This is a genomic window from Nocardia sp. NPDC004278, assembly GCF_053602975.1.
This window is the reverse complement of sequence record NZ_JBSGEQ010000008.1, coordinates 57,298-113,273: the sequence shown is the minus strand read 5'-3', so window position 1 is coordinate 113,273 and position 55,976 is coordinate 57,298. Positions and strand designations below refer to the sequence as shown.

General features: G+C 65.3%; 57 protein-coding genes and 1 tRNA gene (2 of these 58 only partly in view). 22 read left to right on the top strand and 36 right to left on the bottom strand.

The window, feature by feature from the left end:
* From purB to ACWEO2_RS14840, 3 genes are all read right to left on the bottom strand, one after another.
* Positions 1-625: the 5' portion of an adenylosuccinate lyase gene (purB, locus tag ACWEO2_RS14850; protein ID WP_452405785.1), read on the bottom strand. It extends 797 nt beyond the left edge of the window; the window shows 625 of its 1,422 coding nt (coding positions 1-625); it begins with the start codon at positions 623-625; the stop codon falls past the left edge of the window.
* Positions 626-631: 6 nt separating this feature from the next.
* The gene (locus ACWEO2_RS14845) at positions 632-1,270 is read right to left on the bottom strand and encodes a TetR/AcrR family transcriptional regulator (protein ID WP_452405784.1); all 639 of its coding nucleotides are present in this window, start codon (positions 1,268-1,270) and stop codon (positions 632-634) included.
* Between the two features lie 143 nt (positions 1,271-1,413).
* Entirely contained in the window at positions 1,414-2,580 is a 1,167-nt protein-coding gene (locus ACWEO2_RS14840) for a pyridoxal phosphate-dependent aminotransferase (protein WP_452405783.1), read from the bottom strand.
* Positions 2,581-2,712: 132 nt separating this feature from the next.
* Here ACWEO2_RS14840 and ACWEO2_RS14835 point away from each other — a divergent pair, with 132 nt between their 5' ends.
* Complete coding sequence (locus ACWEO2_RS14835) at positions 2,713-3,693, top strand: M23 family metallopeptidase (RefSeq protein WP_452405782.1); 981 nt, start codon at positions 2,713-2,715, stop codon at positions 3,691-3,693.
* Positions 3,694-3,886: 193 nt separating this feature from the next.
* Here the strand turns inward: ACWEO2_RS14835 and purD are convergent, their stop codons facing one another.
* Positions 3,887-5,158: a phosphoribosylamine--glycine ligase gene (gene purD / locus ACWEO2_RS14830; RefSeq protein ID WP_452405781.1), complete on the bottom strand. Its 1,272-nt coding sequence runs from the start codon at positions 5,156-5,158 to the stop codon at positions 3,887-3,889.
* Positions 5,159-5,398: 240 nt separating this feature from the next.
* On the opposite strand from purD, the gene ACWEO2_RS14825 reads away from it, so the two are divergent.
* Positions 5,399-5,773 (top strand): PH domain-containing protein, encoded by a 375-nt coding sequence (locus tag ACWEO2_RS14825; RefSeq protein WP_354959645.1) that lies wholly within the window; start codon positions 5,399-5,401, stop codon positions 5,771-5,773.
* 152 nt (positions 5,774-5,925) lie between these two features.
* Positions 5,926-6,351, top strand: coding sequence for an HIT domain-containing protein (locus ACWEO2_RS14820; protein ID WP_433681274.1), 426 nt, complete (start codon positions 5,926-5,928; stop codon positions 6,349-6,351).
* Positions 6,352-6,387: 36 nt separating this feature from the next.
* On the opposite strand, the gene cutA is transcribed toward ACWEO2_RS14820, so the two are convergent.
* The 4 genes from cutA to ACWEO2_RS14800 all read right to left on the bottom strand — a co-directional run bounded on the left by cutA (position 6,388) and on the right by ACWEO2_RS14800 (position 8,210).
* The gene (cutA, locus tag ACWEO2_RS14815; RefSeq protein ID WP_452405780.1) at positions 6,388-6,720 is read right to left on the bottom strand and encodes a divalent-cation tolerance protein CutA; all 333 of its coding nucleotides are present in this window, start codon (positions 6,718-6,720) and stop codon (positions 6,388-6,390) included.
* Between the two features lie 82 nt (positions 6,721-6,802).
* Positions 6,803-6,877, bottom strand: a tRNA-Thr gene (locus ACWEO2_RS14810).
* 127 nt (positions 6,878-7,004) lie between these two features.
* On the bottom strand, positions 7,005-7,247 hold the full coding sequence (locus ACWEO2_RS14805; RefSeq protein WP_011207082.1) for an MbtH family protein: 243 nt from the start codon (positions 7,245-7,247) through the stop codon (positions 7,005-7,007).
* 129 nt (positions 7,248-7,376) lie between these two features.
* On the bottom strand, positions 7,377-8,210 hold the full coding sequence (locus ACWEO2_RS14800; protein WP_452405921.1) for an alpha/beta fold hydrolase: 834 nt from the start codon (positions 8,208-8,210) through the stop codon (positions 7,377-7,379).
* A 188-nt stretch (positions 8,211-8,398) separates the two neighbouring features.
* Here ACWEO2_RS14800 and ACWEO2_RS14795 point away from each other — a divergent pair, with 188 nt between their 5' ends.
* From ACWEO2_RS14795 to ACWEO2_RS14780, 4 genes are all read left to right on the top strand, one after another.
* Positions 8,399-8,569 (top strand): hypothetical protein, encoded by a 171-nt coding sequence (locus tag ACWEO2_RS14795; RefSeq protein ID WP_354959641.1) that lies wholly within the window; start codon positions 8,399-8,401, stop codon positions 8,567-8,569.
* Between the two features lie 87 nt (positions 8,570-8,656).
* Complete coding sequence (locus tag ACWEO2_RS14790) at positions 8,657-10,234, top strand: alpha,alpha-trehalose-phosphate synthase (UDP-forming) (RefSeq protein WP_452405920.1); 1,578 nt, start codon at positions 8,657-8,659, stop codon at positions 10,232-10,234.
* A 243-nt stretch (positions 10,235-10,477) separates the two neighbouring features.
* Entirely contained in the window at positions 10,478-11,212 is a 735-nt protein-coding gene (locus ACWEO2_RS14785) for a response regulator transcription factor (RefSeq protein WP_354959639.1), read from the top strand.
* Positions 11,209-12,705: a sensor histidine kinase gene (locus ACWEO2_RS14780; protein ID WP_452405779.1), complete on the top strand. Its 1,497-nt coding sequence runs from the start codon at positions 11,209-11,211 to the stop codon at positions 12,703-12,705. Before ACWEO2_RS14785 ends, ACWEO2_RS14780 begins: the two co-directional genes overlap by 4 nt.
* A gap of 142 nt (positions 12,706-12,847) precedes the next feature.
* Here the strand turns inward: ACWEO2_RS14780 and ACWEO2_RS14775 are convergent, their stop codons facing one another.
* The 12 genes from ACWEO2_RS14775 to ACWEO2_RS14720 all read right to left on the bottom strand — a co-directional run bounded on the left by ACWEO2_RS14775 (position 12,848) and on the right by ACWEO2_RS14720 (position 24,519).
* Positions 12,848-13,384 carry a h domain protein gene (locus ACWEO2_RS14775; protein WP_452405778.1) on the bottom strand — a complete coding sequence of 179 codons (537 nt, stop codon included), beginning with the start codon at positions 13,382-13,384 and terminating at the stop codon, positions 12,848-12,850.
* Entirely contained in the window at positions 13,381-14,145 is a 765-nt protein-coding gene (locus tag ACWEO2_RS14770; protein ID WP_452405777.1) for a hypothetical protein, read from the bottom strand. Before ACWEO2_RS14770 ends, ACWEO2_RS14775 begins: the two co-directional genes overlap by 4 nt.
* A 73-nt stretch (positions 14,146-14,218) precedes the next feature.
* Positions 14,219-15,628, bottom strand: a complete 1,410-nt coding sequence (locus tag ACWEO2_RS14765) for an MCE family protein (RefSeq protein WP_452405776.1) — start codon at positions 15,626-15,628, stop codon at positions 14,219-14,221.
* Positions 15,625-16,857, bottom strand: a complete 1,233-nt coding sequence (locus ACWEO2_RS14760) for an MCE family protein (protein ID WP_452405775.1) — start codon at positions 16,855-16,857, stop codon at positions 15,625-15,627. Before ACWEO2_RS14760 ends, ACWEO2_RS14765 begins: the two co-directional genes overlap by 4 nt.
* Positions 16,854-18,125, bottom strand: coding sequence for an MCE family protein (locus ACWEO2_RS14755; RefSeq protein ID WP_452405774.1), 1,272 nt, complete (start codon positions 18,123-18,125; stop codon positions 16,854-16,856). Before ACWEO2_RS14755 ends, ACWEO2_RS14760 begins: the two co-directional genes overlap by 4 nt.
* Entirely contained in the window at positions 18,122-19,189 is a 1,068-nt protein-coding gene (locus ACWEO2_RS14750) for an MCE family protein (RefSeq protein ID WP_452405773.1), read from the bottom strand. The genes ACWEO2_RS14755 and ACWEO2_RS14750 overlap by 4 nt, the downstream gene beginning before the upstream one ends.
* Complete coding sequence (locus ACWEO2_RS14745; RefSeq protein WP_452405772.1) at positions 19,186-20,220, bottom strand: MCE family protein; 1,035 nt, start codon at positions 20,218-20,220, stop codon at positions 19,186-19,188. The genes ACWEO2_RS14750 and ACWEO2_RS14745 overlap by 4 nt, the downstream gene beginning before the upstream one ends.
* On the bottom strand, positions 20,217-21,428 hold the full coding sequence (locus ACWEO2_RS14740) for an MCE family protein (RefSeq protein WP_452405771.1): 1,212 nt from the start codon (positions 21,426-21,428) through the stop codon (positions 20,217-20,219). The genes ACWEO2_RS14745 and ACWEO2_RS14740 overlap by 4 nt, the downstream gene beginning before the upstream one ends.
* A gap of 6 nt (positions 21,429-21,434) precedes the next feature.
* Positions 21,435-22,286 (bottom strand): MlaE family ABC transporter permease, encoded by an 852-nt coding sequence (locus ACWEO2_RS14735; protein ID WP_354959630.1) that lies wholly within the window; start codon positions 22,284-22,286, stop codon positions 21,435-21,437.
* Between the two features lie 4 nt (positions 22,287-22,290).
* Complete coding sequence (locus tag ACWEO2_RS14730; protein WP_452405770.1) at positions 22,291-23,055, bottom strand: MlaE family ABC transporter permease; 765 nt, start codon at positions 23,053-23,055, stop codon at positions 22,291-22,293.
* Between the two features lie 314 nt (positions 23,056-23,369).
* On the bottom strand, positions 23,370-24,287 hold the full coding sequence (locus ACWEO2_RS14725) for a 3-oxoacyl-ACP reductase (RefSeq protein ID WP_452405769.1): 918 nt from the start codon (positions 24,285-24,287) through the stop codon (positions 23,370-23,372).
* Positions 24,288-24,330: 43 nt separating this feature from the next.
* Positions 24,331-24,519 carry a ferredoxin gene (locus ACWEO2_RS14720; RefSeq protein ID WP_354959653.1) on the bottom strand — a complete coding sequence of 63 codons (189 nt, stop codon included), beginning with the start codon at positions 24,517-24,519 and terminating at the stop codon, positions 24,331-24,333.
* A 208-nt stretch (positions 24,520-24,727) separates the two neighbouring features.
* On the opposite strand from ACWEO2_RS14720, the gene ACWEO2_RS14715 reads away from it, so the two are divergent.
* From ACWEO2_RS14715 to ACWEO2_RS14705, 3 genes are all read left to right on the top strand, one after another.
* Entirely contained in the window at positions 24,728-25,921 is a 1,194-nt protein-coding gene (locus ACWEO2_RS14715) for an acyl-CoA dehydrogenase family protein (protein WP_452405768.1), read from the top strand.
* A 96-nt stretch (positions 25,922-26,017) separates the two neighbouring features.
* Positions 26,018-27,124 (top strand): acyl-CoA dehydrogenase family protein, encoded by a 1,107-nt coding sequence (locus ACWEO2_RS14710; RefSeq protein WP_452405767.1) that lies wholly within the window; start codon positions 26,018-26,020, stop codon positions 27,122-27,124.
* A 143-nt stretch (positions 27,125-27,267) separates the two neighbouring features.
* Positions 27,268-27,504, top strand: coding sequence for an AbrB/MazE/SpoVT family DNA-binding domain-containing protein (locus ACWEO2_RS14705; RefSeq protein WP_452405766.1), 237 nt, complete (start codon positions 27,268-27,270; stop codon positions 27,502-27,504).
* Between the two features lie 72 nt (positions 27,505-27,576).
* Here ACWEO2_RS14705 and ACWEO2_RS14700 read toward each other — a convergent pair whose 3' ends face one another.
* The 5 genes from ACWEO2_RS14700 to ACWEO2_RS14680 all read right to left on the bottom strand — a co-directional run bounded on the left by ACWEO2_RS14700 (position 27,577) and on the right by ACWEO2_RS14680 (position 32,512).
* A complete protein-coding gene (locus tag ACWEO2_RS14700) occupies positions 27,577-28,719 on the bottom strand; it encodes an RDD family protein (protein ID WP_452405765.1) in 1,143 nt (380 codons plus the stop codon).
* Positions 28,720-28,728: 9 nt separating this feature from the next.
* The gene (locus ACWEO2_RS14695; protein ID WP_452405764.1) at positions 28,729-29,391 is read right to left on the bottom strand and encodes a hypothetical protein; all 663 of its coding nucleotides are present in this window, start codon (positions 29,389-29,391) and stop codon (positions 28,729-28,731) included.
* 1 nt (position 29,392) lies between these two features.
* Entirely contained in the window at positions 29,393-30,670 is a 1,278-nt protein-coding gene (locus tag ACWEO2_RS14690; protein ID WP_452405763.1) for a hypothetical protein, read from the bottom strand.
* Entirely contained in the window at positions 30,667-30,993 is a 327-nt protein-coding gene (locus ACWEO2_RS14685; RefSeq protein WP_452405762.1) for a hypothetical protein, read from the bottom strand. The genes ACWEO2_RS14690 and ACWEO2_RS14685 overlap by 4 nt, the downstream gene beginning before the upstream one ends.
* A 337-nt stretch (positions 30,994-31,330) precedes the next feature.
* A complete protein-coding gene (locus tag ACWEO2_RS14680; protein ID WP_452405761.1) occupies positions 31,331-32,512 on the bottom strand; it encodes an FAD-dependent oxidoreductase in 1,182 nt (393 codons plus the stop codon).
* A 100-nt stretch (positions 32,513-32,612) separates the two neighbouring features.
* Between ACWEO2_RS14680 and ACWEO2_RS14675 the strand changes: the two genes are divergently transcribed.
* Complete coding sequence (locus ACWEO2_RS14675; protein WP_452405760.1) at positions 32,613-33,197, top strand: TetR/AcrR family transcriptional regulator; 585 nt, start codon at positions 32,613-32,615, stop codon at positions 33,195-33,197.
* A 171-nt stretch (positions 33,198-33,368) separates the two neighbouring features.
* Here the strand turns inward: ACWEO2_RS14675 and ACWEO2_RS14670 are convergent, their stop codons facing one another.
* Complete coding sequence (locus ACWEO2_RS14670) at positions 33,369-34,190, bottom strand: acyl-CoA thioesterase domain-containing protein (protein WP_452405759.1); 822 nt, start codon at positions 34,188-34,190, stop codon at positions 33,369-33,371.
* Between the two features lie 157 nt (positions 34,191-34,347).
* On the bottom strand, positions 34,348-35,997 hold the full coding sequence (locus tag ACWEO2_RS14665) for an acyl-CoA synthetase (protein ID WP_452405758.1): 1,650 nt from the start codon (positions 35,995-35,997) through the stop codon (positions 34,348-34,350).
* A gap of 104 nt (positions 35,998-36,101) precedes the next feature.
* On the opposite strand from ACWEO2_RS14665, the gene ACWEO2_RS14660 reads away from it, so the two are divergent.
* On the top strand, positions 36,102-36,884 hold the full coding sequence (locus ACWEO2_RS14660; protein WP_354954398.1) for a crotonase/enoyl-CoA hydratase family protein: 783 nt from the start codon (positions 36,102-36,104) through the stop codon (positions 36,882-36,884).
* 67 nt (positions 36,885-36,951) lie between these two features.
* Here ACWEO2_RS14660 and ACWEO2_RS14655 read toward each other — a convergent pair whose 3' ends face one another.
* A complete protein-coding gene (locus tag ACWEO2_RS14655; RefSeq protein ID WP_452405757.1) occupies positions 36,952-37,368 on the bottom strand; it encodes a VOC family protein in 417 nt (138 codons plus the stop codon).
* Positions 37,369-37,551: 183 nt separating this feature from the next.
* On the opposite strand from ACWEO2_RS14655, the gene ACWEO2_RS14650 reads away from it, so the two are divergent.
* Positions 37,552-38,553, top strand: a complete 1,002-nt coding sequence (locus tag ACWEO2_RS14650) for a sigma-70 family RNA polymerase sigma factor (protein ID WP_355181710.1) — start codon at positions 37,552-37,554, stop codon at positions 38,551-38,553.
* Between the two features lie 210 nt (positions 38,554-38,763).
* On the opposite strand, the gene ACWEO2_RS14645 is transcribed toward ACWEO2_RS14650, so the two are convergent.
* Both ACWEO2_RS14645 and ACWEO2_RS14640 read right to left on the bottom strand, forming a co-directional pair.
* Positions 38,764-40,320: an acyl-CoA synthetase gene (locus ACWEO2_RS14645; RefSeq protein ID WP_452405756.1), complete on the bottom strand. Its 1,557-nt coding sequence runs from the start codon at positions 40,318-40,320 to the stop codon at positions 38,764-38,766.
* Positions 40,321-40,342: 22 nt separating this feature from the next.
* Positions 40,343-41,380, bottom strand: coding sequence for an LLM class F420-dependent oxidoreductase (locus ACWEO2_RS14640; RefSeq protein WP_355181706.1), 1,038 nt, complete (start codon positions 41,378-41,380; stop codon positions 40,343-40,345).
* A 151-nt stretch (positions 41,381-41,531) separates the two neighbouring features.
* Between ACWEO2_RS14640 and ACWEO2_RS14635 the strand changes: the two genes are divergently transcribed.
* From ACWEO2_RS14635 to ACWEO2_RS14615, 5 genes are all read left to right on the top strand, one after another.
* A complete protein-coding gene (locus tag ACWEO2_RS14635; protein ID WP_452405919.1) occupies positions 41,532-42,494 on the top strand; it encodes a Zn-ribbon domain-containing OB-fold protein in 963 nt (320 codons plus the stop codon).
* Positions 42,495-42,518: 24 nt separating this feature from the next.
* The gene (locus tag ACWEO2_RS14630; RefSeq protein ID WP_452405918.1) at positions 42,519-43,595 is read left to right on the top strand and encodes a thiolase domain-containing protein; all 1,077 of its coding nucleotides are present in this window, start codon (positions 42,519-42,521) and stop codon (positions 43,593-43,595) included.
* Entirely contained in the window at positions 43,592-44,761 is a 1,170-nt protein-coding gene (locus ACWEO2_RS14625) for a thiolase domain-containing protein (RefSeq protein ID WP_452405755.1), read from the top strand. The genes ACWEO2_RS14630 and ACWEO2_RS14625 overlap by 4 nt, the downstream gene beginning before the upstream one ends.
* A gap of 123 nt (positions 44,762-44,884) precedes the next feature.
* The gene (locus ACWEO2_RS14620; RefSeq protein WP_452405917.1) at positions 44,885-45,775 is read left to right on the top strand and encodes a TIGR03619 family F420-dependent LLM class oxidoreductase; all 891 of its coding nucleotides are present in this window, start codon (positions 44,885-44,887) and stop codon (positions 45,773-45,775) included.
* Positions 45,772-46,188, top strand: a complete 417-nt coding sequence (locus ACWEO2_RS14615) for a nuclear transport factor 2 family protein (RefSeq protein WP_452405754.1) — start codon at positions 45,772-45,774, stop codon at positions 46,186-46,188. Before ACWEO2_RS14620 ends, ACWEO2_RS14615 begins: the two co-directional genes overlap by 4 nt.
* A gap of 121 nt (positions 46,189-46,309) precedes the next feature.
* Here ACWEO2_RS14615 and ACWEO2_RS14610 read toward each other — a convergent pair whose 3' ends face one another.
* On the bottom strand, positions 46,310-47,617 hold the full coding sequence (locus ACWEO2_RS14610) for a cytochrome P450 (protein ID WP_452405753.1): 1,308 nt from the start codon (positions 47,615-47,617) through the stop codon (positions 46,310-46,312).
* A gap of 99 nt (positions 47,618-47,716) precedes the next feature.
* Here ACWEO2_RS14610 and ACWEO2_RS14605 point away from each other — a divergent pair, with 99 nt between their 5' ends.
* Positions 47,717-48,880, top strand: a complete 1,164-nt coding sequence (locus ACWEO2_RS14605; protein WP_355181700.1) for a steroid 3-ketoacyl-CoA thiolase — start codon at positions 47,717-47,719, stop codon at positions 48,878-48,880.
* Between the two features lie 362 nt (positions 48,881-49,242).
* Positions 49,243-49,659 (top strand): helix-turn-helix domain-containing protein, encoded by a 417-nt coding sequence (locus tag ACWEO2_RS14600; protein WP_011207048.1) that lies wholly within the window; start codon positions 49,243-49,245, stop codon positions 49,657-49,659.
* 312 nt (positions 49,660-49,971) lie between these two features.
* Here ACWEO2_RS14600 and ACWEO2_RS14595 read toward each other — a convergent pair whose 3' ends face one another.
* The 5 genes from ACWEO2_RS14595 to ACWEO2_RS14575 all read right to left on the bottom strand — a co-directional run bounded on the left by ACWEO2_RS14595 (position 49,972) and on the right by ACWEO2_RS14575 (position 54,760).
* Positions 49,972-50,982, bottom strand: coding sequence for a hypothetical protein (locus ACWEO2_RS14595; protein ID WP_452405752.1), 1,011 nt, complete (start codon positions 50,980-50,982; stop codon positions 49,972-49,974).
* Positions 50,979-51,494 (bottom strand): ImmA/IrrE family metallo-endopeptidase, encoded by a 516-nt coding sequence (locus ACWEO2_RS14590; protein WP_452405751.1) that lies wholly within the window; start codon positions 51,492-51,494, stop codon positions 50,979-50,981. Before ACWEO2_RS14590 ends, ACWEO2_RS14595 begins: the two co-directional genes overlap by 4 nt.
* Positions 51,495-51,504: 10 nt before the next feature.
* Complete coding sequence (locus ACWEO2_RS14585; RefSeq protein WP_452405750.1) at positions 51,505-52,554, bottom strand: hypothetical protein; 1,050 nt, start codon at positions 52,552-52,554, stop codon at positions 51,505-51,507.
* A gap of 459 nt (positions 52,555-53,013) precedes the next feature.
* Complete coding sequence (locus tag ACWEO2_RS14580) at positions 53,014-53,925, bottom strand: SDR family oxidoreductase (protein WP_452405749.1); 912 nt, start codon at positions 53,923-53,925, stop codon at positions 53,014-53,016.
* 37 nt (positions 53,926-53,962) lie between these two features.
* Positions 53,963-54,760, bottom strand: coding sequence for an SDR family oxidoreductase (locus tag ACWEO2_RS14575; protein WP_452405748.1), 798 nt, complete (start codon positions 54,758-54,760; stop codon positions 53,963-53,965).
* A 53-nt stretch (positions 54,761-54,813) separates the two neighbouring features.
* Here ACWEO2_RS14575 and ACWEO2_RS14570 point away from each other — a divergent pair, with 53 nt between their 5' ends.
* Positions 54,814-55,593, top strand: a complete 780-nt coding sequence (locus tag ACWEO2_RS14570; protein ID WP_452405747.1) for an enoyl-CoA hydratase family protein — start codon at positions 54,814-54,816, stop codon at positions 55,591-55,593.
* Positions 55,593-55,976: the 5' portion of a CoA transferase subunit A gene (locus ACWEO2_RS14565; RefSeq protein ID WP_452405746.1), read on the top strand. The gene runs 489 nt beyond the window's last position; only the first 384 of its 873 coding nucleotides appear in the window; it begins with the start codon at positions 55,593-55,595; the stop codon falls past the right edge of the window. Before ACWEO2_RS14570 ends, ACWEO2_RS14565 begins: the two co-directional genes overlap by 1 nt.

The window sequence follows — 55,976 nt, the reverse complement described above, 5'->3', positions numbered from 1 at the left end:
CCAACTTGGCCGGATCGCCGCCGAGCAGGTCCAGCATGTCCTGTGCGGTGCCCATCGGGCCCTTGATGCCGCGCAGCGGGTAGCGGTCGATGAGTTCGCGCAGCCGGGTCAATGCGATCAGCAGTTCGTCGGCGGCGGAGGCGAACCGCTTGCCGAGCGTGGTGGCCTGCGCGGCGACATTGTGCGAACGACCCGCCATCACCAGCGTCTGGTATTCGGCGGCCCGCTGCGCCAACCGGGCCACGATCGCGACACCGTGCGCGTGCACATGTTCGAGCGAGAGCCGGATCTGCAGTTGCTCCACATTCTCGGTGAGATCGCGGCTGGTCATGCCCTTGTGCACATGCTCATGTCCGGCGAGTGCGTTGAATTCCTCGATGCGCGCCTTCACGTCGTGGCGGGTGACCCGCTCGCGCTCGGCGATCGAGGCGAGATCGACCTGGTCGATGACCCGCTCGTAGTCCTCGATGACGCCGGCGGGCAGCGCGATGCCGAGTTCGGACTGCGCCCGCAACACCTCCAGCCACAGGCGCCGCTCGAGCACGATCTTGTGCTCGGGCGACCAGAGATGCACCAACTCGGGGCTGGCATACCGGGTGGCAAGAACGTTAGGGACAAGGCTCACGTCTGGTCAGTCTAGTGACCTGAACCTATCGATCTGCTGCGGCGTCGCGGGCGCGACGATATCGATGACCTCCAGCAACGCACCGCGCGCCATTCGCCTTGGCTCCGGGTCCATTTCGCTCAGCGCCGCGACCACGGCCCCGTCGACCACCGCGACCATCCTGCGCAACTGCTCCGACCGCACCGCCCGATCGGAGCGGCGCAGCACATCGGCGAGCAATTCGTCGAGTTGCGCCCTTAGTCGTAGCTGGACTTCCCGCAGTTCCGGGTGCCGCGCCGAGGCCACCGAACGCTCGTAGCGCGCGATCAGCTGTCCGCGCGCGCCCTCGTCGTGGCCATCCGGCCCCACCAGTAGGTCGAGCACCAGATCGACGGTCGCCTCGGCACCGCGGCGGCGATGACTCACCTCGCCGACCCGGCGGCGCATCGCGTCCAGTTCCGCATGGCCGCTGAACTCGACCGCCCTGGCTATCAGATCATCGAGCGATTCGAAATAGTACGTCGTCGACGCCAGCGGAAGGTCGGCGCGCGTCGCGACCGAGCGATGCCGCACCGCATCGAATCCGCCTTCGAGTAGCAACTCTGCGGCGGCCGCTACCAAAGCCTGGCGACGCCGTTCGCCTTTCGGGGTCGTCGCGGTTATCACCGTGCCATCGTGCCAGTCATCATCAGTTCATCCGTGCGAAATCAGAGAGAGGAAACCAGAGAGTGAAAACCCAGCATCGTTGTTCTACCGTATCTGCGCCCGCCAGGTGAGCAACTATGCAAACTCTTTGGCGGACAGCACGATCAACCACGCAGATAGTGACCGAGCCGAACGAGTGCGGCCTCGATATCCGCGGTGGCACCAGCGAAGGAGAAGCGCACGGTTCGGTGTCCGGCCACGGTGTCGAAGTCGACGCCGGGCGCCAGCGCGACCCCGGTGTGGTCGAGTACCTCGGCACACCACTTGCGCGAATCGTCGGTGAGATGGCCGATATCGGCGTAGGCGTAGAAGGCGCCATCGGCCGGGGCCAGGTCGGTGATACCGAGTTTCGGCAGGCCATCGAGCAGCAGTTGCCGATTGACGGCATAGCGGCGGACATGGCCGTCGAGTTCTTCCTTGGCCTCGGCGCCGAATGCGTGCAGCGCAGCGTACTGCGAGACCGCGGGCGGACATACGGTCATATTGGACGCGAGCCGTTGCAGTGCGGGCCGCAATCCGCTCGGCGCCAGCATCCAGCCCAACCGCCAGCCGGTCATCGAGAAATATTTCGAGACCGATCCGATGACCACCGACGTGCGCGAGGTCTCCCAGGCCGATGAGGTCCGCCCCACGCTGACGCCCTGGTAGGTGATGCCGTGATAGATCTCATCGGAGATCAGCAGGGTGTTGTGCGCATCGCACCAGCGGGCCAGCGCGGCGAGTTCATCCGGGTCGATCATGGTGCCGGTCGGATTGGCCGGGCTGGCCACGATCAGTCCGGCTGGCGGCTCCGGCAACGCCTCGAGCATGGCCACGGTGGGCTGGAATCGGGTTTCGGCACCGCAATCGAGTTCGATGACGCGGCAGCCGAGCGCGGCCAGGGTGTTGCGGTAGGCCGGATATCCCGGCCGGGCCACCACGACGGTATCCCCGGCATCGAATGCGGCCAGGAAGATCAGGGTGAACGCGCCGGAGGATCCGGTCGTCACCACCACATCGTCGGGGTCGACGTTGTATCCGTAGGTATCGCGGTGGTGTTCGGCGATTGCCGCGCGCAGCGGCAGAATGCCGAAAGTCTCTGTGTAACCGAGCAGTTCGGATTCGATCGCCAGCTTTGTCGCACGCAGCACCGGGGCGGGCGCCGGTGTGGACGGCTGCCCGGCCGCCAGCACCAGCACGTCGCCGTGGGTCCTAGCCCGTTCCGCGGCAGCCTTCCAGACATCCATCACGTAAAAAGGTGGAATGGTCGACCGGCGAGATTCTCTGGACACCCGACGTACGGTAGACGGTCCCGTTTCTCGCCGGTTCGCCGATCCTCGGGTTTTGTGTTATCGGGCAGAAATGCGACCGGCCGCGCGGTTCGGCATGTGCCGACCGCGTCGCGCGGGTTATGGTCAGCGCTAATGCTCGACGAGGCGCGCCGCGCGCGGCTGGATCGAATACCGGGGGTGGGTGGCATCGGTGTCATACCGCCTGATTGGCGTGCCAACCTGCGGGAACGGCGCGATTCCGAACTGCGCGCACTGCCCGGACGGGCGCGCGAGGTGCTCGGTGAGTGCAAGGACGGGCTGTTCTGGCTACGCCGACAACCGGCACCCGACCTACGCGCGCTATGGGAGGCACGGCCCCAGCCGGACTATCGCGCGCTCCTGCGCAAACACCGGATCCTGATCGCCGGGGTCACTGCCACCGCCATCTTCGTAGCGGCCGATTCCGCATTCACCTGGCGCCTCACCGATCGCACGCCCGGCCCGGATGCGGCGCAGCGCGTCGCCTTCGCCTATCCCCAGCAGATGCAGTTCACTCCGCCGTCGGTGAAGCGCTATCTGAACGCCATCGCCAATGGCGAACGCATCCGCGAGCAGGAGGTGGTCGCGACCGCGGCCCGCGCCACCCTGGAACGCGCCAAGGCCGAGGCCGCGGCGGCGGTCTCCGGTGAGTACCAGCCATGGATGGCGGGCAGCGCGCCGGCCATCGCCGGTTCGGTGCTGCCCGGCCTCACCGGCATGGTGCTGCCGACGCGCGGCGTCTTCACCTCGGGTTTCGGTTCACGCTGGGGCACCTTCCACAACGGCATCGATATCGCGGGCCCGATCGGAACCCCGATCTACGCCGTCGCCAATGGCACCGTCATCGACGCGGGCCCTGCCCAGGGCTTCGGGCTCTGGGTGCGCATCCGCCACGATGACGGCAGCATCACCGTCTACGGCCATATGTACGACTTCTTTGTATCCGTCGGCGAACGCGTGCCAGCGGGTATGCAGATCGCCCGCATGGGCAACCGCGGCGATTCCACGGGTCCGCATTTGCATTTCGAGGTCATCGTCAACGGGCAGCATGTGGACCCACAGCAGTGGTTGTCGGCGCACGGACTCAGTGTCTAATTTGCAGCGCCTGCGGCGCGGCGTGTTCGCGGCCCCGAATATTCAGCATCGCGTAGCGATTCGATGCGGGGTGGTGGTCGGGCGACGGGTGGGCCTCGCGTCCGAGGTTCGCTCCTGCGGCGTATGTCCGTGACGGGCCACGAAGGGTCGCTCGTAAGACTCCGTGGTGGTCACCAATGCCTGTTGACGCCGTTCAGACCGAAATGCGGTCCTCGACAGCCGCCAGGCCGATGTCGGTGCGGAAGTGGCTGCCCGGCAGCTTGATCGAGGCGATCCGGTCGTAGGCGTTGGCGCGGGCCTCGGCCAGATCCGCACCGGTGCCGACGATGCTCAGCACCCGACCGCCCGCCGAGACCAGGGCTCCGTCCTCGCGCAGTGCGGTGCCCGCGTGCAGCACCGCGGACGTGTCGTCGGCGGTCCCCTCGCCCGCTCCGGTGATCACATCGCCGACGCGGGGCCGACCCGGGTAGTTCTCGGCGGCGATTACGACCGTGACGGCCGCGCCGTCGCGCCAACGCGGTGCGGCGACCCCGGCCAGGGTGCCGGTGGCGGTGGCATTCAGCAATTCGCCGAGCGGACTCTCCAGCAGTGCGAGCACGGCCTGGGTCTCCGGATCGCCGAAGCGGCAATTGAATTCGACGACGGCGGGTCCGGCCGCACCGATCGCCAGACCCGCATACAGCAGACCCGAAAAGCCACAGCCCCGCCGCACCAGTTCCGCGGCGACGGGCTTGACGACATCCTCGACAATCGCGGTGACCGTCGACTCGGGCAACCACGGCAGCGGCGTGTACGCGCCCATACCGCCGGTATTCGGCCCGGTATCGCCGTCGCCGACGCGCTTGTGATCCTGCGCGGGCAGCAACGGCACCACCGTTTCGCCGTCCACCAGGCAGAACAGCGAAACCTCCGGGCCGTCCAGGAAGGATTCCAACAGCACCGGATGGCCCTGCTCGAGCAGTTCGGCACCGTGATCGCGGGCCGCGTGGCGGTCGGCGGTGACGACCACACCCTTGCCCGCGGCGAGCCCGTCGTCCTTGACCACCCAGGTGGGACCGAAGCGATCGAGTGCGGCGTCGAGTTCGGCCGGATTGTCCACGATCTCACTGTGCGCGGTGCGGACCCCGGCGGCGGTCATCACGTCCTTGGCGAAGGCCTTCGAACCCTCGATGCGGGCGGCCGCGGCCGACGGACCGAAACAGGCGATGCCCGCGGCCCGCACCGCATCGGCAACACCGAGCACCAGCGGCACCTCGGGCCCGATCACCACCAGCTCCGCGTCGAGCTCGGTGGCCAGGGCGACAACCGCCTCGGCCGAGCAGGGATCGACCGGCCTGACCTGCGCGTGCTGGGCGATCCCGGCATTGCCCGGCGCAGCGAACAGCGCGGTCACCGCGGGGTCCCGGCGCAGGGCCAGGACGAGGGCATGTTCACGGGCTCCGGAACCGATGACGAGTACGCGCACGGGCAACAGCTTAGGTTGTCGCCAACCATGGCTTTCCCGCCTCCCCGGAACTTTTGCCGGTCGTTGGATACGTCGTAACTTCGGCCGCGCCGTCCCGGCTCGTTCTCGGGGTGGCCGAACAGTTACCCAGGTGTTCACGAAATCAGTCGTCACGTTGACGGCCATCGAGGAGTGTGAGGTGGATCATTGATGAGAGGGGGGTGCACCAGCCGACTCCACCGCGCAAAGGATGTGCTGACGATGGGTCTGATCGATGGACTGATGGGCAATGCCGGGCGGATCGATCCCGGTAGGGCGCAAGAGGAATACGCGAGGCTGATGGGCAACGCCGAACAGGTCTATGCCGCGTATCTGCTTGTCCGCGACGCGATTCTGTTCACCAACCGCCGTCTCATCCTGGTCGACAAGCAGGGTGTCACCGGCCGCAAGGTCAGCTACCACAGCATTCCCTACCGGGCGATCACGCATTTCTCGGTGGAAACCGCCGGCACCTTCGACCTGGATGCCGAACTCTGCATCTGGATCTCCGGCACGCACGAGCCGGTGCAGAAGCGGTTCAACCGCCAGGTCGACATCTACGAGGTGCAGAGCATCCTTTCGCACTACGTCGCCTGACCTGCCGACGCGAAAGTCCTAGGCCGATACGGTCGTTCGGGTCACCACCCGGCCGTACCCGGATCAACAGCAGCTCGAGGAATTGCTCGGGCTGCCAGAACGCCGCGAAGTGGTTGGCCTCGGAGATCAGCGACCCGAGTAGCCTCCGGTGCATGCCTTCCGTTTTCAGCGCGATCATCGCGGGCCAACTGCCGGGTCGATTCGTCTGGGAGGACGACGAATTCGTCGCATTCCTCACCATCGCCCCGGTCACCCAGGGCCACACCCTCGTGGTTCCCCGCAAGGAAATCGACCAGTGGCAGGACATCGACCCCGACACCTTCGCCCGCCTCAACGGTGTCGCACAGAAGATCGGTCAGGCCGTTCGCGAGGCCTGGGACGCGCCGCGCGCGGGCCTGCTCATCGCCGGTCTCGAAGTCCCCCACCTGCATGTCCACGTCTTCCCGGCCTTCACCATGGGCAACTTCGACATCTCCGGCGCCCAGCACAACCCCACCCCGGAATCCCTCGACGAGGCCCAAGCCAAGATCAAGAAAGCCCTCCGCGAACTCGGCTACGGAGCCAACGTCCCCGACTGAGCGCAGTCGAACCGAAAGGGGCCGTCGAACGCGGCCCTATTCCGGTGCGGCAGTTGTGCGTTCGATCCAATCGGCATAGCTGTCGACGCACCATTCGACCGGGGTCGCCGTGACCTCCGGGCTTTCCCACGGATGCAACTCGCACACTCGGGCGGCGAGACGGTCGCGCGCGGTTACCGACGTCTTGAAGCTCACGCGCCATTCCCGGCCCTCACCCAGCTCGCCGAGATGCCAGAACACGGATAGGGCCGGGCCGGTGACCTCGGCACCCGCGGCAAGTCGTGCCACGACCACCGCCCTCGCGATGGCTCTCGCGTCGTCCTCGGTCGGGGTCGTGGTCGTAACCGACCACACTCTCGCCACTGCCATGCGGCCACAGTAGGCGGGCTCCGATGTGGGGCGTGAAGTACGAGCTACAGCAACGGGCGCGCCGTAAGTGGCACGCCCGTAGTGGAGCCCCCTGTCAGGATTGAACTGACGACCTTTCGCTTACAAGGCGAGTGCTCTACCACTGAGCTAAGGAGGCGGACGGTATCTGACTCTGCAAAACGGTGCCAATCATAACTGGGCACGCCAGCTGCGTGACACCGGCTTACGGTGTCACGCAGTGACGGTTCAGCATTCGGCCCCGGCGCAGTATCGAATACCGCAGATCAGGACTGGGCGCCCTGTCGGGCCGCGTCATCGGCGGCCATCGCGTCACGCAGGCTCTTCGGACGCATGTCGGTCCAGTTCTTCTCGACGTACTCGACACACGCGGCGCGGCTGTCTTCACCGAAAACAACTCGCCATCCGGCCGGAACCTCCGCAAAGGCGGGCCACAGCGAATGCTGTTCCTCATCGTTGACCAGAACGAAGAAGCGGCCGTCTTCGTCATCGAAGGGGTTGGTGCTCATTTCACCTCACTGGATACTGGCGCATGTACGGGATAACCCTCGGCGCATCCAAGCGCTGTTAGAGCGCCGGAAGCTCCCAGAGCGTTGTGTCGACCCTAGCAAGGCAGACGTTACGCGTAGGCGGTTACCTCAGGCCGCGAAAAATTCGAGCAGGATCTTGTTCACGGCTTCCGGACGCTCGAGATAACCATAGTGCCCCGCATCAGGAACTTCCAGATAGCGCGCACCGGGAATGGCCTCGGCAACCTCCCTGGACAGATAGGGCGGAATCATCCGATCATCGGCGAACCCGATGGCCAGGCACGGCACCCTGATACCGCGGTAGGCCTGCACCCGGTCGAAATCGTGGTCCATCCGGCGCTGCGCGCGGATACCCGGCGTCACCGGACCGCCGGTGAATTCGAACAGGTCGAGCCAGTCGCGGGCGGCGTTCGGATCTGCCATGGTCGCGGGCGACATATTCATTACCGCGGTCACCGCGGCCTCGTACTTCGCGGGCAACTGGACCCCGCTGGCGTCGAGTTCGTGCTCACCGAGCGAGAGCGTCTTCTGGAACTGGTCGAGACGGCCGTGCGCGGCCATGAATACCGCCTTGCGCACCAGCTCCGGACGCGCCAGCGCGAGTTCCTGAGCCACCCGCGCGCCCATCGAGGTGCCGACCAGCAGCGCGGGGCCCTCGTCGAGCAGTTCGATGAGTCCGGCGGTATCGCCGACCAACTGCTCGAGAGTCATGCCACCGGCCGCCTCAAAGGACGGCTTGATGCCGCGATTGTCGAACGTGCAGACCCGATATCCGGCCTTGACCAGCGCCGGAACCTGATGCAGCTCCCAAACCCGGCCCGGACTCCCGGTACCCATGATCATGACGACGAGCGGCCCAGCACCCCGCACCTCGGTGCCTGCGGCCGGGTCGCCCTTGACCTGGTAGTTGAGCGAAATTCCGTTCACCGTGGCCAGCGGCATATCGTCCCTTTCGTGGAGTTGGTGCTGCGCGTCCACGGTAGTAGGGCCCGACTTCCGCCGCGCGAGCGCCGGGTGCGAGTGCGGACGTGTCCTAGGTCACCGGTATCCGGGTGCGGCGCACTGCTACCAGGTACAGATAACATTGACTATTCGCACGTACGAGCGTACTTAGCCGGGAGGACAAGAAGATGGCCGCGAAGAGCAGCGCGAACGACATCGCGGACGACGATCTGGAACCACTCGCCGACGAAACCGCCCGTCAGGCGCAGCGCGTCGTCGCGGCCTACGCGGAGGATGCCGACGAATGCCGGATGCTGCTGTCGATGCTCGGCATAGCTCCCAATTCTCGGGGCGAGTAGCCACCGACGCGACGTCAATGGAGCCGTCGAGTATCCGATAACTTCAAGCGGGAACAGCGACGCGCAAAGGATGCGTGAGTGGACCAGATGACCCAACAGCCGTCCGACGACTCCGAACACGCCACTCCAGAGCCACCATCCGAAACCGACACCACCGTGGTCCCCTCGCCGCTAGCCGAAGCGAACGGCGCGGGCTCCGGCTTCGTCGTCGTCGCCAATCGGCTCCCGGTCGACCTCGAGCGACTGCCCGACGGCTCCACCCGATGGAAGCGCAGCCCGGGCGGTCTGGTCACCGCGCTGGAGCCGGTGCTCCGCAATAACAAGGGGGCCTGGGTCGGCTGGGCCGGTGTTCCGGATGTGGATATCGACCCGATCATCGAGGACGGCCTGGAACTGCATCCGGTGCCGCTGTCCGCGACCGAGGTCGCCGACTACTACGAGGGCTTCTCCAACGGCACGCTGTGGCCGCTCTACCACGATGTGATCGTGCGCCCGGTCTACGACCGCGCGTGGTGGGCCGCCTACGTCACCGTGAACCGGCGCTTCGCCGAGGCCACCGCAAAGGTCGCCGCCGAGGGCGCCACCGTCTGGGTGCAGGACTATCAGCTGCAGCTGGTGCCGAAGATGCTGCGCATGCTGCGCCCCGATCTCACCATCGGATTCTTCCTGCACATTCCGTTCCCGCCGGTCGAACTGTTCATGCAGATGCCGTGGCGGACCGAGATCATCGAGGGCCTGCTCGGTGCCGACCTGATCGGCTTCCATCTGCCCGGCGGCGCGCAGAACTTCCTCTACCTGGCGCGCAGGCTGGCCGGACAGCCCACCTCGCGCGGTACCGTCGGCGTGCGCTCCAAACTCGGCGTCGTGCAGGTCGGCTTCCGGACCGTGCGGGTCGGCGCATTCCCGATTTCCATCGCATCGGCCGAACTCGATGAGCATTCGCGCCGCCGCTCGGTGCGCGAGCGGGCCGCGAAAATCCGTGCCGAACTCGGCAATCCGAAAAATATCCTGCTCGGCGTCGACCGCCTGGACTACACCAAGGGCATCGATATCCGCCTCGCCGCGCTGGAGGAACTGCTGCTGGAGGGCAGGCTGGATCCGGCCGAAACCGTCATGGTGCAGCTGGCCACCCCGAGCCGCGAGCGGGTGGACAGCTATATCCAGATGCGCGGCGATATCGAGCGTCAGGTCGGGCGGATCAATGGCGAATTCGCCAGGGTCGGCTATCCGGTCGTGCACTATCTGCACCGCCCGATCCCCCGCGACGAGCTCATCGCCTTCTTCGTGGCCGCCGACGTGATGCTGGTGACGCCGCTGCGCGATGGCATGAATCTGGTCGCCAAGGAGTACGTGGCCTGTCACAGCGGCCTCAACGGCGCTCTTGTGCTGAGCGAATTCACGGGCGCCGCAGCGGAATTGCGACAGGCCTACCTGTGCAATCCGCACGACCTCAATAGCGTCGAGGATGCCGTGGTGGCCGCGCTGGAGGACGATCGCGATACCCGCCGCCGCCGGATGCGCTCGCTGCGCCGTCAGGTGCTGGCCCACGATGTGGACCGCTGGGCGCGGGCGTTCCTGGAAGCCCTCGCTCAGGGCCAGGTCGCGGGCAGCGCGCTGCTCACCGACGACGATGTGTTCCCGGAAGAGCGTGCGCCACGGCGCTGACCCACCACGACAGAGCGAGTCCGAAGAGCGAGGGTTCGCGGCCGAGTCATCGAAGCGCATGCGACAAGGTCGCGAGTCTCGACGGCTCGGACGCGAGGCCCACCCGGCGCCCGACCACCACCCCTGATCGAATCGCTACGCGATGCTGAATTCGGGGCCACAAACACCTCGCACGCTAGAGCTCACAGGAATCACCCAGCTAAGGTCCAGACAGTTCCCAGTCGATTGCCGCACTATGAAGCAATGAGTGGTGTGCCTGCGGAGACCACGCCCGAGGCTCGGGTGCTGGTGGTGGACGACGAGCCGATGATCGTGGAACTCCTATCGGTGAGTCTGCGCTACCAGGGCTTCGCCGTGGATACTGCCGTCGACGGAGCACAGGCATTGGACAAGGCGCGCAGCTTCCGGCCGCAGGCGCTGATCGTCGATGTGATGATGCCGGGGATGGACGGCTTCGGACTGCTGCGACGCCTGCGCGCCGACGGCATCGACGCGCCGGTGCTGTTCCTCACCGCACGCGATGACGTACAGGACAAGGTGGCCGGACTCACCCTCGGCGCCGACGACTACATCACCAAACCGTTCAGCCTCGAGGAAGTGGTGGCCCGGCTGCGAGTCGTGCTGCGCCGCTTCGGTCATACCGCCCCGCAGCGCGAGAGTTCGCGAATTCGGTTCGAGGACATCGAATTGGACGACGACACCCATGAGGTGTGGAAGGCGGGCGAGCCGGTTGCGTTGTCCCCCACCGAATTCACCCTGCTGCGGTACTTCATGGTCAACGCCGGCACGGTGCTGAGCAAGCCGCGGATCCTGGATCATGTGTGGCGCTATGACTTCGGCGGTGAGGTGGGTGTGGTCGAGACCTATGTGTCGTATCTGCGCAAGAAGGTCGACACCGGCGATCAGCGATTGATCCACACCCTGCGTGGCGTCGGCTACGTAATGCGCGCGCCCAATCGCCGCCCATCCGAGAAATGACCACCGCCCGCATCAATCGGATCCGTCGCAAACTGTCACGCGCCGCATCGGCGGTACCGCTGCGGGTGACCCTGGTACTCGCACTCGTATTGCTGTCCGCACTCGGACTATTGGCCTCCGGCATGGTGGTCACCTCCGCATTGGAGAACTCACTGCTGCATCGCACCGATCAGCAGCTTCGCGAGGCGGTCATGGTGTGGTCGCGGCCACGACCGCCGAGCCCGGCGAATCCGCCGCATCCGTCCAGCACCTTCTATGTGCGCATCGAACCGACTCCGGGTGGCAACGGCACCGCCTACCTCGAGACCAGACCGTTCAATGTGGAGGCCGATCCGGAATTGCCGCGCCTGCCCGATCTGCGGCCGACCACGGACCCACCGGGGAGCCGAGTCCTGACCAAACCGATGACCGTCGGCTCCAAGAACGGCGCGACGGTCAAATGGCGGACCATGACGGCCGTATCGGCCGATATGACGACAACGGTCGCCATGCCGCTCACCGAGAACATCGACACCGTCAACCGATTGATCATGTTGCAGTTGGTCGTCGGCGCCGCGGTACTCGCCGCGCTGGCGGTGCTCGCCTACTTCGTGATCCGCCGCAGTCTGCGCCCGCTGCGCGCGGTCGAGAAGACCGCCGCCGCCATTGCCGCCGGTGATCTGCATCGCCGAGTTCCGGTGCGCGGCACCAATACCGAGGTGGACCGGCTGTCCCAATCGCTCAATGGCATGCTGGCACAGATCCAGCGGGCCTTTGCCGCGACCGAAGCCTCCGAGGCGGCGGCGCGGCATTCCGAATCGAAGATGCGCCGCTTCGTCGCCGACGCCAGCCACGAACTGCGCACTCCGCTCACCACCATTCGCGGCTTCGCCGAACTGTATCGCCAAGGCGCCACCGCGGATCCGGCGATGTTCATGGACCGGATCGAGCGCGAGTCGCAGCGGATGGGCATACTCGTCGAGGACCTGCTGATCTTGGCGCGTCTGGATGCGCAACGCCCGCTGGAACAGGACCCTGTCGACCTTCTCGCAGTTGCCAGCGATGCCGTGCACAGCGCCCGTGCGGTCGCGGCAGCAACATCGCAGGAGGGCACGCCGCGCCGCATCGAGCTCGAAATCAACTCCGGCGAAGGCACATTGGAAGTCATCGGCGATGACGCGCGGCTGCGCCAAGTGCTGGCGAATCTGCTCAACAATGCCCTCATCCATACACCGCAGGACGCCTCGGTTACGGTGCGGCTGACGCCCGCCGCGGACGAGATCCTGATCGAGGTCGCCGACACCGGCCAAGGCCTGCCCGCCGACGAGGCCGAGCGCATCTTCGAACGCTTCTACCGCACCGACACCTCCCGCGCCCGCGCCAGCGGCGGCAGCGGCCTCGGCCTATCGATAGTGCAGGCCCTGGTTACCGCGCACGGCGGTTCGGTCACCGCCGCAAGCACTCCCGGAACAGGCACTACTTTTACCGTGCGCATTCCGCGCTCGACGCGGTGAGCGGCAACGGCATCTGTCGCGCGTCCCCCAAGGGGGGTGGCATCAAAAAGATCGCAAGACTGCACGACGGCAAGGTGGGGCACCGGGGAAGCCGAACTACTCTGCACCGTCCGCCCACCTCGCGAAACCAGCTGAGCGCGAATCAGATAGGTGTGACCGCCGAGACGAGCCAGTGCCCGCCATCCTTGTCCAGACTCACCTTCACCCGGCTGGTGCTGATATTGGCTTGCGGTGCATCCTTGCTCGTAGTCACCTGATTCAGGTACAGCAGCACCACCGCGTGCGCGGATTCGGCGGAGACGACACCGCTGGCCTGAGTGGTGGCCTGGACGTTGAGTTCCTTCTCCTTGGCGCCCGGTGCGATGGCCTCCCTGATCAGCTTCAGGTAGTCGTCGCGAAAGCTGCCGGTGAGATTGTCCGCCGCCTTGGGCAATTCGGCGTCCACCGTCTTGAAGTTGTAGGTGAACATCGCCTCGACGGTGCGTTGGGCGGCGGGCACCACCTGAGTGCGCGCCTGTTCGCTCTTGCGATCGTTCCAGTACTTGTATCCGGTGACCCCGCAGACCGCCGCCAACGCGACAATGACGAGAGCGACGGCCGACGCAACAACGACTCGCCTGCGCGCACCCGTCACCTGACCGCCATCCTTCACCGAATCGCTGCTCGATGCTGCGTTCATGCTACGAACTCCACCTGTGAGGCGGTGATCCCGTTATCGCCGCGGGTGACGGTGACCCGGAATCGGTAATACCGCGTCTGCGGATCCGCCATGCCCGCATTGGTCAGCGTTTGCTTGGCGGCGACCAGCACGCGCGCCGAATCCCCGTCCTCGCTCTCGATGGCGGATTCGATGATCTCGCCGGTGGCCTTCACCTTGGCCTGCTCGACCACGCTCGCGTAGGCGTCCTTGCGCTGCGCGTATTCGGCCTTGAGTTCGCCGGAGGCCACCGACAGGACGCGATCGATATCGGCCTTTGCGGTGTCGTCCTTGATGGTGGTGAGATTGAGGATCGCCTGCTTGGCGGTTTGCGTATAGTCCGCGCGCCGCGCATCGCGCTCGGCGGCGCTGTGCAGCTGGTAGGTGAAGAATCCGGTGGACACGACCAGCGCGATCGCGATGAGCGCAGCCGCGGCGGCCACGGCGACCAGCAACCGGCGCGGCGGGCCGGACTTCGGCTCGGCATCGACCGCATCGGCCACGCTGGGGATCTCCAGTGTGTTCACGGGTTCGGAATCCGCGGCCTCGCTCGCGCCGTCGGCGGCCGGCGCGGCCTTTTCGGACTCGACCGTCACATCGGCCGCGGCCGCCTTGGACAGCTCGACCCGCTCGGGGACCTCCGCACCGTCGTCGGCCTCGAGTTCGAGGGTGTCCGGCGGCGGACCCGCCGAACGCACCGCACGTCGCCGGATCCGACTCCTGGCGACACTGGATTCACTCATGGCTGCACCTCGCTACGCTCGGCTCCGCCATGAGCGAAGCACGCTGTGTCGATGATTCGCTCGCTGCGCTCACTCATTGTTGCTGCTCCTGAAGCATCGCCTGCCAACTCGACGGTATCGTGCCGGATCCGTCCTTTCCGATATCCCCCTGACGGTACGTGCGTCCGTCCGGTCCCATGAACGTCCCGCTGCCGGGATCCAATGTCGTACTGTGCGCCGCCGGGTGGGTCGAACCCTGGTCACCGATCGGGTCGCCGGACGGCGTCACCGGCTGCGGCGCGCCGAACGGCGGGTTATTGCCTTCCGGCACATAGCCGACCGGGTCACGGCAGAGCTCCGGTGTCGGCGCCCGCTTGCCCGGCACCTCCATACACGGCGTATTGCGGATACCGCGCACCGCTTCCCTGGCGTTCTGCGCCACCTTGCAGTACAGGCCGGGCGGGGTGTCCGGGGCGTCGAGCTGGGCCGGTGACCGGCGCTGCTCCGGTGTCAGGAAGCCGGTGGTACAGCCGGGCGGATCGTTGAGTTCCAGGTGGAAGTCGACGACGACGCCGTATTCGACCGGTCCGCGGATGACGGTCAAAAAGGCGGCGGTCAGCGGCGGATAGATCACCAGGATCTGTTCCAGACCGGCGTGGTAGGTCACCCCGACCTGTCCGATGCTGACCAGGTTCGACAGCAGGATCGGCAGCGTCGGCCGCAGATCCTGGAACAGCGAACTCACCTGCTGCGCCGCACCGGGAGTCTTCTCGATGACCTTGCGCAGCGACGGATCATGGGCGCGCAGTTGGTCGGTGACCGTTGCCAGGTCACGGGTCCAGGACCGGATGGCGGCATCGGACTGGTTCTGTGTGTCCAGCAGCGGGCCGATCTTCTCCAGCAGATCCTTGGTCGGCTCCACATTGGCCTGCGCCTCCTGCACCAGCAGCGATGCGGAGTCGATGAACTTCTGCAGATCCGGTCCGGCGCCATTGAACGCCTTGAACGCATCGTCGATCACCTGCCGCAGCTTGGTATCGGCGATACTGGCCAACAGGCGGTCCGAGCGATCGAGCACCGAACCGATGTCCTCCGGCAGCCTGGTGCGATCCACCGGGACCACGGAACCGTCGGATAGGTTGCCGCCCTTGGGATTCGAGACCGGAACCAGATCGACGTACTGTTCGCCGATGGCCGAGACGCTGCGCACCCACGCGTCGACGTCAGCGGGAATCTTGTAATCGCTATCGATGGACAGCTTCGCGTCCACACCCTCCGGGGTGAGCCGAACCTCTTCCACCTTGCCGACATTCGTGCCGCGGTAGGCGACATTGGCGGTCGGATACAGCCCACCGGTGGCGAGCAGCTTGACCGTCACCTCATAGCGGCCGATGCCGAACATGGCGGGCAGCCCCACATAGACACCACCCATCACCACCAGGCCGATCACCGTCAGGACCGAGAAGATGGTCAACTGGATCCGGACGAAGCGCGTCAGTTTCATCGGCCCGCACCGGCCTGTCCGGCGGGCGGAACGGTGAGACCGGGAATCGCGGGCAGACCCGGAATCGGCGGCAGCCCAGGGATACTCGGCGTCGGTGCCGGGGTCGCGGTCGACGGCTGCAGCGGCGCCGTCGCCGGATCGCTATTGCCCTCCGCGGAACCGGCCAGCCCGCCGAGCGCGCCCTCGACCCCACCGAACCGACCGCCGAGCGGGGTGCCGGTCAGGAAGTTCGAATCCAGCCGCTTACCTGTGAGATCGACGGTCATGAGCAGGTTCATGTAATCGCCCTTGACCGCGTTGTCGAGATTCTTCATCGGGAACGGGAAGGTGAATATCAGCCGCATGACCTCGACGAGGCTGTTCCCGGTGCTGGCCAGGGTCTCCAGCACCGGTGCCAGATTCCGCAGATTCGCCTTCAGATCGTCCCCGCCCTGGGTCAGGATCCGCTGCACGACATCGCTCAGATCACCAAGGGCGGTAATGGTATTCGTGATGTTCTCGCGGCGATCGGCGAGCACGGTCAGCGCCGGGTGGATCTGCTCGATGGCCGCGGCCACCCGATCCTTCTGCTGGGCCAGCGTGCCCGCGAACCGGTCGAGTCCGCCCATCGCATCGATGATGTCCTTGGTCTGGGTGTCCAGCGTGGTGGTCAGCTGGGTCAGCTGCGGCAGCAGGTCCCGGATCGCATCCTGACGGCCGGTGAACGCGGCATTGAGTTCATGGGTGATGGTTTCGAGCTGGCTGATACCGCCGCCGTTGAGCACCACCGACAGTGAGGACAGTGTCTGCTCGGTGGTCGGATAGACACCGGCCCGCTCCAGTGGGATCACATCGCCGGCCTTCAGCTCACCCTGCGGGGGAACATCTTTCGGCGCGGCGAGTTCGAGATGATTGCTGCCAAGCAGGCTGGTCTGCCCGATCTTGGCGGTCGAGTTGGCCGGCAGCTTCACATCATGGTTCAGGGTGACGGTGACCAGCGCGTGCCAGCCCTCCACCTCGATCTTCTGCACCGTGCCGACCGTCACGTCATTGACGCGGACCGGCGAATTCCGGGTCAGCGTGGTGACATTGGGCATCTGGATCTTGACCTCATAGGCGTTCGGATCGTTTCCGGCCGCACCCGGCATGGGCAGCGAGTTGAGCCCGTCCCACTGACAGCCACTGACTCCCAGCGCGACGGCCACGCCGATCGCCGCGCCGGCCAGCCGCATCCTTCGGCGTCGCATCATCGCCCTCCTCCCGGAATGGCCAGTCCGGCGATACCGTTCGGCACGGTGACCGGATTCGACTCCGCGACCGGGTCGGCACTGGGCCCACGCGCGGCCAGACTCGGCGGACTGTAGACCAGCTGGTGCGGGAACGCGGTCTGGTTGGAGACCGGATTGGCCAGCAGCGGTGGGTAATTCATCATGAGCTGCTGGATCACCGGCGCCAGGTACTGCCTGCACAGCGCGGCGCTCTGATCGGATCCATTGGCCTCGTTCGCCTCGACCGCGCCGCAGAGGAAGGCGAACGGATTGGCGAAGTTCGGCGCGACGACCGCGCCGGTGAGACTGCCCTGGGCCGGATCGTAGATCTGATAGAAGTTCACCAGAGACGTTGGCCCGGCATGCAATATCTGCTCGAGCTGGGGCCGCTTATCCGCGAGGTTCTGCGTGACCTCGGATAAGCGCTGCACGCCCTCGGTCAGCGCGCCGCCGCGTTCGTCGATGAACCGCTTGACATCACCGACGGCGATATCCAGATTGTCCAGCCCGGCACCGAGATCGCCGGAAACATTCGCCAGCACCGACGATACCGAGGCCAGCCGCCCGCCGAATTGCACGATCTGATCGTTGCTCTTGGACAGCACATCCACGAACTGCTGCAGATTGCGGATGGTGCCGAACAGATCGGTGCGCCCGTCCGACAACGTACTCAGGGTGTGCGACAGCTCGCGCAGGGTATCGCGCAGCGCCTGCGCGTTGCCATTGCCGAGATTGTCGGCGGCGGTGTTCACGAACCGCCCGAACGAGCCCTGCTTGTCATCCCCGACCGGACCGAGCGTCGTTGCCAGCTTGGACAATTCGGTCTTGATGTCATCCCATTCGACCGGAACGGCGGTGTGCTCGATCGGAATCACGCCGCCGTCACCCAACTTCGGCCCACCGGTGTAGGCGGGCGCCAACTGGATGAACCGCGCCGACACCAGCGACGGCGAAATAAGGACCGCCCTGGCATCCGCGGGAATATCGATACCGCGGTCCAGCGTCATCTCGACCCGAACCTTGTCCTTGCCCGGCTCGATCGAATCGATCCGGCCGACCTTGACCCCGAGCACGCGCACGTCGTCACCGGCGTACAAACCGCTCGTGGACGGGAAATACGCGGTGACCGAGGTCTTTCCGATCCGCGACACCAGGGTCCATCCCCCGACGACGACCAGCGCGGCGATGACGACGAGGGCGAGCCCCCGCGCCCACTGCGGCGCGGTACGAATGGTGCGTAGGGCGTTCATCGCGGTGGCTCCTGAATCGCGGGCTCGATCGACGGCAGCGCGGGATCGGTGAGGTAGGCGCGGAAGGAGTCCGGCACATGCTGCGGCCACACCAGTGCGTCGACCAGAATTTGCAGTCCGCGTGTGGTCGCGTTCGAGACATAGGCCTGGAAGTACGGACCGCTGCCGACCTGTTCGCCGAGCGCGGCCGCGAACGGGCCGAGTCCGTCGAGGGCCTTGGAGAGGTTGTCCTTATTCGACTGCAGCAGTGCCAGCACCGAATTCAGCCGGTCCAGGGTGGGTTTCAGCTGTGCCTCGTTATCGTTGACGAATCCGCTCAGCTGTTGGGCCAGCCCGTTCACATACACGATCAACTGGCTGAGCGCGCTGCGCCGCCGATCCAACTCACCGAGTAGCTCATTGCCGTCGACCAGCAGCGCGTTGATCTGATTGCCGCGATCGGCCAGCACCTTGGTGACGTTCTGGGCCCGGCCGAGCAGATCGGTCAGTGCCTTGTCACGGGCGTTCAGGCTGCGCGAGAGCTGAGTGACGCCATCGAGTGCCGACCGCAGCGGGGCCGGGGTATCGGCGAAGGTCGCCGACAGCGCGTCGAGGGTCTTGTTGACCTGATCCATATCCAGGCCCTTGACGGTATTCGACAGATCACCCAGCGCGTCGGTGAGCGAATAGGGCGAGGTGGTGCGGTCCAGCGGAATCGTGTCGTCCGGTCGGGTCGAACCGCTGCCCGACGGCGTCACCTCGAGCGACTTGCGGCCGAGCACCGTATTCGTCTTGATCGCGGCGCTCGTCTTATTGCCCAGCACGATCGATTCGTCCAGGGTGAACCGGACGTAGACCTTCGCACCGTCCAATCGCACCTGCTCGACCCGTCCGGAGCGCACCCCGGCGACCTGTACATGGTCACCGGGCACCAGCCCGCCCGCATCGGCGAAATACGCGGTGTAGGTCGCGCCGGAGCGGATGAACGGCAACCGGTCGACCTGCAGGGCCGACAGCGAGATCGCGATAGCGAGGACAATGCCGATGATGCCGAGGGAGACGGCGCGTGATCGGGTTTCTTTCATCGGTTCTTCGCACACCTTCCCGTTGTCTGCAATCCGGGCAGGGTGATGTGCATCGGCTTACCGTCGGGACCGTCGACCAGGAAGTTCGTGCCGCATATATACATGTTCAGGAACGATCCATACGCACCGATCCGGACCAGCTTCTTATAGGTATCCGGCAGCCGATCCAGCACCCACTGGATGTCGTCGGATCCGTCGTCGAGGGTGGCGGCGAGGGTGCCGGCCTGCTCGAAGGTGGTCTTCAGATCCGGTCGTGCCTGTTGCAGCAGATCGGTCAGATCCCCCGTCGCGCCAGCGATCCGCGGCAGCGCCGCGCCGATCGGATCCTTATCGGCGGCCAAACCGCTGACCAGGCGCTGTAATTCGTCGAGTGTGGTGCCGAACTGCTGATCGCGCTCATCGATCGTGGTGAGCACGGTCTTCAGATTCTCGATCACACTGCCGATCAACGCATCTCGGTCGGCCAGGGTCTTACCGAACGATCCGGAACTGTTCAGCAGCGCGACCAGCGTGCCGCCCTGGCCTTGGAAGACCTGCAGCAGCGCCTCGGTCAGATCGTTCACCTGGGCCGGATCCAGGCCGCGCAGCAGCGGCCGGAAGCCGCCGAGCAGCATATCCAGATCGAGCGCGGGTGCGGTGCGGTCGAGTCCGATGGTGCCGCCCTTCGACATCACCTGAGCGGTACCGGGCCCTTCCATCAGTTCGAGATATCGGTCACCGACCAGGTTTTCGTAGCGGATGGTCGCCTTGGTGCTGGTGTAGAGCCGATACTTGCTGTCCACGTCGAAATCGACATGCGCGAGATTGTCCTTGCCGACATGCACCCCGGTTACGGAACCGACCGGTACACCGGCGATGCGCACCTTGGCACCGTCCAGCATGCCGGACGAACTGGTGAACACCGCGTGATAGCCACTCTCCCTGGCGAATCGCATCTGGCCGAACACCACCACCAGCCCGGCCAGGACCAGCGTCATCACCACCGTGAAGATCGTCAGCTTGATGGTTGTCGCGCGCGCTTTACTGTTCACAGCTGCCCGACCCCCGGCAATCCGGCGAACAGGATCTGGAACACCTTGGGCCCGTTCACATGTGGCGCCGTCGACGGCGTCCACACATGACCCTCGGAGGTATCGGTGACCACGTAGTTCGCGTGGCTGTCCGGCACCCGGTCCAAAATGCCTTCGCAGTGCGGTCCGCCCGTGGCGTTGACCTTCGGCAGATCCTGCGGGTACTGGTAGGGATCGGCGCCGGGCATGAAACTCGCATTCAGCGGCACCGCGTCGAATCGCCCACCGAAGATGTCCTCACCGATCGGGAGCACATTGGCCAGGCCGACGACCAGGCAGTACAGCATGGGCTTGTAGTCGTTGAGCAGCTGGGTGGTCGGACGCAGCAGATCCAGCGCCGTCACCAGCGGGTGTTCGTTCTCACGCAGGACCGAGCCGGTGGTATCGGCCAGTCCGATGAGGTTGGCCAGCATCGCATCGACGTTCTCCTGCTCCTCGACGATCGTCCTGGCCGTCACGGTCGCGTTATCGGTGGTGCGCAGCAGATCCGGCACGGTGTCGGCGTACAGGTTGGTGACGCCGGTCGAGGCGACCAGATCCCGTTGCAGCGCGGGCAGACTCGGGTTGATATCGCGCAGGTAGGCATCGCTGCGGGCGAGCAGATCACCGAGCTTCTCGCCGCGCCCCTGCAGCGCGGTGCCCAGCGCCGACAGGGTGGCATTGAGCTTTTCCGGCTCGATCTTCTGCAGCACATCGGTCAAATGCTGGAACAGCGTATTGAATTCGACGGTCACCGATTGGGCCGTGACGGTCGCACCCGGCTTCAGCGAGGTGGACGAGGCTTGTTCCGGCACAATGAAATTGATGTATTTGGCGCCGAATACGGTGGTGGACTTGATATCCACGGCCGCATTGGACGGAACCATTTTCAGCAGTTCGGGATCCATTGCCAGCGTGAGCCTGGCGCCATTGTTGGTCTGCTCGATTTCCGAGACCCGGCCGATCTCCACCCCGCGAATCTTCACCTTGGCGTCGGGGTCGAGCACCAGACCGCTGCGCGGTGCGTCGACCGTGACGGTCACCGTCTTGGTGAACCCGCCGAAGAACATGACCATCGCGACGGACCCGATCGCGACCAGCGCGAGCACCATGCCGAGCCCGGCCAGCTTCAGCCCCAGCCCGCCGCGCAGTGCCACGCCGAGGCCGCTTCCCGATTGCTTCGTTGCCATACCGCTCTACCCGGAGAGATGGAAGTTGCCGGAGGTGCCGTAGATGGCCAGCGAGATCAGCAGCGTCACCGTGACCACCGCGACCAACGAGGCCCGCACCGCATTGCCGACCGCGATCCCCACACCGACCGGTCCGCCCGCGGCGTTGTAGCCGTAGTAGGTGTGGATCATCATGACCGCCAAGGCCATGAGGATCGCCTGGGCGAAGGACCAGAGGATGTCACTGGGGATCAGGAAGGTGGAGAAGTAGTGGTCGTAGACGCCCGCGGACTGCCCGTAGATCACCACGGTGGCAAAGCGACTCGCGATGAACGAGCAGATGACCGCCAGCGCGTACAGCGGCACGATCGCGATCATGCCCGCGAGCACCCGGGTGCCGACCAGATATGGCACCGGCCGAATCGCCATGGACTCCAGCGCGTCGATCTCCTCGGCCACCCGCATGGCGCCGAGCTGCGCGGTCGAACCGGCGCCGATCGTTGCGGCCAAACCGATTCCGGAGATCACCGGCGCCGCGATGCGCACATTGATGAATGCCGAGAAGAAGCCCGTCAGTGCCTCGACGCCGATATTGCCGAGCGAACTGTAACCCTGCACCGCGATGGTGCCGCCGGTGAACAGCGTGAGAAATCCGACGATGACGACCGTGCCACCGATCACGGCCAAAGCGCCTGTGCCCATGCTGATCTCGGCGATCAATCGAATCGTCTCGGTCCGATAGTGCAGCAGGGCGCGCGGGATGGAACCGATCGTCTGCGCATAGAACACCGCTTGTTTACCGACCGAATCGAGTGAGTCCGAAAAACGACGCACTCGCCGCACGGTACGCGGGAACCGGGACTGGATTACGAATGCCATCGCCTCACCGCGCCGCGAACTTGATGCCGACGGCGGTGACCACGACGTTCACCACGAACAGGGCCATAAAGGCGAAGACAACGGTCTGATTCACCGCATCACCGACACTCTTGGGACCACCTTTGACATTCAGGCCGAGATAACAGGCCACCAGTCCGGCGATCAGCCCGAACAAACCGGCCTTCACTTCGGAGATGACCAGTTCGGGCAGATGGGTGAGCAGGGTGATGCCATTGACGAACGCACCGGGATTCACATCCTGCAGCAGCACCGAGAACAGGAAGCCGCCGACGATGCCGATGGTGGACACCAGGCTGTTCAGCAACAGTGCCACGAACATCGAGGCCAGCACCCGCGGCACCACCAGCCGGTGGATCGGATCGATGCCGAGCACGCGCATCGCATCGATCTCCTCGCGGATGGTTCTGGCACCGAGATCCGCGCAGATCGCGGTGGCGCCGGCGCCAGCGACGATCAATACCGTGACAATCGGCCCGACCTGGGTGACCGTACCGAATGCCGCACCAGCACCGCTGAGATCGGCGGCGCCGATTTCGCGCAGCAGGATGTTGAGCGTGAAGCTCACCAGCACGGTGAACGGAATCGCGACCAGCACTGTCGGAATGATCGAAACGCGTGCGATGAACCAGGCCTGATCAATGAACTCGCGCCCTTGGAACGGTCGTCGAATGCTGGCCCGCGCAACGTCGGCAACAAGTTCGAAAAATCCGCCAACTGCACGCAATGGCACGGCAAGGACCTCGTTCATGCGCGATCCTCCTTGCTCATCCTGCTAGCACACCGCACGATGCCCCTCCTCGGCCGCATCGCCGCAACGATTAGAACACGTTCACTTTGCCGTAGGAAGCTTTTCGCCACTTTTAAACAGCTCTTTTTGCTTGATTCGGCCTACGAATTTGCAACCTGTATCAATTCAGGATGACCTAACCCTTGTGAGGCGGGGCGCACCTTGACTCCCATGTCTACCAACTGCCGAAGTGGTGATCAACAGCTGATCAGCCGGTCGATGGCAGCTGCCATCACTGAGAAACCCGACCATTGCAAGCTACCCGCAAGCAGTTGCTAGCGGTCGAGATCGATCAGTGAAGATGCAGAAAACGTACGCCCGGCGGGGCGCTCAGCGAAGTAACCGCCGAGCGTGGCGGCAAGATCGGTGGAAGTCCACTGGTCACCGGCCGCATCGAAGCGCTGCTCGACCACCGGTGCGGCCATCAGCGCGACCATCGGCCCGTAGACCACGAACAGCTGCCCGTTGACCGCGTCGGCGGCGGGCGAGGCGAGGAAGGCGACCAACCGTGCGACATGTTCCGGCGCGAGCGGATCGATACCGCCCTCCGGTGCGGCGCTGAAGACCGCCTCGGTCATCGCGGTGCGCGCCCGCGGCGCAATGGCATTGGCGCGCACGCCGAAACGGGACAGCCCGCGGGCGGCGGAGAGTGTCAGCGCGGTGATACCGGCCTTGGCGGCGCCGTAGTTGGCCTGCCCCTCCGGGCCGAGCAGTCCGGCCTCGGAGGAGGTGTTGACGAGCCTGCCATAGACAGGCGCACCCGCCGCCTTGGACTTGGCCCGCCAGTAGGCGCCAGCGTTGCGCGACAACAGGAAATGACCGCGCAGATGGACCGCGATCACCGCGTCGAAGTCCTCATCGGACATGTTGAACAGCATCCGGTCACGAGTGATGCCCGCATTGTTCACCACGATGTCGACGCCGCCGAACGCCTCCTCGGCGGTGCTGATGAGCGCATCGGCGGTCGCACGCTCGGCAATGCTGCCCGCGACGAACTCCGCCTTGGCCCCGAGTGCCCGGATATCGGCGAGGGTCTCGGCCACCGCATCCGATTCCGACAGATCGTTGACCACCACCGACGCGCCCGCGCTCGCCAGGGCGAGCGCCTCGGCCCGTCCCAGTCCAGCGCCGCCACCGGTAACGATGGCCACCCGGCCCGCGAGACTCACACCGTTGTTGTCTGCATCACTCACGGGGCCGACTCTAGAACGTGTTCCTATTTACGGCAAGCGCCCGTCACTGCAGCCGGAGGGCCGCTTTGGGGCACTGAGCAACCGCGTCGCGGACATCATCGAGCCGATCCTCCGCCACCTCACCGACCAAGATGTGCAGCTGATCGTCATCATCGAGTTCAAAGACGTCGGGAGCGATTCCGACACAGATTCCATTGGCTTCGCACTGGTCCAGATCGACACTGACCTTCATGGCTACTCCTTCACTGATGCTCTGCTCGAAGCCTAACAACACGATCTGATGTCGTGTGTCGTCATCGACCACATTCGGTCGCAATACTGGAACATGTTTCAGTTCATATGCAATGATCGGTTAACCGACATCGAACGAAGGCTCCGCTGTACCCACCCCGCCGACTCCGCAAGCTCCGTCGGCTGACCATCCCCCAAGAGGTATTGCCATGCGCATTGCGTACACGCCGCAGCAGGAACAGCTCCGTGCGGAGCTGCGCGACTACTTCGCGCGGCTGATCACCCCGGAGCGCCGAGCCGCGCTGAGCGCGACCACCGGCGAGTACGGGCACGGCAACGTCTACCGCGAGGTGGTCCAGGAAATGGGCCGCGACGGCTGGCTCACCCTGGCCTGGCCCAAGGAGTTCGGCGGGCAGGATCGCCCGACCATGGATCAGCTCATCTTCACCGATGAGGCGGCCATCGCCGGCGCACCGGTGCCCTTCCTGACCATCAATTCAGTGGCGCCGACGATCATGCATTACGGCAGCGAGGAGCAGAAGAAGTTCTTCCTGCCCAAGATCGCCGCGGGCGAGCTGCACTTCTCCATCGGCTATTCCGAGCCGGGCGCGGGCACCGACCTGGCCAGCCTGCGCACCACGGCGGTGCGCGACGGCGACGACTACGTGATCAACGGCCAGAAGATGTGGACCAGCCTGATCGCCTACGCCGACTATGTATGGCTCGCGGTCCGCACCGATCCGACTGCCAAGAAGCACAAGGGCATCAGCATGCTCATCGTGCCGACCACGGCCGAGGGCTTCTCCTGGACCCCGGTGCACACCATGGCCGGACCGGACACCAGCGCCACCTACTACCAGGACGTCCGGGTCCCCGCCAGCTCGCTCGTCGGCCAGGAGAACGGCGGCTGGGCGCTGATCACCAATCAGCTCAACCACGAACGCGTCGCCCTGACCTCCGCCGGACCGCTCACCGTCGCGCTGAACCAGGCCACCGAATGGGCCCGCAATACCAAGGCGGGCGATGGTTCCCGGGTGATCGACCAGGAATGGGTGCGGCTGAATCTGGCCAAGGTGCAGGCCAAGGTCGAGTACCTGAAGCTGCTGAACTGGGAGATCGCCAGCCGGGCCGATGCGGGCGGCGATGCCGCGCCGCGGCCATGGGACGCCTCGACCTGCAAGGTCTACGGCACCGAACTGGCCACCGAGGCCTACCGCCTGCTGATGGAAATCCTGGGCCCGCAGGCATATCTGCGCCAGGACTCCCCCGGCGCGGAACTGCGCGGACGGTTGGAGCGGTTCCACCGCGCCGCGCTGATCCTGACCTTCGGCGGCGGCACCAACGAGGTCCAGCGCGACATCATCGCCATGACCGCACTCAAGCAACCCGCCGCGGCACGCTGAGCTGTATTCAATCGCGGTGCTCCCGGGGGCCTGCGTGGTCACCCAAGCTACCGCCTCCGGGCCCGTCGCTCGCACCGCAGAAAGCAGGTAGACACCATGGATTTCACACCCACCGAAGCTCAGCTCGACCTGACCCGCCTGACCGCCGAGGTCTGCGCCAAATTGGTCACCGCCGACCGGATCCGCGAACTCGACGCCGAGGGCCGCTTCGATGAGCCGCTGTGGCAGTCCCTCGCCGAGACCGGCGTGCTGGCCGCCGCATTGCCCGAATCGGTGGGCGGCGGCGACTTCGGCGCGCTCGAGCAGAGCGCCGTGCTGCGCGAACTCGGCAAGCACGTCGCGGCGGTGCCGTACCTGTGGTCGATCGTGGTCGGCGCGGGCGCGCTCGCCCAATTCGGCTCGGACACCCAGCAGGATTGGGCGCGCCGGGCGGCCGATGGCAGCGTCATCCTCACCGCCGGGCTGGCCGAGGAACACAATTGGGAGCCGACCAAGCCGACCACGGTGGCACACCAGGCCGATGGCGGCTGGCGGCTCACCGGCGCCAAGACCACGGTGCCCTACGCCGACCGCGCGGCCCGCATCCTGATCCCCGCCACCGTTTCCGGTGCTCCGGCCCTGTTCCTGGTGGATCCCGCCGATGCGACGGTCAAGGTGACCGCCCAGAGCGTGGTGGACTTCAGCGCCGAGTTCGGCGTCGAATTCCACGACACCCCGGCCGAATTGGTCGCGACGGTGGCCTCCGGCGCGGAGATCCTGGACTGGATCCTGACCCGCGCCTGGCTGGGACTGAGCGCTCAGCAATTGGGCACCTTGGAACGCGCACTCGAGCTGGTCGCCGAATATGCCCGCGAGCGTGAACAATTCGGCAAGGCCGTCGGCAGCTTCCAGGCCGTCGCCCAGCGCCTCGCCGACGCCTACATCGATGTCCAAGGTCTGCGACTGGCGGTCACCCAGGCCGCCTGGCGGGTCTCCGAGGATCTGGCCAGCTCCGAAGCGGTGCATACCGCCAAATTCTGGGCCGCCGATGCCGGACATCGGGTGGCGCACACCGTGGTCCACGTGCACGGCGGCGTCGGCATCGACCGCGACCACATCGTGCACAACTACTTCACCGCCGCCAAACACAATGAATTTGCCCTCGGCGCGGCCACCGACCACCTGCGCGCCATCGGCGCACTCCTCGCGGAAACCCCTGCCTGACCCAGGATTGCCGCACCATATCGGCCCGCCGGACCTGCCGCCGGCGGGCCGATCGGTGTACCGACACACCTGTGCTGAACAGCCCTTTTGCGTTAGTAATACACAATGTTCGTAGTACTACCGTTACGGCTAGGGAGGATGCTGTGCGGCTCAACAGCAAGGGCCAGATGACAATCCCCGCGCAGCTGCGCGCCGAGCACGATCTACGCACAGGCGACGACATCGAAGTCATCGAGGTCGATAACCCCCCTCGGACCGTGCGCACCAAAGGCGCCCCCACCCGTGGGCAACGACTCGTTCGGCGACTGCGCGGAACCGCCGACAGCCGAGACATCGAGGGCATGAGCACCGACGAGATCATGGATCTGCTCCGTGGGTGAGTGGTCCAACTTCTGTCAACGGACCGGCCGTACTGATCGATTCGTACGCAGCCCACGGCCGAACGGAAGCCGTTAGATTGCCTTGTCCCGCTGTAGGTCTCGTCGTCGTACAGCTGGCAGGAAGTAGTCTTCGACGCTCTCCGGTCCCGGTCCATCGATCGGAATTGCCACTACCAGATACACATTGACCAACCACACGGCCAGCAATCTTGCGAACGGAGGGTAGGTGCCGTCGCCGGGGCGAATGATGACCAATCCGAACAGCGCCTTGCCCACCGTCGTATGGAAGACCGCTTGCACAAACACTCGGTCGACCGCAGAGGTCAAAAGCCAGAACCCGAGCGCGATGATCGGGCTCACGCCGAGATGCTTCCAATCAAACCGTGTGGCGGCCTCGAACGAGAACTCGGGGCTGCTAGCGATTGCCGCGCCGAGCCCGATGCCGAGGTGTAGGACCCAGTCGAAGGCGAATGCCAAGACCCGCCGGAGCATACGGGGTGACGGATACCTGCTATCCCCCTTGGCGCCATGCCGCGCCGGGGCTGCGCCCAGCTCTCCAACGGGCTTCATCAGCAACTGACCGCGTCCTCGCGCCAGTTCATACTTCGGAGCACCTGATACCGGTACACCTATGCCGATGTCGCCTTTCGGTTCTTCCGTCCGAAAAGTCCACCGCGGTGGCGGTCGCAGTTTGGAGACGTATGCGTATCGGAGGTCACCGCCGCCAGGTCGGGAAATTACTCCATACTTCGCCGGTTCTCCGGCGAACCAAATCTCCGATGTGTTGTGATTTACGAGCTTTCCGATATCTTTGGACCACGTGCTCAAAATCAGACCGGAAACCACTTGACCGTTCCGGTCGAGCAGTTCCACCCATTCGTAGTGTCCGGTAGCGATGTAGTTTATTCGCCAGACAACCCAGGGGTACCGCCTGATCGCTCGGCGTCTTCTCCGATTGATCCAGAACAAGACACTGCCCAAGATCAGGCCCACCGTCATGCCACCAGTCGCCAGATTCCTGACGAAATCGACAAGCCTGGATAGCGTCGCCGACTCGATACGGTCTCCAACGTCGATCAGTACCACAGTCAACGGCAGGCCCATCAAGCCGATCAGCAGCAACGACCAACGGCCGACCGCCCCCTTCCGTGCCGCCGCCTTGGTTTCAGGGCAGGATATTGCCGGAGGCACCCCGGTAACTTTGTTATGGGACATGACCACGCCTCATAGATCCAGCGAGAACATCGCAGACTGCAACGGGGTTATCGTGAATTCTATCGATACAGCCATCGCGACAATCGGCAGAAGGTATTCATCTCCGTGCTCTACGAATGGTGTGGACAATTCGATGACAGCGATCGCGGATCCGTCCGGTGAAGAAACGACCGCCTCGATTTGATAGACCGACTGCTCGAGCTCGGACGCGTCGTACCCGGGCAGGTCGGGGGTCGGCACAGACCGCACCCTGTCGAGGAACAGCACCGATCGCCCCGAGATCTCCAAGAATTCTGCGTTTTTGTATTTCTCACCAGCGTCGAGCCGCCCGGTAAGTACGTCTCCCAGCGTCAACCGCGGATTTCTTCGCTCGCCATACTCGCTTACCGTGATAGTCAACGTCGACGAGATCTGCTGACCATCCGCCGATAGATGTCTCCCGAGGCCGCAGTACACGGTGTTGAGCTGCGCCAATCGGGTAAGCAGAACCGGCAATGCCTGGAGGACTGCGGGTGCAGCTGAACTCACTGCACCGGGTCCGAGTGACGCGAACAACGATTCCGTTTGCGCGATCGAATCATCAATTATGTCTGTCTCGAGCGGCAGGTCGACGTACCCCTGCGGTACGTCGACAGTGATGGAGATATTTGCGGATTCCGCGATTGTCGTCATCTCAGTCGTCGCCTCCGACCAGCGGGGTGATCATTGCCTTCACCGCTTTACCTGATCGGGCGAACACATCTACCGCCTCGACTGCGGAGACGGAGGCGTACGGCCCGGCGACTTTGGTCAATTGCAATACCTTGGTTGCCGCACCATCGAGCCTCAACGCCTCAGCGACTTTCGCGCCGCCGAGTCCTGAAACGATCTTGGACGATAGCAGCGGCTCGTGCGTCACAGCGTTCAGTGCTGCGGTGCCGAATCGTTCAGCTGCGCTAACTGTCTGTGCGGCGTGTGCCCCGACCGCAACAGCCTCGCCACCCCTGATGAGATTGAATCCGACCTTGACCGCAGAAATACCAGCTCCGCCGACAGGGGCAATTCCCAACGAGTCCAGGCCAACCGTCTTCCAGGCGCTGAGTTCTCCGTTCTTTAGGCCCTGCCGTATTTCTGGATCGGACAAATCAAGCCCTACGAGACCGACTGTCGCGACGGCCGCGACCGCAAAACCTATCGCATCGATCGGCGGGGGTGTGCACACGGCTACAACGCTGCCGAGCGCGGCGACAATCGACAGCGCTTGATGAATCCCCGCACGGTGCTCATCGATCCACTCGCCCAGGCTCTTGACAGCGTCGGTGATCCGATCCCAGATGCTCTTGTCGGGCGGGCTTGGAGCGAAATCCTTTGCGGCGGTACCCAATTCGCTCGCGATTCGACGGGCGAGGGTGTCGTGAGTGGTTTCGAGCTCGCGTGCGCGTTTGATGATCGCATCGATCTTCGCTTGCCGATCAACAACGGATGCGCTGGCGGAATTTACCTGGGCGACCGCAGCATTGAGGCGGGTTTGTGCTGCCTGCAAGCTCTCCGCATCCGAGAAACGCTGGTTCGCCAGTAGCAGGTCTGGATTGGAATTGGCCTGGTTCAAAGTCGCGACAGCCTGTGTGTGCTGTCCCTTGGCTTCCGCCGCCTCGGTCTCCAGTCCCTTGGCGGTCTCTTGGAAGCTGACGAGGTTCGTGTGCCACTCTTGGATCAGCGCGACCGCTTTTTCGAGTGAGCTCTGCGCATAGCCGAGATCCTGCGCCAGCGTGGCGTCGAAGCTGGCGCGGAATGCATTGCCAGCGTCGCCCTTCCACGCATCGTCGTTGCTGTTGCGCAAACGGCTCAACAGCTGGTCTGTCTCTTTGACCGCCTCGTACGATTTGCTGATCTGCCCTTGCAAACCGGCCACATCGCTCACCGCGCCGGGAACCGGATTGAAGCCCAGGTTGGGATATGGGTTCTCGGTCACGCCTGCTCCTCGGCGTCAACGACGGCTTTGGCCGCTTCGAGCGCCTTCGTGAAGGCGTCGTCCGTCGCCTGATAGGCCGCGAGGCACCGCGAGACCCCCTCCGCGGTCACCTTGGCCGACTCACCGATGCGCTCGACGCCGTACTTCCATCGGGTTTGAAAACTGTCGGCGGCGCTGTTGAGTTCCTTGGTACCGATATCTTTGTGGCTGTCTTTGGACATCGCCGTCATCGCCTCGTTCAGCACCAGTTCGGCGCTGTTCAGTGACTGGACAGCCTTGGTCAGCACTTCGATGTCGACGGTTAGAACAGTGGCCATGCCCACGCTCTTTCATACCGATATGGCTCGGCCCGGCCCCGGGACGGGACCGGCGGAAACCACACGCCTATGTAGTTGGACGCGACCGCGCGAAGATCGGTTCCATTGATTACGTGCCCCCGGCACATACGGCGAATCTGTTCAGCAGATCGTTGCGTCGAGATCGTGGGCGACCGTATCAAGGCCGGATTCGAGAGTCGTTGAGCCCCTGAGCCACCGGTGTGCCTCCTAACGCGTCGAGGCGACTGGAAATCCCCCGATCGACACCGCGGACCCTGCCGTGGGCTGGGAGTATCCGGAATGACGAACGCCTGCGCTGGTGGGCAGAGGCGTTCGGTATCGGTCAGCGGTTGGCGAGTTCGGCCAGTTGGTAGGCGAGCTTGGTGCGGACGGCGGGGATACTGGTCAGGATCGATATCGCGGTGTTGCGGGCCAGGCGGGCGGGCAGCGGGCGCAGGGTGGCCATCTTGGTCATGCGGTCGGTGAAGGCGACGACGCCGAGAGCTACTGGGCGGCGGGTGGTTTCGTAGGTGTCCAGTACGGTGTCGGGCTCGCCGTTGACGACTCGGGCGAGCAAGGGGCCGAGGAAGGCGGCGTCCTGGATGCCGGTGTTCATGCCCTGTCCGCCTGCGGGGCTGTGCACGTGGGCGGCGTCGCCTGCGAGCAGCACCCGGCCCGCGCGGTAGTGGTCGGCCACCCGGTGGTGCACCCGGAAGCGCGAGCTCCACTGCACCTCGCGGACCTGCACGGCGCCGCCGGGGCCGCGAGTGTCCAGGATGGCTCGGATGTCCTCGACGGTCGGGTGTTCGGGGGCCTCGGCGACGGTGGCGACGACCCGGTAGCGGTTGGGCTCGGTGTCGTCGGGCAGTGGCGCAACCACCGTCACGCCCTCGGGTGAAAGGTGCAGCGTCACTTCGTTGCGCGCGATCGGCCAGTCCATCCGGACGTCGGCGAGTACGAAGGATTCCGGATAGGTCGCACCGGTGAAGCCGATACCCGCCTGCTCACGGACGACGCTGTGCATACCGTCCGCACCGACCACATAGTCCGCGCGAAGGCGGCCGCGCGCGCCGGTGCCATCGGTGTATTCGACTGTGACGCCGCCGTTTTCGTCGGCGACGCGGGTGATCTCGTAGGGCCGGTACACCTCGCCGCCCGCCTTGCGCAGCCGCTCGAGCAAGACCGCCTCGGTGGTGTCCTGCGGTGCCATCAGCGTGTACGGGTACTCGGTGGGCAGTCCGTCGAACCGCACGGTGGCCAGGGTGCGGCCGCCGTCGCGCACCGTGAAGGTCGGCACCACGATGCCGCGAGAGATGAGTTCATCGGCGATGCCGAGTCCGTCGAGCACCTCCAGCGTTCTGGCGTGCACGACGGCGGCGCGGGAGGTGTTGGCGCCCTCGGTGAGCCGGTCCAGCAGGACGAAGTCGATTCCGGCGTCGGCGAGGGTGATCGCGGTGGTCAATCCGGCCGGACCGGCCCCGACGACGACGACGGAAGTGGTCTCCGGCAGCGGGGTGGTGTTCATCGGAACTCCTAAGTCAACATCTGTAGGCCAACGCTTGTTGGCATAACTGTAGCTCCGATCGACTGGGAACGTCAACAGTTGTTGGCCTACACTTGTTGGCATGAGTGTCGACACTGATCAACCGCCTGCGCGCCGCTCCGACGCGACCCGCGCGGCCATTCTGGAAGCCGCCCGTGCCCGCTTCGCCGCCGAGGGGTTCCGCAAGGCGACCATCCGCGCCATCGCCGCCGACGCCGCCATCGATCCATCAATGGTGATGCGCTATTTCGGCAGCAAGGACGGACTGTTCGCCGCAGCCGTCGATGTGCGCCTCGAGCTGCCGGATCTGGCGTCGGCCGAGCCGAGCAGCCTCGGCGAGTTGCTGGTTCGCCGATTCCTGGCGATTTGGGAGGACCAGCCCGATAACAAGGTGCTGGTGATTCTGCTGCGCTCATCGATCACCGATGAGACCGTGAGCGAACGCTTTCGGCAGATCTTCACCGAACAGGTGCTCCCCGCGGTGCTGCGCTTCGGCGATCCGGCCGATGCGCAGCGCCGCGGGGGATTGATCGTCACCCAGATGCTCGGGCTCGCACTATGCCGCTACGTGCTCGAGCTGCCGCCGGTGGTCGGCCTGACCCGCGACCAGATCATCGCGGACATCGCACCGACCCTCCAGCGTTACCTGACTTCCGCACCCAGCTAGATGTGCGCGCCGCCATCGACGTGAATCGTTGTGCCCGTCATGAATTCACGTCATCGGAGGCAACCATGGCGACCACGCCCGCGACCATCTCGGGTGCACCGAGCAGCGGGCCGATGGCCGGAGCCATCTTGCTTTCACCGATCCGCGGGCGCGGCTGGTGATCACCGAAAGTCAGATCCCGACTCTGGCCCGGAGCACCGAATCATCGGAGAAGTCGACCTGACGCTCGGCATTCGACAGCGCGGTCACCACACAGGTGCCGAAGGATCCGGATCGATCGAATAGTGTCGCACTGCCGACGGCGATTCCGTCCGCGCTGATGTGATTGTCGGCCTCCACGCCGATCTCCAGTCCGACGGGCGTGCGCGCCAGCGCCAGCGTCATATCGGTATTGATGAATCCGATTCCGGCACTGCCCCAGTTCGTCATCAGGCTCGTCGACTCACCGATCACCACGGCGCCGACGAATCCGGACGGGCTCTCCCCCTCTACCACCGGCATCGGCACCTGCCACATGCGCTTTCGACTGTCGTTCTGATGCTCGCCCATGCTCGACGACCAGCCATCAGCATGTGCGTCGCTGCCCCACAGCGGCACGGTCGGGCCCGTCGCGACCGGCACCGAAGGCGGCTCCGGATCGCCGGCACGGGTCCACAGGCTGCCCGGCGGCTGCTCGGATCGCTTCAGAAATATCGCTGTCGCCCTGGCCATATCCTCGCCGTCCTGCATCAGCGCGGCATCGGCGACCAGGATCCGCCGACCCTCCCGGACCAGTTCGGTCACCACGGTCACCGGCTTGTTGAGCGTCGGACGGAACAGGTCGACGGTCAGTCGCGCCGGTATGAATCCTTCCGAACAGTGCTGCCGCTCCAGCGCCCTGGCCATGAGACCGCAGATGGCGGGACCGTTGAGCATCTTCGGCGACCAGGCGCTGGCTGCGAACGGCAGCGGCGCGAAGCCATTCGCGGTGGCCTCGAAAAATCCATAGCGCATTGCCACTATCTCCTATTCCATGCCAGCGCGAAAGGCTCCGTCACGAACGATGCCGCCGCGCCCCGCCCCAACGACCCGCGCACGAACGACCGTGAACGGCACAGGGCTGCCGCGCTTTTCGCGGCAGCCCTGCCGGTCTCAGGTCGTACCCGCCGTCTTACTTGCCGCTCGCCTCGGCGTGCTCGTCGGCCGGGCGCTCCTCGGTCTGTGCCTTGGCCCACCGGTAATCCGGCTTGCCCGCCGGATTGCGCTTGATCTGGTCCACGAACCACAGGCTGCGCGGCAGCTTGTATGGCGCGATCTCCTGGGTGAGCACCGGGCGCAGTTCATCCAGGGTGGGCCGCCTATCGCCGCGACACTGCACGACCGCGACCACCCGCTGTCCCCACCGCTCATCGGGGACACCGACCACCAGTGCGTCGAAGACCTCCGGGTGGATCTTGAGCGCGCCCTCGACCTCCTCCGGGTAGATCTTCTCGCCACCGCTGTTGATGCTGACCGAACCGCGGCCGAGCATGGTGACGGTGCCGTCCTCCTCGACCCGGGCGTAGTCGCCCGGAATGGAGTAGCGAATTCCGTTGAACTCCTTGAACGTTGCCTTGGTCTTGGCCTCGTCCTTGTAGTAGCCGACCGGAATGTGGCCGCTGCGCGCGATGAATCCGACCTGCCCGGAGCCCGGGACCACCGGATTGCCGTCGTCGTCGAGCACCTGGGTGGCGGCGTCGATCTTCACCCGCGGACCACCGGTGTGGTTGGCGCCCTTGGTGACAACGGCCAGACCGCCGAAACCGGTTTCGGAGGAGCCGATGGAATCGGTGATCATCCGGTTCGGCAGCAGTTCCAGGAACTTGTCCTTGAGCGTCGGCGAGAACAGCGCGGCACTGCTCGCCATCACGTACAGACTCGAAAGGTCGTACGGCGCACCGGTTTCCGGATTGCCCTCGAGCAGGGCGTCGACCATCGGCCGGGCCATGGCGTCACCGGTGATGAAGATGAGGTTGATCTTGTGCCGGTCGATGTGCTGCCACACCCCGTGGCCGGTGAACTCCGGGATCATCACGGCCTTGCCGCCGTCGAACAGGCTGTGGAAGGTCGCCGTCTGTGAGCCACCGTGGATCATCGGCGGAATCGGGAACCGGACCATCTGCGGATTGCCCGCGCCGGTCTTGGCCTGATGCCATTCGTCCTCGACGTATTCGCCGGTGAGGAAGTTGATGCCGCCGCCGAGTACGCGCCACCAATCCTCGTGCCGCCACATCACCCCCTTGGGCAGGCCGGTGGTGCCGCCGGTGTAGAGCATGAAGATATCGTCCGCGGAGCGCTCACCGAAGTTCCGCTCGCCCGAGGACTGCGCCAGCACCGCCTCGTATTCCACCGAATCCGCTGCGGTGGGGATGGTGCCGGTCGTATCGTCGTCCACGACGATGACCGTCTTCAACAGGGGCGTCTTCGGAAGAACTCCGGTCACCCGGTCGCTGTAGCGGCGCTCGTGGATCAGCGCGACCATATCCGAATTATCGAAAATATACTGCAACTCGTTCTCGACATATCGGAAGTTCACGTTGATCATCACGGCGCGGGCCTTGAAGACCGCGACCATGGCCTCGACGGCCTCGATCGTGTTCCGCGAATAGATGCCCACCTTGTCGCCCGGTTGGACACCCTGTTGCAGCAGGTAGTTGGCGAGTTTATTGGCCCGCTCCTCCAACTGCGCGTAAGTCACCTCGCGGCCGTCGTCGGCCAGCGCTACGCGGTCGGGCATCAGATCGATGGCGTGTTCGACTAGGTCCGCTATGTTGTAGCTCACAAAGCTAAAAATAGAACGTGTTACTGTTTCTGACAAGGCTGAATTTGCCGCCCCGGCCGGCTCCGCCGGCCTGCCATCCCCCTGGAGTGTCAGGAGATCGAGTAATGCCAGATTGCCTCGTCGAGAAGCGCGATCACGTCCTCATCGTCACCATGAATCGCCCCGAGGCCCGCAACGCACTGTCGGCCGAGATGATGGCGATCATGCGCGACGCCTGGGACCAGGTGGACAATGATCCCGATATCCGCGTCGCGATCCTGACCGGCGCAGGCGGCGCGTTCTGCGCCGGCATGGACCTCAAGGCGATGTCCGCTCGGCACCCCGGCGACGCCTCGACCGCGGGTAGTTTTGATCCGACCAAATTGGAGGCGCTGCTCAAGGGCCGCCGGCTCACCAAACCGCTGATCGCGGCGGTGGAGGGTCCGGCCATTGCCGGTGGCACCGAGATCCTGCAGGGCACCGATATCCGAGTGGCCGGGGAGAGCGCGAAATTCGGTGTGTCCGAGGCGCGTTGGGGCCTGTTCCCGCTCGGCGGCTCGGCCGTTCGGCTGGTCCGCCAGATTCCCTACACCGTCGCCGCCGACATTCTGCTGACCGGCAGGCATGTGACCGCCGCCGAGGCCAAGGAGATCGGGCTGATCGGGCATGTGGTCCCGGACGGCACCGCATTGGACAAGGCCCTGGAACTCGCCGCGCAGATCGCGGCGAACGGACCCGTTGCGGTGCAGGCGATTCTGCGCACCATTCGGGAGACCGAGGCCATGCCGGAGGAGGACGCCTTCCAGATCGAGGCCAAACTCGGCATGGCGGTATTCCGGACCGCCGATGCCAAGGAGGGCCCCAAGGCCTTCGCCGAAAAGCGCAAGCCCACCTTCACCGGCAGCTGAATTACGTTCTCGCCGAGGCGATCCGAATGGTGGCACCCGGGCCACCATTCGACCGGCCGCGGCGGGATCAATTGCCGGGATAGTCCATCCAGAAGGGCTCCCACTGGTGGCCATCGGGGTCGATGAAGGTGCGGCCGAACATGCCGACCTGGGCCTCCTCGGCGCGGCGATCCTCGTGCAGCTCCTCGGTGGCGCCAGCGGCCAGCGCGGCCTCGGTGAGGATGTCCACCTCGCGCGCGCTCGCCAGCGATAGCGCGAACGCGCCGCCGACCGTTGCGACGGTATCGGCGATCGGGCGCGTGGCGAAGGTCGTGAAGAAGTCCCTGGTGAGCAGCATGGCGCAGATATTGTCGTCGACGACGATGCAGGCGGCGTTCTCATCGGTGAAGTCCTGGTTCACCTTCCAGCCGATGGCCTCGTAGAAATTCTTGGACCGGCCCAGGTCTGCGACGGGGAGATTGATGAAGATCATCTTGCTGGGCATGGGTGGTCCTAACGTCGTCTTCGGCGGTTTATATGTACAGACGGGACGACCGCGGCGAACTCATCGCGGCGGCGCCAGCGGACCCGAGCCCAAGCCGACGTCCCCGCCGTGGTGATCTTGATTCCGCAGGTAGAGGGCCTTCGGGTCTCGAATGTGTCGGTGGGCTGTGGCAGGGTGACACCCATGAACGACTCGTCCGGCTCGACCGTCGGCCTCACCCCGGACGTCCTCGCATCCTTCGAAGGACATCGGCGGGAGCTGTGCGCCTACGCCTATCGCATGCTCGGCTCCTCCTTCGAAGCGGAGGACGCGGTCCAGGAGACCTTCACCCGCGCGTGGAAGTCCTATGACTCGTTCGAGGGTCGCGCCAGCCTACGGTCCTGGCTGTACAAGATCACCACCAATGTCTGCCTCGATATGCTCGACGGCCCGCAGCGCCGGGCCAGGCCGATGGATCTGTCCGGTCCGTCACGGCCGGATTCGCCGCTGCCCATGCCGCAGCCGGATTACGTCTGGATCGAGCCGATCCCCAATGCGCTTGCCTTCGGCTCGGATCCGGCCGACCACGCCTCCGCCAAGGACACGCTGCGGCTGGCATTCGTCGCCGCCTGTCAGCATCTGCCCGCCACCCAGCGCGCCATCCTGATCATGCGAGAGGTACTGCGATTTTCGGCCAGCGAGACCGCCGAGGCGCTGACCATGTCCCCCGCATCGGTGAACAGCGCACTCCAGCGCGCCAGGGCGACCATGTCGAAGGTGCAGCCCGCCGACACCGACACCTACGACGAATCCGATGACAATCAGCGCAAACTTGTCGACGATTTCGTCAAGGCCTTCGAGGCCTACGATATGGACACCCTGACCACCCTGCTGAAAGCCGATGTGGCACTGTCCATGCCACCGATCGAACTGTGGATCTCGGGCCCCGAGAATGTGGCCGCCTTCATGCTCGGCACCGGCAGCGGCTGCCGCGATTCCCGCATGATCCGCCTGCCAGGCGCCAACGGCCACCCAGCCTTCGGCCACTACAAACCGCACGAAAGCGAAGCGGGCGTATGGGTTCCGTGGTCGATCACGGTCCTCGAACTGGACGGCGACAGCATCGCCGGACTCAACTTCTTCCTCGACACCGAGAAGCTGTTCCCGCTGTTCGGATTGGCACCGGAGCTACGCGAACCCGCCTGAGCCTTCGCCGCCGGTGGTCCGCGGCGGGATGGTGAAACGACAGCCGGTTCGGAGGCTTAGCTGGCCCAGCGGGTAGGTAGACAGGTCGAGCAATCGAGCCGGGCGGGCACGCCGTTGAACATACCCAGTCCAGGTGCTCGTCGAACGTAGTCATAGGGCCGCCGAATATGGCATGGCGACAACCATTTGACTACGTTCGACGGAACTCCGCTATGAGGCCGGGATATAGCGGTCGCGGAGTTTGCGCTTGTAGAGCTTGCCGTTGGGGTCGCGGGGGAGTTCGTCGAGGTAGTCGATGGAGCGGGGCATTTTGTATTTCGCCAATTGGGTTGCGGCGTAGGCCAACAGTTCGGCGGTGAGGTCGTCGTTGCCGTCGACACCGGATACCGGCTGGACGACGGCCTTGACCTCTTGGCCCCAATCCGGGTGCGGCAGGCCGAAGACCGCGACGTCTTCTACCTTCGGGTGGGTGGTGAGGACGTTCTCGATCTCGGCCGGGTAGATGTTCACACCACCGGACAGGATCAGGTCGGAGCGGCGGTCGTGCAGGTAGAGGTAGCCGTCCTCGTCGAGGTGGCCGATATCGCCGACGGTGAAAAGGTCACCGACCCTTGACTCTTCGGTCTTCTCCTTGGCGTGGTGGTATTCGAAGCTGGAGGCACCCATCTTCATATAGACCAGACCGGGCTCCCCGGTGGGCAACTCGGAGCCGTCCTCCTCGCTGAGCACCTTGATGACCGACCACGGCCAGGCCTTGCCCACCGAGCCCGGCTTCTTCAGCCAGTCGGTGCCGTTGATGACCGTGCCGCCGCCCTCGGTCGCCGCGTAGTACTCGGTGACCGTCGGTCCCCACCACTCCAGCATCTGCCGCTTGGTCTCGGCCGGGCACGGGGCCGCGCCGTGCACCATGCTGCGCAGCGATGACACGTCGTACTTCGCGCGCACCTCCGCGGGCAGCGCGAGCAGCCGGTGGAACTGGGTCGGCACCATATGGCTGTGGGTCACCCGATACTTGTCGATGAGCCGCAGCATCTCCTCGGCGTCCCAGCGATCCATCAGAACGAGCTTGTGCCCCAACTGAATAGAGATGGTCGCGAAGTTCAGCACGGCCGTGTGATACAGCGGCGAACCACAGATGTGCACGTGATCGTCATAGGGATTCAGTTCGAACAGGCCGAAGAACGCGGTCGAAGCCACCGGAACGACATCCGGGTCGGTGCCGGTGAGCGGACGCCGAACGCCCTTGGGCCGCCCCGTGGTTCCCGAGGTGTAGAGCATCGGCGCACCCGTGGTCCGGTTGTCGGGCCGACCGGTATCGGCGGCACCCAGCCAGGCCACGGACTTGAAACCCTCGATCTCGCCGACCGCGAAGCGCGCGGTGGCCGGCAGCCCGGCCTCATCCGCCGCGGCGATCGCGGTGGCGGCGAACCGGTCGCTTGCGATGAAGGCCTTGGCCTCGCTATCGGCGAGGATGTAGGCCACCTCGGGGCCGGTCAGATGCCAGTTGACCGCGACGATGTACAGCCCGGCCTGGTAGGCCGCGAAGTAGGCGGCGACCGCCTCGACGCAGTTGTGCACCATGCTGACCAGCACGTCACCGGGCTGTAGGCCGAGTGCCCGCAGGCCGGTGCCGTAACGGTTTGCGAGCGTGGCCAATTCGCGATAGGTCACCTCGCGGCCGGATGGATCCACCAGGGCGATCCGATCGGGTTCCGCGTTCGCGATGTTCCACAGACCGAGAATTTCTACTGACTCCTGCGTCGTCATTCTTACGAATTTAGAACGTGTTCTACATCTGTACAAGGGGTGCGAGCCGATGCAACTGCTCGATATCTGGAACAGACACCAGCATCTCGGTGACCCCGGCGGCTTCCCAGACTTCGAGTTGCTTACGCACATGCTCCTCGTCGCCGATGATCGCGGTATCCAGAATCAGCTCATCCGGCACCAGCGCCGCCGCCTCGGCCTTCTTGCCGGACTGGAAGAGCCTGCCGATCTCGTCCACCTCGCGTTCGTAGCCCATCCGCCGATAGACCTGCGCGTGGAAATTCAACTCCGGCGCACCCATGCCGCCGATGTAGAGCGCCATGATCCAGCGCATCCGCTCGAGTTCACTCTTGGGGTCGTCGGTGATCACCACCTGACAGCTCGCGGCGATCTCGAAATCGTCCCGCGAACGCCGCGCACCCGCCCTGGCGAAGCCCTCGTCGAGCCAGTCGTTGTACATCCCGGCCAGTCGCGGCGCGTAGTAGATCGCGAGCCAGCCGTCGGCGATCTCGGCCGTCAGCGCGACATTCTTCGGCCCCTCCGCACCCAGCCAGATCGGCATATCCGCACGTAGCGGATGCACGATCGGCTTGAGCGGCTTACCGAGTCCGGTCGATCCCGGTCCGGTGTAGGGCAGCGGGTACTGCGGCCCGTCATTGGTGACCGGCGCCTGCCGCTCCAGGATGCGGCGAATGATGCCGACATACTCCCTGGTGCGCTGCAATGGCTTGGCGAACGGCTGTCCGTACCAGCCCTCGACCACCTGCGGCCCGGAGACGCCGAGCCCGAGAATGGCCCGGCCGCCGCTGAGATGGTCCAGCGTCAGCGCGTGCATGGCCGTCGCGGCGGGGGTACGCGCCGACATCTGCACCACCGAGGTCCCCAGCCGCACCCGCTGCGTGGCCGAGCCCCACCACATCAGCGGCCCGAAGGCATCCGATCCCCAGGATTCGGCCGCGAATACCGCGTCGAAACCCGCCGCCTCGGCGGCGACAACCAACTCGCCCGCGTTCTGTGGCGGCTGCGCCATCCAATACCCGAGTTGCAATCCGAACTTCATGCGCGACCTCTTTCTCTCGCTAGCGATTGCTTGCAGGTCGCTCGAAAGGGCCAGCAAGTTCTTGCCACCAGAATAAGAACCTGTTCTACTCGATATCGTGACTCAGGGGAATACCGCATCCGGGACAATCGCGGATGAGAGAGGGCCGGAATTGAACACACCGCCCGATGTACTCAGTGCACCCCTTCGGGTGCAATTCGACTACACGCGGTCGGTCGGGCCGGTCATCGGCACCTTCCTGACCGAGCTGCGCGGCCGCAAGATCGTCGGCGTGCGCGGCTCGGACGGCCGGGTGCTGGTACCGCCGCCGGAATACGATCCGGTCACCTCGGCGGCGCTGACCGAATTCGTCGACGTGGCCGATACCGGCACCGTCCGGTCGTGGACCTGGGTCCGCGATCCGCTGCCCGGCCAGCCGTTCGACCGCCCGTTCGCCTGGGCGCTGATCCAACTCGACGGCGCGGACACCACCATGCTGCACGCCGTCGATGTCGCCGGACCCGAGGACATCCACACCGGACAGCGCGTGGTCGCCCGGTGGGCGACCGAGCCCACTGGCAGCATCAAGGACATCGTCTGCTTCGAACCGGGCGAAACCTCCACCGCACCAGCGCAATCCGGTTCGGACGGCGAGCCGGTCACCATGCTCGTCACACCGGTCGACCTGAACTACATGCACAGCGCCTCCCCGCAGGAGACCATCTACCTGCGCGGCCTGGCCGAGGGCAAACTGCTCGGCGGGCGCACCGACGCCGCGGGCAAGGTGTACTTCCCGCCGCGCGGCGCCAATCCGACCGACGGCAGGCCGACCGACGAGATCGTCGAACTGCCCGACCGCGGCATTGTGACCACCTTCTGCATCGTGAATGTGCCGTTCCTCGGCCAGCGCATCAAGCCGCCGTATGTCGCGGCCTATGTGCTGCTCGACGGCGCCGATATCCCGGTGCTGCACCTGGTGCTCGGCACCGAGGCGAGCGAGGTGCGCATGGGCATGCGGGTGGAGGCGGTGTGGAAACCGCGCGAGGAGTGGGGCTTCGGGCTCAGCAATGTGGACCACTTCCGCCCCACCGGCGAGCCGGATGCCGACTACGACACCTACAAGCACCACCTCTGAGAGGCCACGTTGACGAACAACGCTCTGCCTACCCACCCCGCCGTCTCCGCCCGCTCCGACGGCTACCGTCCCCCTTGCGACATCGCGGTCGTGGGATTCGCCCACTCACCGCATGTGCCGGAGACCTTCGGCACCACCAACGGTGTCGAGATGCTGGTGCCCGTCTTCCAGCAGCTCTACACCCGACTCGGCATCACCAAGTCCGATATCGACTTCTGGTGCTCCGGTTCCTCGGACTACCTCGCGGGCCGCGCCTTCTCGTTCATCTCGGCGGTGGACGCCATCGGCGCGGTACCGCCGATCAACGAATCGCATGTCGAGATGGACGCCGCCTGGGCACTGTACGAGGCGTTCGTGAAACTGCGCTCCGGACAGGCGAAGACCGCGCTGGTATACGGCTTCGGCAAGTCCTCCGCGGGCACGCTGCGCCAAGTGCTCACCATGCAGCTCGATCCCTATCTGGTCACTCCGCTCTGGCCGGACGCCTGGTCGATCGCGGGTCTGCAGGCACGGGCCGGACTGGATGCGGGTCGCTGGACCGAGCGCGATATGGCCGCGGTCGCCGCCGGTGACTCGGGCGATATCGCAACCCTGCTCGCCACACCCTATGTCGCCGATCCGCTGCGCGAGCACGATATCGCGCCGATCACCGACGGCGCCGCCGCGATTGTGCTCGCGGTCGGCGACCGGGCCCGGGAACTCTGCGAGCGCCCGGCCTGGATCACCGGTATGGCGCACCGGGTGGACACACCCAATCTCGGCGCCCGCGATCTGACCGTCTCACCGTCGACTTCGGCCGCGGCACAGTCGGTTACCGGCGGCGATACCAGCGGCTTCGATATCGCCGAACTGCATGCGCAGTTCAGCCATCAGCAGCTGATCCTCACCGAGGCGATCGGGTTGCGGCCCGAGACCAAGGTGAATCCGTCCGGCGGCGCACTCGCCGCCAATCCGATGTTCGCGGCGGGCCTGGAGCGCATCGGCTTCGCGGCCGAGGCGATCATGGGGGGCACCGCGAATCGGGCGCTCGCCCATGCCAGCAGTGGACCGGCCCTGCAACAGAACTTGGTAGCCGTTTTGGATTCGGAGGCGAGCCGATGAGTTTTCCCGCTGCGGTGCTCGGCACCGGACAAACCCATCACGTGACGAAACGAACCGATGTGTCCATGGCGGGCATGTGCCGCGAGGCCATCGATCGTGCACTCGACGACGCCGGGCTCACCATCGCCGATATCGACGCGGTGGTGGTCGGTAAGGCGCCGGACTTCTTCGAGGGCGTCATGATGCCCGAGCTGTATCTGGCGGATGCACTGGGCGCCACCGGAAAGCCGCTGCTGCGCGTGCACACCGCCGGATCCGTAGGCGGCTCCACCGGTATCGTCGCCGCCAATCTGGTGCAGGCCGGGGTGCACAAGCGGGTGCTCGCCATCGCCTGGGAGAAGCAGTCGGAATCGAATGCCATGTGGGCGTTGTCGTTTCCGGTGCCCTTCACCATGCCGGTCGGCGCGGGCGCGGGCGGCTACTTCGCACCGCATGTGCGCTCCTACATTCGCCGGTCGAACGCGCCGGGCCATATCGGCGCGATGGTCGCAGTGAAGGATCGCCGCAACGGTGCGAAGAATCCCCTCGCACACCTGCACCAGCCCGATATCACGCTGGAGCAGGTGCTCTCCTCCCAGATGCTGTGGGATCCGATCCGATTCGACGAGACCTGCCCGTCCTCGGACGGCGCCTGCGCCGTGGTGATCGGTGACGAGGAAGCCGCCAAGGCCATCGAGGCCACCGGCAAGACCGTCGCCTGGGTACACGGCACCGCCATGCGCACCGAGCCGACCACCTTCGCCGGACGCGATCAGGTCAGTCCGCAGGCCGGACAGGATGCGGCCGCCGCGCTGTGGCAGGCCGCCGGAATCACCGACCCGCTCAAAGAGATCGACGTGGCCGAGATCTACGTGCCGTTCTCCTGGTTCGAGCCGATGTGGCTGGAGAACCTGGGCTTCGCCGCGCCGGGCGACGGCTGGAAGCTCACCGATAAGGGCGAGACCGAAATCGGCGGCACGCTGCCGGTCAACCCGTCCGGCGGCGTGCTGTCCTCGAATCCGATCGGCGCCTCCGGACTCATCCGGTTCGCCGAGGCCGCCAAACAGGTCATGGGCCGGGCCGGGGACTATCAGGTCGCGAATGCCAAGAAGGCGCTCGGACACGCGTATGGCGGTGGGTCGCAATACTTCGCCATGTGGGTTGTGGGCTCGGAGCAGCCTCGCTGACGCTCGGCCGTCTCCGAGCCCACGGACTCCGAAGGTCGACCGGGGGCGCTTCGCTTCCCCGGTCGACGTATACCGATTCGATGACTACTGCCTATTAGGACCGCTGATATGAGCCAAGGAACATTGAAGTTCACCCTCGGCATCGCGCTGAGTCCGCTGGAGCAGCTGCCCGAGCTGGCGAAAACCGCTGAGGAGTGCGGGTTTTCATCGATCGCACTCCCCGACTCGCTGTTCTACATGGAGTCGGCGTCGGCGAAGTATCCCTATACTGCCGACGGCAGCCGGTTCTGGGGACCGGAGACGCCATGGGTCGACCCGCTCATCGGTGCGACCGCCATGGCGGCGGTGACCAGCCGGATTCACTTCTACACCAACGTGCTCAAGCTCGGTTCCCGCAATCCGCTGCTGCTCGCCAGGCAGGTCGGCTCGGTGGCCAACCTGTCCGGCAACCGTTTCGGATTCGGCGTCGGAATCGGTTGGGCACCAGAGGAATTCGAATGGTGCGGGGTGCCGTACGCCAAGCGTGGCGCGCGGGTCGACGAGATGATCGAGGTCATCAAGTTGGTGCTCGGCGGTGGCATGGTCGAATACCACGGGGAATTCTTCGATTTCGATCCGCTGCAGATCAGCCCGGCGCCGAGCCAGCCGGTCCCGTTCTATATCGGCGGCCACACCGAACCCGCACTACGCCGGGCGGCCAAGGTCGGTGACGGCTGGACCTCGGCAATGATGACCTATGCCGAACTGTGCACCACCATCGGCAAGCTCGGCGCGCTGCGCGCCGAATTCGGCCGCGAACAGGTACCGTTCGAGATCCAGGCGGTGTGCGTTGACAAGTTCGGACGCGCCGGATATCAGGATCTGGCCGATGCCGGGGTGACCGATGCGATCGTGATCCCGTGGCTGGCCGATGGCATCGGCTTCGACGGTGAACTGGCGGCCAAGCAGGAGTCACTGCGCCACTTCGCCGCGAAGAATATCGAGGAACCCATCGTCGCGAAGGCAACAGTATGAGTACCACCGAACATTCAGCACGGGCCGCCGGACTCGCATCGCAGGCCGCGGTGCGAGCGCGGGATAAGCAGGCGTGGGTCGATCTGTTCGCGACCGACGGCATTGTCGAAGATCCCGTCGGCCCTTCGGGTTTCGATCCGGAGGGCAAGGGTCATCGCGGCAAGGAGGCCATCGCGGCATTCTGGGATATGGCGATCGCGAAGACCGATTCGATCGAATTCCACTTCGGGGACTCCTTCGCCTGCGGCAATGAGATCGCCTTCACCGGCCTGATCCGCACCAGGATGGGCGGGCACCAGATCGATGCCGAGGGCGTATTCACCTACAAGGTGGACGAAACGGGCAAAATCGCTGCGCTGCGGGCATTTTGGGAGGTCGACCGCGCCATGGCGACCGCGAAGCGCACTACCTGAGCACGCTGCCTTCCCCTCGGGGCAGCACGAAGGGGGCCCTCGTACCGGCAAGGGGACTACCGGTGCGAGGGCCCTTTCGTATGGACCCAGGCCGCCGACACAAGCCTGGGTCCGCGACGTCTCAGTGCGCGACCGGGCAGCCCGAGCCCTTGTAGTCGACCTGGAACTCCTTGACACCGTTGAGCCAACCCGAGCGCAGTCGCTTCGGATCACCGAGCTTGGTGATATCGGGCATGGCGTCGGCTATGGCGTTGAAGATCAGGTCGACTTCCATCCGGGCCAGATTCGCGCCGATGCAGAAGTGCGCACCGGTACCGCCGAAGGACAAGTGCTGGTTGTCCTTTCGCGTGATATCGAACTGCTCCGGATTCTCGAAGACCTCCTCGTCGAAGTTGGCCGAGCGGTAGAGCATGACCACCCGCTGCCCCTTCTTGATCTGCACACCCCCGAGTTCGGTGTCCTCCAGCGCGGTCCGCTGGAACGAGGTGACCGGGGTCGCCCACCGGATGATCTCGTCGGCGGCGGTGGCCGGGCGTTCCTGCTTGAACAGCTCCCATTGATCCGGATGCTCCAGGAAGGCCGCCATACCGTGGGTGATCGCATTGCGGGTGGTCTCATTGCCCGCGACGGCCAGCATGATGACGAAGAAGCCGAACTCCTCCGGGGTCAGCTCATCGCCGTCGACATCGGCCTGGATCAACTTGGTGACGATGTCATCGGCCGGACATTCCTTGCGCGCCGCGGCCATTTGGTAGGCGTAGCCGAGCACCTCGGCGGAGGCGGCGACCGGATCGGCGTCGTTCTCCGGATCGTCATAGCCGGTCATATCGTTCGACCAGGTGAAGACCTTGCCGCGGTCTTCCTGCGGGACGCCGATCAGCTCGGCGATGGCCTGCAGCGGCAGTTCCGAGGCGACCTGGGTGACGAAGTCGCCGGATCCGTTTTTCGCTGCCTCCTTCACGATGGACTCGGCCCTCGCCTTGAGTTCGGCGCGCAGGCCGTTGATCACGCGCGGGGTGAAACCCCGGGAGATGATCTTGCGCAACTTGGTGTGATGCGGTGCGTCCATGTTCAACAGCACGAAGCGCTGCAGTTCGATCTGCTCGCGGGTGATGTCGTCGTTGAAACGCGGGATCGCGGTGTTTTCGAAGTTGGAGAACACATCGCTGCGGCGCGACACCTCCTTGACGTCCGCGTGCTTGCTCACTACCCAGAAGCCCTCGTCGTGGAAGCCGCCGATTTCGGGGGGCTGCGGATTCCACCAGATCGGTGCGGTGCGACGCAGTTCGGCGTACTCCGCCACCGGAACACGCTCGGCGTAAATGTCCGGGTCCGTGACATCGAACCCATCCGGCAGATTCGGCCGGGCATTCCGCGGGTCAACCACCAGATGTCTCCTTCGACAAACTGAAACACGTTCTACAATCATTGAAGCATAGGCTGCATAATGAGGGAAGAACAGGACAGATTCGCCTGTCGCAGGTATGAACACACGTTTCATTTTTCTGTCCCTGAAGAAAGGTTGGACATGGGCACACCCGTCATCGTCGAGGCCGCTCGCACCCCCATCGGCAAGCGCGGCGGCTGGCTCGCAGGTCTACACGCCGCCGAACTGCTCGGCCTCGCCCAGCGCGGGCTGCTCGATAAGGCGCATCTGGATCCCGCCCAGGTGGAACAGGTTATCGGCGGCTGCGTCACCCAGGCCGGTGAGCAGTCCAATAACGTGACCCGCGTCGCCTGGCTGCACGCCGGGCTGCCATGGCAGGTCGGCGCCACCACCATCGACGCCCAGTGCGGTTCGGCGCAGCAGGCCAACCACCTCATCGCCGGACTGATCGCGACCGACGCCATCGAGATCGGCATGGCCTGCGGCGTGGAGGCGATGAGCCGAGTTCCCTTGGGCGCCAACGTCGGCGAGCACGCCGGTCCGCGCCGGCCCGCCTCCTGGAATATCGATCTGCCGAACCAGTTCGAGGCGGCCGAGCGTATTGCCAAGCGGCGCGGCATCACTCGCGCCGATATCGATGAACTCGGCGTCCGTTCGCAGCGCCTGGCCGCCCAGGCCTGGGCCGAGGGCCGCTTCGACCGCGAGGTGCTGCATGTGACGGCGCCAGCGGTCGACAAGGAAGGCAATCTCACCGGCGAGAAGCTGGACGTGACAAGGGATCAGGGTCTGCGCGAAACCACACTCGAAGGTCTGGCCAAGCTGAAGCCGGTCCTGGAGGGTGGAATCCACACCGCGGGCACCTCATCGCAGATCTCCGACGGCGCGGCCGCGGTACTGCTAATGGACGAAAAGGCCGCGCAGCGAGCGGGTTTGCGCCCGCGCGCCCGGATCGTGACGCAGGTGCTGGTCGGCGCGGAGCCCGAGTTCCACCTCGACGGGCCGGTGCAGGCGTGCACCCGACTGCTCGAACGGTCCGGCATGAATATCGGCGACATCGACCTTTTCGAGATCAATGAGGCTTTTGCGGCAGTTGCACTTTCATGGGCCTCTGTACACAAGCCGGACATGGACCGGGTAAATGTAAACGGCGGCGCTATCGCACTCGGACATCCGGTGGGTTCAACCGGATCCCGGCTCATCACAACGGCTTTGCACGAACTCGAGCGAAGCGGAGGCAGCACCGCGATGGTGCTCATGTGTGCGGGCGGCGCACTCGCAACAGGCACCATCATCGAGAGATTGTAAGAGTTTCAACCAATTCCGGTGCCTTGGTTGAACGTTCATCCCAATGAGCCCAAAACGTGTCGTACGCCACACAAACACCAGGACACGCCACTAGATGACTCGTCAGCTATCTTGGGGTTATCATCAGTCTGTCGGGGAAGGTGCTCGCGACGGGCAAGAACCGGTTCACACCACGTTTTCCCAAGAGCCGTTGGCGTGACCCGCAAACGCGACCGTCGCAGTGTCTTCCCGGGAGCGGCACCTAGAAGCTTCAAGGAAATCCTGAATCAGGCGTAGGTTTTCAGTTACTGAGCCGCTAATATCAATGATACGTATCCGAGATAACGACTGTTAGTACAGCGAAGGGAATTGGGCGGCTCACAATGGCTGATTTCGCGGCGCGGCTGAACAAGCTGTTCGAAACCGTGCATCCCCCGGGGCGCAAGCCGCACACCAACGCGGAGGTTGCGGCTGCGCTGACGGCCTCCGGACATCCGATCTCGAAACCGTACCTCTCACAGTTGAGGTCGGGACAGCGGACCAATCCGTCGGATGAAACGGTGGCTGCACTGGCCAAGTTCTTCAAGGTCAAGCCGGACTACTTCTTCAACGACATCTATGCCGCCAAGATCGATCATGATCTGGAGTTGCTGTCCCAGCTGCAGGGCTACGGGCTGCGACGGCTGTCGAGCAGGGCGTTCGACCTGTCCGAAGAATCACAGAACCTCCTCACCTCCATGGCGGAGAAATTGCGGGCAAGTGAAGGTCTGCCCGAAATTCCTCCGGATGGCACCGAATAGGTTCTCCCGCAGCGCAGTACGGTGCGACCCACAAGGTCGCACCGTACTGCGTCATGGGTATGGCCCCACCAGAACGCGGACACACCCGCGGTGCCCCTAAAGTTGTGGGCTTGGTGGCGCGTACAGGGTTGCGATAAAAGCGCGCCCCAATAGACCCGCTACTGACGAAATCAGTTGCGCGGATACGTCAACAGACACAAGGAATCCGGCACTGCGGAAGCGGTGCCGGATTCCTTGCTATGTCAACCTTATTGAATACCCGGAGCGAGTCCTTCGGAATGCCTCGAGCCGATGGGTTTTGATGTCACTCGATCAATTTCGGACCGACGATGCGGCGCCCGCTTGGTAGGCGCGCGCGATTGCCTGGACCCACCCGCGGGGACTAATACCCTCCGGCGGAGCAATCCACCGCGCGTCGACTACCACCTCACCCAATGGGTTTCGCGCCCACTGCGCGACCCGGTCGGCCCGCGCGGAGACCAGCGGCGGTGGCGGACCCGCACTTACCAGCTCGACGCCGCCGCCGGATTGCAGATATAACGCGTCCATGATCTGCGCGACCTGATCGGATGCCCTGAGCTGAGTGGAGGTACCCGTCTGCTCGTGCGCGACCACTTCCGGAAACCGCCCGACCATGGTGCGGTGCAGAACCTTGATCTGCCGCAACAGGATTCGCGCACGTATCCACAGCTCGACCACGATCCACACCGCACCGAACGCGATGAGCAGGGCCGCCGCCGCCCAGGCGGGCCAGCCCCAGTCCGGTTCGCCGGGCTTCGCGACCGGTGCGTCGATGACGTCCCGGCGGATCTGCAGCACGGCGAGCAGCGCGACGAGCGCGGTCCCGGCGGTATAGCTGGCAATACCGCGACCGAGCGTCGTCCAGTCCAGGTTGCGCACACCGGTGATGACGATGAAAACGCAGCCGAGCGCGACCGCGATCCAGCCGAAGGTGGTGGACCAGAACAGATTTACCGCCATCGCGACCGAGCCGATGCCATAGATCACGAACGCGATCTGACGCAGATTGCGGCGGGAGACGACCGGCCAGGCCGCCGACGCGACCACCGAGGTCGCGGTCGCGAACAGCATCCAGGCCGAGGTCACGACGCCGTCGGACAGCGGGCCCGAAGGCAGACCGCGCGGCAGCAGATCGGCTATGGCGAGCGCGATTTCGGGAACCGCGACGGTGGCTCCGAGTGCGACCGCCGCGACCGCGACGACGATCGCCACCCGCGCGGTCGTCGCGGGCTTCACCAGTACACGACCGACACGCGCACCGGCGGCGACCCAGACCAGCATGGCCGTCAACCAGAGCGTCATCCGAGCGCCTCATCGAATCGAAGGACCGAGACGCCTGCGCCCCGGCTGTTGAACACGCGGAGTCGGGTCATCAGCATGGCGGCGAAGGTTTCGGCCTCCCATTCCGCGAGTTCGTCCGTACCGTCGTCGACGATCTGCTGATGTGCTCGCTGGCTGAGCATGTAGGCAATCAGATCGTCACTGGCCTCCAACGTCACCTCGGGCGCGGGCGCGCCCGCATGGTCGAAGACGATATGGCCCAGTTCGTGTGCGAGGGTGTGTTCGCGGCTCGGCAGTGCGGTGGCGAGCACGATCACATCGCGGTCCGGATAGAACCGGCGCTGGCCGCAGATGCCCGGCCCCAGTTCCGCACTTGCGATTTCGATCTCGCGACGTCGCTCGCTGGCAATGGCGGCGACAACCTCGTCCAGGGTGGTCGCATCGGAATCCGCGGCGACGGCGCACACCGCGTCGACCGCCGCCGCAACCCGTCGGTAGGCCCGGAGTCCGGTTTGCGTTCTGCTCTCACTCATCGAACGCCCCCTACGTCCTTGGTCCGAAGAACTCGGCACGCGCGGCGTCGATGCGGGCCTGTGCGGCCGATGCGCTCTGGAAACTCACTGCGCCGGAACCGGTTCCGGCCAGCGCGAGCGCGATCAGGCCGCCGACCACGCCGAGCACATTGGGCTTGGGCAGGCCATCGTCGGCACTGGTCGGCCGGATATCCGGATTCGGCCTGGCCGGAGCCGCGGGCGGGGCGGCCGAAGGTGCGGGCGGCGGTGGCGGTGCCTGCTCCAGAGCGGGTGCGGGCGGCGCGGCCACCGGGACCTGCGCGAGTTGCGGTGCCGCCGGTGCGAGCGGTGCGGGCGGGACGATGATCGGGACAGCTGGCACTGCCGGAGCGGGCGGCGCGGGCAGTGGGATCAGCAGCAAGAGCAGCGGGGCCGCCGAGCCGACCGCGGCGGAACCGACGGCCGCGGAACCTACCGCGGCGGAACCGGTTCCGGCCGAACCGACACCTGCGGACCCGACACCGGCCGAGCCGACCGCAGCCGAACCCGTACCACCCAGCACAGATCCAGTACCAACACCAGCGGAACCGACCGCAGCCGAACCCGTACCACCCAGTACAGATCCGGTATCGACAGCGGCGGAACCGACGGCCGCGGAGCCCGTTCCGAGGGCGGCGGAGCCGGTGCCCAGCGCCGCCGAACCGGTACCGGCTACCGCCGCCGAACCAGTGCCGAGAATGGTGGCGGCACCCGCCGAACCAGTGCCGATGATCGCGCCAACGCCCGCGGAGCCGGTGCCGATGATGGTGCCCACGCCGACCGAGCCGCCGCCGAGGAGTGCGCCGAGCAGACCCGTCGCGCCGAGGGCCGTGGAGCCAGCGGCGGCCGAACCCGCCGCCGAACCGGGACCGGCGGCCGGGTTGACACCCGCGGCGGCATCGGTCGGATCAATCGGTGAACTGACACTCGACTGGCCCGGAATCGCCAGCGGCTCCCATACATCGCCGGTCGCAAACGGCGCGGGGTAGTCAGGATCCGCGCACTGCGGGCACGCGCTGCCGGGCTGCGCCTCGGCCGGCACTCCCCCGAGGAGCGCAAAGCCAGCCGCAGTCGCAAGCACTGCAACCACACGCGACGTGCGACCAACGGCCATGCGCCAGCCTTCCCCTGATTCGATATAGCGCAGATCTGTTGCCCGGTCGCAACTCACAAATTCCGGGACTTCGACGGACGGGAGCCCATAGTAAACCGCAGCCCAAATCCGTGCAGTCGCTCGGGCCATGCACGGCATAAGACCCGCCCGACCGGCCGTCTGCCCGAAACCGGTCGAGCGCCCAGATCGCACCTTCGGAACTTCGTGTGTAATCCCGAACACACTTGCGCGTCAATCCCCCTACGCGCACCCCAGGAAAACCAGCGGACCAGTCCGTATGCCGACGCGCCCCGGCGACCGGCCGGGCAATGCGTCGAAGCTGGCACGCCGACGAATTACCGACGACGTGCCAGTCGGAACGGCACGAGCGTGCCGATTCCCGTGCCCTCAGGCGCCGTAAACCGGCTCCGGCGGAACGGACTTGGCGATCAGGTCGGCGACCACCGGACCGAGTTCGGCGGGGTTCCAGCGCGCGCCGCGATCGACAGCGGTGCCGTGCCGCCAGCCATCGGCCAGGGCCACCTTGCCACCTTCGACCTCGAACATACGGCCCGTGACAGCAGAGGACTGTGAGCTGCCGAGCCAGACGACGATCGGCGAGACATTTTCCGGCGCCATCGCGTCGAAGCCATCCTCGGGGGCGGCCATGGTTTCGGCGAAGACGGTCTCGGTCATGCGGGTGCGGGCGGCGGGGGCGATGGCATTGACGGTGACGCCGTAGCGCGCGAATTCGGCCGCGGCGGTGAGGGTCAGGCCCGCGATACCAGCCTTGGCCGCGCCATAGTTGCCCTGGCCGACGCTGCCCTGCAGGCCCGCGCCGGAGCTGGTGTTGATGATGCGGGCATCGACCGCACGACCGGCCTTGGATTCACCGCGCCAGTACTCGATGGCGTGGCGCATGGTCGCGAAGTGGCCCTTGAGGTGCACTCGGATCACCGCGTCCCACTCGTCCTCGCCGAGGTTCACCAGCATCCGGTCGCGCACGAATCCGGCATTGTTGACCAGCACGTCCAGACGGCCGAAGGTGTCGACCGCCTGGCGGATGAGGTTGCGCGCACCGTCCCAGTCCGCGATGTCGTCACCATTGGCCACGGCCTCCCCGCCGAGTGCCTTGATCTCGGCGACCACCTGTTCGGCGGGGGTCTCGCTGGTCGCCGCACCGTCCAGGGCGGAGCCGAGATCGTTGACCACCACGCGCGCCCCGGCGGCGGCGAAGGCGAGCGCATGCGCCCGGCCGATACCGCGGCCAGCGCCGGTGACAATGACGACGCGCCCGGCGCAGATCTGCTCGGTGTCCATAACCTGTTGTGTCCTCTTCGTTTTCGGGTTCGGTTGTTCAGGCCTCGGCGGGCTGCTCGGCGACATTGGCATTCGACGCGGCCAGAAATGCCGGACGTTCACCCCCGCCGTGCACCAGCAACGTCGCGCCGCTGACAAAGGCGGCCAGCGGTGAGGTCAGGAAAACGGCGCAGCTGCCGATATCGTCGGGCCGGGCCATCCGACCGAGCGGAATGGTCGCGCCGACCGCGTCGACACCATCTTGATCGCCATAGTGCAGCTGACTCTGTTCGGTCTCGACCGGGCCCACGACCAGCGAATTCACCCGGACCTTCGGGGCCCATTCGACCGCGAGCGTGGCGGTCAGGCTGTCGATGCCCGCCTTGGCCGCGCCGTAGGCGGCGGTGCCCGGCGAGGGCCGGTGACCGCTGACGCTGGACACCATCACGATCGAGCCGCCGCCGGGCTGCTGCTGCATCACCGCATTGGCGGCCTGCGAAACCAGCAGCGGCGCGAGCAGATTCAGTTCGACGATCTTGCTGTGGAAGTTTTTGCTCGCGGTCGCGGCGAGGGCGAACGGCGCGCCGCCCGCGTTATTGACCAGGTGATCGAGGCGGCCGTGGCGCGCGACGATCGCATCGACCAGTCCCTGTACCGCGTCGGCGTCACGCACATCGCAGGGCAGGTATTCGATCTGCCGACCGTCATGGCGCACAGGTGCGTCCGCTGGACGTCGCGCGCAGGCGATAACGGTCGCGCCCGCGGCGAGAAAGGCCCTGCTGACGCCCGCACCCACCCCGCGCACACCACCGGTGACCAGAACGACGCTGCCGGTGAGATCGATTTCGAGTGCCACCGTGCTAACCTACCAAGCAACTGCTTGCTTTGCCAACCACGAATGGATACGCGATGGGGATCAACCGTCACTCCGAATCAACCGGCATCACCGTGGTCACGGTCGACTATCCGCCGGTCAACGCCATACCGTCCGACGGCTGGTTCACCCTGGCGGATGAGATCCGCGCGGCCGGGCGCGATCCGGAGACCAAGGTCGTGGTGCTGCGCGCCGAGAACCGCGGCTTCAATGCCGGTGTCGATATCAAGGAGATGCAGCGCACCCCGGGCCACCAGGCACTGATCGACGCCAATCACGGCTGCTTCGAGGCGTTCGCGGCGGTTTACGACTGCCCGGTTCCGGTCATCGCCGCGGTGCAGGGCTTCTGCCTCGGTGGCGGCATCGGCCTGGTCGGCAATGCCGATGTGGTGATCGCCTCCGATGACGCCACCTTCGGCCTGCCCGAGGTCGACCGCGGTGCGCTCGGCGCGGCCACGCATCTGTCCCGGCTGGTGCCGCAGCATCTGATGCGCGCGCTGTTCTACACCGCGAGCACCATCACCGCCCAGCAGCTACAGCACTTCGGATCGGTCTATCAGGTGGTGCCGCGCGCCGAACTCGATGCCGCCGCACTGGAAGTCGCCAAGAACATCGCGGCCAAGGATGGCCGGGTGATCCGCGCGGCGAAGCGGGCGCTCAATGGCATCGATGTGCAGGACGTGCACCGCAGCTACCGCTACGAACAGGGTTTCACCTTCGAACTGAATCTGGCCGGGGTGGCGGATGAGATCCGGGCGCGGTTCGACGACGATCTGGCCGCGCGCAAGGACAAGGAAGAGGGCAGGGAAAACTGATGCGGGACAAGCGAATGTCGCTCGACGAGGTCGTCGGCGAACTGCGCAGCGGGATGACCATCGGCATCGGCGGCTGGGGCTCGCGGCGCAAGCCGATGGCGCTGGTGCGGGCCATCCTGCGCTCGGATATCACGGATCTGACCGTGGTCAGCTACGGCGGACCGGATCTCGGTCTGCTGTGCTCGGCGGGCAAGGTGCGCAAGGCGTACTACGGCTTCGTATCCCTGGATTCGCCGCCGTTCTACGATCCGTGGTTCGCTCAGGCCCGCACCTCCGGCGCGCTGGTGGCGCGGGAGATGGACGAGGGCATGTTGAAGTGCGGACTGGAGGCCGCGGCCGCACGATTGCCATTCCTGCCGATCCGGGCCGGGCTCGGATCCGAT

Bases quoted from the DNA above. Each gene is read 5' to 3' on its own strand.
- ACWEO2_RS14835 (WP_452405782.1), top strand. From the start codon at position 2,713: ATGCTCGACGAGGCGCGCCGCGCGCGGCTGGATCGAATACCGGGGGTG.
- ACWEO2_RS14825 (WP_354959645.1), top strand. From the start codon at position 5,399: ATGGGTCTGATCGATGGACTGATGGGCAATGCCGGGCGGATCGATCCC.
- ACWEO2_RS14820 (WP_433681274.1), top strand. From the start codon at position 5,926: ATGCCTTCCGTTTTCAGCGCGATCATCGCGGGCCAACTGCCGGGTCGA.
- cutA (WP_452405780.1), bottom strand. From the start codon at position 6,720: ATGGCAGTGGCGAGAGTGTGGTCGGTTACGACCACGACCCCGACCGAG.
- ACWEO2_RS14805 (WP_011207082.1), bottom strand. From the start codon at position 7,247: ATGAGCACCAACCCCTTCGATGACGAAGACGGCCGCTTCTTCGTTCTG.
- ACWEO2_RS14800 (WP_452405921.1), bottom strand. From the start codon at position 8,210: ATGCCGCTGGCCACGGTGAACGGAATTTCGCTCAACTACCAGGTCAAG.
- ACWEO2_RS14795 (WP_354959641.1), top strand. From the start codon at position 8,399: ATGGCCGCGAAGAGCAGCGCGAACGACATCGCGGACGACGATCTGGAA.
- ACWEO2_RS14790 (WP_452405920.1), top strand. From the start codon at position 8,657: ATGACCCAACAGCCGTCCGACGACTCCGAACACGCCACTCCAGAGCCA.
- ACWEO2_RS14785 (WP_354959639.1), top strand. From the start codon at position 10,478: ATGAGTGGTGTGCCTGCGGAGACCACGCCCGAGGCTCGGGTGCTGGTG.
- ACWEO2_RS14780 (WP_452405779.1), top strand. From the start codon at position 11,209: ATGACCACCGCCCGCATCAATCGGATCCGTCGCAAACTGTCACGCGCC.
- ACWEO2_RS14775 (WP_452405778.1), bottom strand. From the start codon at position 13,384: ATGAACGCAGCATCGAGCAGCGATTCGGTGAAGGATGGCGGTCAGGTG.
- ACWEO2_RS14770 (WP_452405777.1), bottom strand. From the start codon at position 14,145: ATGAGTGAATCCAGTGTCGCCAGGAGTCGGATCCGGCGACGTGCGGTG.
- ACWEO2_RS14765 (WP_452405776.1), bottom strand. From the start codon at position 15,628: ATGAAACTGACGCGCTTCGTCCGGATCCAGTTGACCATCTTCTCGGTC.
- ACWEO2_RS14760 (WP_452405775.1), bottom strand. From the start codon at position 16,857: ATGATGCGACGCCGAAGGATGCGGCTGGCCGGCGCGGCGATCGGCGTG.
- ACWEO2_RS14755 (WP_452405774.1), bottom strand. From the start codon at position 18,125: ATGAACGCCCTACGCACCATTCGTACCGCGCCGCAGTGGGCGCGGGGG.
- ACWEO2_RS14750 (WP_452405773.1), bottom strand. From the start codon at position 19,189: ATGAAAGAAACCCGATCACGCGCCGTCTCCCTCGGCATCATCGGCATT.
- ACWEO2_RS14740 (WP_452405771.1), bottom strand. From the start codon at position 21,428: ATGGCAACGAAGCAATCGGGAAGCGGCCTCGGCGTGGCACTGCGCGGC.
- ACWEO2_RS14735 (WP_354959630.1), bottom strand. From the start codon at position 22,286: ATGGCATTCGTAATCCAGTCCCGGTTCCCGCGTACCGTGCGGCGAGTG.
- ACWEO2_RS14730 (WP_452405770.1), bottom strand. From the start codon at position 23,055: ATGAACGAGGTCCTTGCCGTGCCATTGCGTGCAGTTGGCGGATTTTTC.
- ACWEO2_RS14720 (WP_354959653.1), bottom strand. From the start codon at position 24,519: ATGAAGGTCAGTGTCGATCTGGACCAGTGCGAAGCCAATGGAATCTGT.
- ACWEO2_RS14715 (WP_452405768.1), top strand. From the start codon at position 24,728: ATGCGCATTGCGTACACGCCGCAGCAGGAACAGCTCCGTGCGGAGCTG.
- ACWEO2_RS14710 (WP_452405767.1), top strand. From the start codon at position 26,018: ATGGATTTCACACCCACCGAAGCTCAGCTCGACCTGACCCGCCTGACC.
- ACWEO2_RS14700 (WP_452405765.1), bottom strand. From the start codon at position 28,719: ATGTCCCATAACAAAGTTACCGGGGTGCCTCCGGCAATATCCTGCCCT.
- ACWEO2_RS14695 (WP_452405764.1), bottom strand. From the start codon at position 29,391: ATGACGACAATCGCGGAATCCGCAAATATCTCCATCACTGTCGACGTA.
- ACWEO2_RS14680 (WP_452405761.1), bottom strand. From the start codon at position 32,512: ATGAACACCACCCCGCTGCCGGAGACCACTTCCGTCGTCGTCGTCGGG.
- ACWEO2_RS14675 (WP_452405760.1), top strand. From the start codon at position 32,613: ATGAGTGTCGACACTGATCAACCGCCTGCGCGCCGCTCCGACGCGACC.
- ACWEO2_RS14670 (WP_452405759.1), bottom strand. From the start codon at position 34,190: ATGCGCTATGGATTTTTCGAGGCCACCGCGAATGGCTTCGCGCCGCTG.
- ACWEO2_RS14660 (WP_354954398.1), top strand. From the start codon at position 36,102: ATGCCAGATTGCCTCGTCGAGAAGCGCGATCACGTCCTCATCGTCACC.
- ACWEO2_RS14655 (WP_452405757.1), bottom strand. From the start codon at position 37,368: ATGCCCAGCAAGATGATCTTCATCAATCTCCCCGTCGCAGACCTGGGC.
- ACWEO2_RS14650 (WP_355181710.1), top strand. From the start codon at position 37,552: ATGAACGACTCGTCCGGCTCGACCGTCGGCCTCACCCCGGACGTCCTC.
- ACWEO2_RS14645 (WP_452405756.1), bottom strand. From the start codon at position 40,320: ATGACGACGCAGGAGTCAGTAGAAATTCTCGGTCTGTGGAACATCGCG.
- ACWEO2_RS14640 (WP_355181706.1), bottom strand. From the start codon at position 41,380: ATGAAGTTCGGATTGCAACTCGGGTATTGGATGGCGCAGCCGCCACAG.
- ACWEO2_RS14625 (WP_452405755.1), top strand. From the start codon at position 43,592: ATGAGTTTTCCCGCTGCGGTGCTCGGCACCGGACAAACCCATCACGTG.
- ACWEO2_RS14615 (WP_452405754.1), top strand. From the start codon at position 45,772: ATGAGTACCACCGAACATTCAGCACGGGCCGCCGGACTCGCATCGCAG.
- ACWEO2_RS14610 (WP_452405753.1), bottom strand. From the start codon at position 47,617: ATGATTGTAGAACGTGTTTCAGTTTGTCGAAGGAGACATCTGGTGGTT.
- ACWEO2_RS14605 (WP_355181700.1), top strand. From the start codon at position 47,717: ATGGGCACACCCGTCATCGTCGAGGCCGCTCGCACCCCCATCGGCAAG.
- ACWEO2_RS14600 (WP_011207048.1), top strand. From the start codon at position 49,243: ATGGCTGATTTCGCGGCGCGGCTGAACAAGCTGTTCGAAACCGTGCAT.
- ACWEO2_RS14595 (WP_452405752.1), bottom strand. From the start codon at position 50,982: ATGACGCTCTGGTTGACGGCCATGCTGGTCTGGGTCGCCGCCGGTGCG.
- ACWEO2_RS14590 (WP_452405751.1), bottom strand. From the start codon at position 51,494: ATGAGTGAGAGCAGAACGCAAACCGGACTCCGGGCCTACCGACGGGTT.
- ACWEO2_RS14580 (WP_452405749.1), bottom strand. From the start codon at position 53,925: ATGGACACCGAGCAGATCTGCGCCGGGCGCGTCGTCATTGTCACCGGC.
- ACWEO2_RS14570 (WP_452405747.1), top strand. From the start codon at position 54,814: ATGGGGATCAACCGTCACTCCGAATCAACCGGCATCACCGTGGTCACG.